The following is a 57,671-nucleotide window of genomic DNA, read 5'->3' on the forward strand; positions in this document are numbered from 1 at the left end:
GGCGATGCCGTCTCCGCCGACCGCCACGATCTTGCCATCGCGCACCGCGACCGCGCTGGCACTGGGGCGGTCCGGATCCATCGTCACCACTTGCCCGCCGTAGAGCACCATATCCGCCTTCGCCGCCGCATGGGCTGCGGGCGCGTGCGATAAGACCAGCAGGGCAGCCGCAATCATGGGCTTGCGAAACAACATAGCAGCCTCCCGTATCATTCCGCCGCCGCCAGCACTGCGCCCGGCTTACCCGGCCTGTAAAAGGACAGCGCGAACGTAACCGCCAGCAACACAAGGCTGCTCACCAGTTCCGCGCGCGAAGATGCCTTGAAACCCATCGCCACGAGCACGACTACAATGCCAAGGGCACTGGCGATGCTGCCGTAGGGGTGAAACCACATGCGGATCACGAGCTGGTCCGGATCGTCCCGCTCGGTCTGGGCCCGCATCCGAAGCTGGGCGAGACAGACGAGCAGATAGATGAACAGCATCAGCGCGCCCGAGGCATTGACCAGAAAGCTGAACACCACCTGCGGCGAAATCACCGATGCGGCCAGCGCCAGATAGGCGAACAGGCTGCCGGTCAGAGTGGCACGAACCGGCACATGCCTGTGGTTGAGCGTCACCAGCGCCTTGGGCGCATTGCCCTTTTCCGACAGGACGAACAGTACGCGCGAGGTCACATACATACCCGAATTGAGGCAGGACAGAACGGCGACCAGGATCACGGCGTTCATGATGTCGCCAGCGTGCGGAATATTCATCGAATCCAGCGCCGATGCGAAGGGCGAATGCCCCTCAACCACGCTGGTCCAGGGGATCACGGCAACGATCAGCGCGATCGAAAGCAGATAGAACAGCAGGATGCGCAAAGCCACGGAGCCAGTGATGCGCGCAATCGTGCGCGCGGGCTCATGCGATTCTGCGGCGGCGATCGTTGCGATTTCGGCGCCGGTCAGTGCGAAGATCACCGTTGTCACCCCGGCCAGCACCGCGCCCCAGCCATTGGGTGCGAAACCATCGTGCCCCGTCAGGTTCGCAAAGGCCGGACTGGCAGGCGACGTGACGCCGAAAGCCCACAATCCCGCGATCACGATGAAGCCGACAATAGCCACGACTTTGGCCAGCGAGAACCAGAACTCGAACTCGCCATAGGAGCGCGCAGAGAGCAGATTAACGCCTGTCATCAGCGCCAGAAGCACCATGCCGATCAGCCAGACCGGCGCGGCGATCCACGAGGCCAGAATGACCGCGCCCGCAATCGCCTCGATCGCCACGACAACGACCCAGAAATACCAGTAAAGCCACCCGCAGACGAACCCGGCGCGCTCCCCCAGCCCCTCGCGCACGAGTTCGGTGAACGACCCCGCTCCCGGATGCAGGCTGGCCATTTCGCTCAGCATGCGCATTACCATCAGGATCAACGCGCCTGCCAGGGCATAGCTGACGATGACGGCAGGCCCCACTTGCGCGATGGCCGTGCTGCTGCCCACGAACAGGCCCGCGCCGATGATGCCGCCGATGGCGATCATCGACACATGGCGCGATTCCAGTGAATGGCTGAGCCGATGCTCCTCCGGGTGCCCTGCTTCCAGTTCGACGATCTGCGTCACGCCCCAGCGACTCCTGTTTTCGGCTGCCCGTCTTGATTCAGGTCAAATGACTAAATCAGCACACCCATTCACAAAAGAGCCAAAGTCCCGTTCTGCCGGGTCAAATCCATCCTGCATGGTGTCCTATAGACACCGCGCTCTTATCTCTTTGCCGGAGTACCAACGAATTCCGCCTGCAGACGGGCTTTTCGAACACAGTTCCCGTGGCACTACAGCGCCCTCGGCAGGAGCTGCGCCAGACAGAAACACGAAGGGCGTTCTCGAAGCGATCCCACCAGATCAAGTCATTTGACCAGATATATGCCGTTTGATACCGGGAAGCGATGATCCCTGTCGATCGTTGTGGGAAAGCACGCCGGGACAACACGGCCGTGGCCACACCTTTCGCTTCCTGCCAGGCGGACCTATTCTTCAGCATGATCGAAACCGGCCCATGTCAGAAAGAACGCGATGCGCAGCGCCAACAGTGAGAACAAGCGCAGGACTATCATCGAAGCGGCCATTTCGGTTGTCGCGCGCGAAGGCGTCCATGGGACCACCACGCGCAAAATCGCAGCCGCCGCGCATATCAATCTGGCGACCTTGCACTATCACTTCAAAAACAAGGACGCGGTGCTGCTGAACATGCTCAGCCACATCGTCGAAACGGCACGCAACAGCCTGATGATCGCGCTGGATGCGCAAGAGACGCTGGAACAGCGCATCGCCAGCATGCTGAACATGATCTGGTCCGAAGTCCGCAGAAATCCGGACGAGCAGATCACGCTGTACAACCTGACGCTCTACGCCCTCTCCGCGAAAGGGCAGGACTGGCTCGCGAAGCGCAAGTACGAAAACTACCTGCAGCTCTATCGCGATGGCCTCGCCAATGCCGCCGATGTCGCGAACGGCTCCAACAAGGCCGATATCGACGCGCTGGCCAACTTCATGTTCACATCCAACGTCGGGATCATCCTGCAATGGCTGGCAACGCAGGACGCCGAACGTGCCGGTTCCCAGGTCGCAACGACGATTGCCCTGACACAGGCCATGGCCCGCCAGGCATCTGGCTAAGCGCGGCATATCGAACCGTGCACCGCAACGGCAGCGCACGGTTCGAACGGCAGCCGACTATTCTGCGGCGACCGCTTCGCGCGCTTCGGGCTCGGCGGCCTGCTCACGCTCGGCCAGACGCGCGAACAGGCGCAGAACGCGGATACCGCCCTCGTCGGTCTTGATGATCTTCTCCCGGAAACCGGGGCGGCGATCGCGGGCGACCAGCTCCTCGATATCTTCCAGCGCCACCTTATCCTCGGTAAAGGCGCCGTCGCCCACCACCTGAATCTGGGCGGACAGTTCCGCGTCATCGATCGCATTGTTGCGCGCCATCGCCCAGAGATAATGGGTCGATGTGCGCGTTTCGGGCGTCATGATGTGGATGATATGCTGAACGTCGCGCTTGGGCGGATCGGAGGAATCAACCGTCACCTGCATACCCTGATGCATGCCCGGCATCTGCACCAGATGATGCGCCTCGCGGTTGAACGGCCCCTTCATACCCGCGGCTTCGACGATGGCAGGCGGCATATCCACATCGTCATGGGTTTCGCTCTGGCGGATGACATCGCCCTCCTCCTCGATTTTCGCAGGGGCGGCGGCATGTTCGGGGCGGGCGATATTCCACTTGCCGTGCAGGAACGGAAAGTGGGTAAGGTCCATCAGGTTTTCGTGAAGTCCCAGATAGTTGGCCTTCATGTACATCTGGCCCTTTACATAAGCCCATTCGGGCGAGGTGCACCATTCCTGACGGACCAGCCGCGAATAATCGGGCTTGGCCGGATCGCCCATCCAGATCCACAGCAACGGACCGTCCTCTTCCAGCGGATAAGTATCGAGCCGGATCGCGCGCGGCGCCGCATTGAGTGCGGGCACATGCGCGCAGGAACCATCGGCGTTGAACTCCATACCGTGATAGCCGCACACCAGCCGGTCGCCCTTCACAGTGCCGGTATGGAGCGGAAACGAGCGGTGCGGGCAGCGGTTCTGCGCCGCCACCGGAGTGCCATCTTCCTTGCGGTAGAACACGATATCTTCCTCTAGGATCGTGCGCCTCATGGGCTCGCGCGTGATCTCGTCCGAGAACGCCGCGACATACCAGTAATTGCGCAGCAGCGGGGTATCGCGATCCGCCACTCCTATCGACTTGCTGCCTATCTTCGGCGCATTGGCTGTTTGCTGCATGATCCTTACTCCTCTCGACGCTGATTGGTTTTCTGCCGGTTTCGAGACGTTCAAAACTCCTGAGACAATGTGATTCCGTAGGTTCGCGGGGCGGCGAAAGCGGCGGCGTCCTTGAACTGGTCCGCCTGCAGGAAAGTGTAGTACCGCTCGTTGGTGAGGTTCTTCACCCAGAGGCGGGCGCCCAGCCCCGTGTCGAACTGGTAGCCGATCGACCCGTTGAAAAGGTCATAGCTGGGCTGCCGCAGGCGGTTCTCGGGATCGGCGAAATAGCCCGAGTTGTGATAGTAGTTGGCGGCCAGGGTCACATCACCCTCCCCCAGCCGGAACGTATAGCTGGGGGCTATACTAAATGTGAGCTTCGGGGACCGCTGCGTCCTGTTTCCTGCCAGATCGCCCGGCGCCACGCTGTTACCGAATGGAAAGACCGGGAGCGGGGTATAGACGGGGCCATCCGGGAATGTCTTGTACTTGGTATCCAGCACGCCCAGCCCGCCGGAAATCCGCAAGCCCCGGTAGGGTTTGGCCACGAAGTCGAGGTCTATGCCCTTGATCTCGGCCGCGGCGGCGTTGATCTGGATGATCGAAGTGGTACTGCTGACGCTGACCGCCAGATCCTTGTAGTCGTAATAGAAGGCGGCGATGTTGAACGTCAGGTCTCCGTTCAGCATCTGGGTCTTCAGGCCCGCCTCATAGGCATCGAGCACTTCCGGGCGGACGGCTGCCACGGTATCAATCGTGCCCGGTTCCGGCAGGTTGTAACCGCCGCTCTTGAAACCACGGCTGTAGGACACATAGCCCAGCACATCCGGCGTAAACTTGTGATCCAGGATCGCGCGGTAGGTCAGCTTGTCGAAGCTGTCCTTCACCTTGTACTGCGTGCCGGGGACAACGAAAGCGGGGATCAGGCTGTTGCCGACATATGTCCCCTCGTTCTTCATGTGGAAGTTGTCGCTCGTATAGCGGATGCCCAGCGTCAGGTTGGTTGCAGGAAGGATCTCATAGGTTCCTTCCGCAAAGCCCGAATAGGAATCGAGCTTTTGCGTATCGCGGAACGCAAGCCTGCTCGCGGGATCGGCCAGCGCGGGATCGAAAGTGGGATCGATCATCAGCCGAGGATCGACGATCGTGCCGATCAGGGCACCCGGCGCGTACTGGCTGTCGGAATGGAAGTAGAAGGCACCCACCACCCATTTGAAGGCACCGCCGGTATTCGAAACCAGCCGCAATTCCTGTGAAAACGTCTTGATCGGCGACGTCAGATCCAGAGTGAGCAGCGGCGCGGCACCGGCATCCTGATCGATGCGCGTCTTCATTTTGGAAAAACGGTAAGCACTGATGCTCACGATATCCGCGAAGGCGGTTTCGTGCTCGATCTTCAGGCTGACGCCGCCTTGCCGGATCTTCGTGAAATCCTGCCCGTCGATATAGGTGTTGAAGGCCCCGGCGAAGGGCGTGCCCCCGGCCCCAATGGAACCGGGCACGACCGTCACGTTTTCACCGATGTCCGAGCGCTGCTCCGAATAGTCGGCAGACAGCAGCGCCGTCGTGCGTTCGCCAAGGTTGAACAGCAGCTTGCCCCGGACATTCCAGTCCCAGCCCTTTTGCGTTTCCGCACCCGTTGTCAGCGAATGCCCGAAACCGTCGAACTGCTTGCGCCCGGATGCAGCCACGTTGAACGCCACATCTTCACCCAGCGCCGTGCTGAAATAGGCGCTGCCCTCAGCGCTGTCATAGTTCCCGTAACCGGCCGATATGTTTCCTTCGGTCTCAAAAGACGGTTTGCGGGTCTGGATCTGGATGACACCGCCGGTTGCATTCCGGCCGAACAGCGTGCCCTGCGGACCTTTGAGCACCTGCACGCTGTCGATGTTGTTCAGCGACAGCAGGTTCGCATTGGGAGAGGAAATATAGACATCATCGACATAGATCGCGACCGGGGATTCCACCCCGGCCCCGGCAAACGACGTGCCCACCCCGCGCAGGAACGGGATCGCCGCGAAGCCGCCCGAGCGGCTGAAATCCAGGCTGGGCGTGGCGGTGACAAGCGATTCCGAATTGTCGATGCCGATGGCCGCGGCCTGCTTTGCCGAAATGGCCGAAACCGCGATCGGGACATCCTGCAGCAACTCCGACCGGCGCCGCGCCGTAACCACAATCGCATCGCTATCGACGGTTGGATCCTCCGGTCCGCTGCTGTTTGCGGCGGGTGCCGGCAGGGCATCCGCAGCCTCATCATTTCGGGCAAGTGCCGGGCCCGAAAATGCCCCCAAGCCGAGCACAACTGTTGCCAGGGCGGTGCCGCCCCAAAAGCTCTTTTTCATACCTCTCCCTTTTCTTATTTTTCTGGCCGCTATTTTTTCGCGCGATGGCGCTGCAATTGCTTCTCAGCCAGCCTTGCGGATTGGGTTATGTCATGCTGATCCAGCCCTTCCTGTTTCAGGCGCGCCCGGTCCGGAAAATGGACAGCGCTGTGCGGCTTCAGCCGCTTTTCCTCTCACAGACCTTCCGTCTGCACTCCGCTTCGGAATCCGAAAGCCTTCTTGCCTGCCTTCAGAAAACACTGCGGTATAGAAGTATTGTTTACAGGAGAACGCGGCCGATTGTAATACAAAAATTATCCCGGAAACCGCAATTCAGTATCACTGAAACATGAAAGGGCAGCACATGCCGCGTGGCCTGAATGGACGCGCATTCCCGCCCACGCCACGCTGGCTGCGGCGTGCCAGCGGCGAACGAACGGCCCGCGTGTTCACTGCGGACTTACCGGGGAAGCGGGGGCTCCCGGCCAGTCAGACTTGATGGCTGCGCTGCATCCGGCCGCCACACACAACTTTGACGGCAGCAGGAAGCAGTAACAGCCTCCCGCACCTGCCCCTCTATCTGCGCGTCAGACGATGCCGGCGCCCAGCCCTACGGCCTTGCGCTCCTGCGCCTTGCGGTCGCGCCAGCGGCTTTCGCGGTAGACGCCCAGCGCATCGATCGCGCCGCCCGCTTCCAGCCGCGCCTTGGCGAGGATGGGAGAGACATCGACATTATAAGCCCTGCGCAGGGCCTGATAGGCCATCATCGTGTCGTTGGCTTCCTGCGCCAGATGCAGCGCCTCGCGGTCCACCAGCAGCGCCTTGGCGAAGCACTGGCCGATCGCTTCGGCCGAGGAGATCATTGATTCGATCGGATCGGTCACATTGTGCGACTGGTCGATCATGTAGCTGGGATTGAAGCCGTCTCGCGGGTTCAGCTCGGCCTCCACCAGTTCGTTGAACACCAGAAAAAGCTGGTGCGGGTTGATCGAGCCGGAATCGAGATCGTCGTCGCCGTACTTGCTGTCGTTGAAGTGGAACCCGCCCAGCTTGCCGAAGCGGTGCAGGCGCGCCACGATCTGTTCGATGTTCACGTTCGGCGCATGATGGCCGAGATCGACCAGGCACTTGGCCTTGGGGCCCAGCTCCTGCGCAGCGAGGATCGAGGAGCCCCAGTCGCTGATGACGGTGGAGTAGAACGCGGGCTCGAACATCTTGTGTTCCAGCAGCATGCGCCAGTCGCCCGGCAGCGCGGCATAGACCTGTGCAGCGGCCTCCAGATAGCGGTCGAGGCTGCGGGCAAGATCCTGCTGACCGGGGAAATTGGTGCCGTCCCCGACCCACACGGTGAGATCGGTGGAGCCGAGCTGGCGGCCGATCTCGATACATTCGATATTGTGTTCCACCGCCTGCTGGCGCGTCGCCGCCACGGTCGAGGAAAGCGAGCCGGTGGCATAGGTCTGCGCCTGCCCCGGCTGGTCCTGGAAGGTGTTGGAATTCACCGCATCGAAGCCGAGCCCAAGGCTGGCGGCCTCTTCACGCAGCGCCTTGTAATCGCTGACCTTGTCCCACGGGAAATGCGGGCTGACGCGCGGCGTCAGACACGAAAGCTGGTTGATGACGGCGCAGTCTTCCAGCTTTTCGTGGATGTTGGTCGGCTCCCCGGCGATGGGGAACTTGGCGAAACGCGTGCCGCCCCGGCCCGCCCCCCAGGTGGGGATGGCGACCGAGAAACCGGCCACGCGGTCCTTCACCGCATCGATACCGATACCCGCACGCTCCAGCTTGCGGCCCAGCGATGCGTAATCGTCTTCCAGTGCGTCGAGTTCGCGCGCGTTGGCTTCCGCGATCAGCTCGGCGGAAATGGGAAGATTGCTCATGATATTATCCTCTCCCTGAAACTCAGCGCGTGAAGGCCTGGGCATTGCCCGCATCGACATTGACCATGTTGCCGGTCGACTTGGCCGACATGTCGCTGGCGAGGAAGTACACCGCCTCGGCAATGTCGGACGGCAGCACGTCGCGCTTGAGCATCGAACGGTTGCGGTAGTGTTCTTCCAGCTCGGCGCCGGAATCGATCCCGTAGGCACCCGCGCGTTCCTTGCGCCAGTCGCCGTCCCAGATGCGGCTGCCCTTGATCACGGCGTCCGGGTTCACGGTGTTGACGCGGATGCCGTAGGGCGCGCCTTCCAGCGCGAGGCAGCGGGCGAGATGGTTCGCGGCGGCCTTGGCCGAAGCATAGGCGCTGGCATTGGTGGCCGCGGCCACGGCGTTCTTCGAACCGATGAAGACCACGCTGGAGCCGCCCTGTTCCTTCATCCGCTTCAGCAGCGGCCAGGCGGAGCGGCTGGTGAGGAAGTAGCCCTGCGCCAGCACATCATAGTTGCGGTCCCACAGTTCGACCGTGGTTTCCTCAATCGGGGCCGAAGAGGCGATACCGGCATTGGCGACGAGAATATCAAGACCGCCGAATTCGCGCGCGCAGGCGGCGAAGGCTTCGGCCACTTGCGCTTCATCGGTCACGTCACAGACGACCGAGCGCACCACGTCCTTGCCGAACTGTTTGGCGAACCCGTCCCGCACTTCATCAACCGCATCGGCAGCGCGGTCCGCCAGCATGACGCAGGCGCCGTCCGCCATCAGCCGCGCAGCCGTGGCCGCACCGATGCCGCCAGCGCCGCCGGTGACCAGCGCGATGCGGCCAGCGAGCGGCTTGGGCGCGGGCATCCGCTGCAGCTTGGCTTCCTCCAGCAGCCAGTATTCGATGTCGAAGGCTTCCTGCTCGTCAAGCGCGATGTAGTCGCCGATCGCCTCGGCGCCGCGCATCACATTGATGGCGTTGCCATAGAACTCGCCGGCAAGGCGCGCGGTGGTCTTGTCGGTCGCGAAAGTGATACGGCCGACGCCCGGCACCAGCACCACGACCGGGTTGGCATCGCGCATCGCGGGCGAGTTCGCCCGCTTGCAGCGTTCGTAGTACGCGGCATAGAGATCGCGGTAATCGGCGATCTTCTGCGCCAGATAGGCATCGTCTTCCAGCTTCGCGGGATCGAGCGTAAGCGGCGCGATCTTGGTGCGCAGGAAGTGATCGGGGCATGACGTGCCGAGCGCGGCAAGCCGTTCGAATTCCGCCGAATTGACGAATTCGAGCGCTTCGGCATCGTCCGAATAGTGGCCGACCTTACGCCGCGCGCCAGTCATAAGACCACGCAGACGCGGCATAAGGCCGGCAGCAATAGCGGCACGGTCGGAGGAGATGACAGTGACCGCACCGCCGAACGCCGGTTTCCCGGCGAGCTTAGAATTCAGGTAATTCGCGGCATCGGCGATCAGGCCGATGGTGTGTTCGTAGCAGGCCTTGGCGCTGTCCGCCCAGCAGATGATGCCATGCCCGGCCAGCATCACGCCTTCGACATGCGGATTGGCCTTCACATAATCACGAAGCTGCACGCCCAGCGTGTAGCCCGGGCGTTTCCACGGCAGCCAGCCGATCTTGCCGCCCCAGATTTCCTGCGTGGCCGCCTCGCCGCCCGAAGAGGCCGCCAGCGCAATGATCGCATCGGGATGGACGTGATCGACATGCGCGAAAGGCAGCAGCGAGTGCAGCGGCGTATCGATGGAGGCCGCACGCGCATTGAGGTTGAACGTGCAGTGCGGAAGATAGCCGACCATCTTATCGTCATCGTCCGGCCCGGCGTAGTGCTTTTCCAGCCCCAGCAGCTTGTCCTGATAGAGCGTGGCGAAACCGTCGAGCTTCATCGAGCCGATATCGCCGCCCGAGCCCTTGACCCACAGCACTTCGGTTTCCTCGCCCGTCAGCGGATCGGTTTCGCTCAGCTTGGCCGAGGTGTTGCCGCCGCCGAAATTGGTGACCGTCAGGTCCGATCCCAGCAGGTTGGAGCGGTACAGGAGCAGTTCGGCGGGCGAGAGCTTGGCCGCTACGGCTTCGTCCCAACGGCTTGCAGGCACGGCAAAAGGGATCGCGGCGGCGGAGATCTGGGCTTGGACGTTCATTGCATCCTCTGGTTACGAATCGTGCTGTCCGGCCTCGTTGCGCCGGGCTCGCGTTCATGCTTGGTTATTCTGATAACCTTTTTACTGGAAATGATCAATCGGGATTGATATTGATCGTTTCGATTACAGATTCATAACCGTGGAGGGGGCGCTTGCAACAAAGCGCATACGTGGTCGTCGATATCGGCAAGACCCTTAGCAAGGTCACGCTCTGGTCTGCCGGCGGGCATCTTCTCGACCGCCAGACCCGGGCCAATGAAGTGCATGTTGTCGATGGCGTCCAGCGGCTGGACGCCGAAGGCATTGGGCAATGGCTGCCCAAAGCGCTCAGCGCCTATCGCGAGTACCCGGTCGAAACGATCATTCCGGTGGCCCATGGCGCGGGTGTCGTCGCGTTGGGCGAAGACGGGATGCTCTTCGCCCCGTTCGACTACGAACAGGCGATCCCCGACGAGGTGATGAGTGCCTATCGCGCGGAACGCGATCCCTTTTCGCTCACCGGCTCCCCGGCGCTGCCGGACGGGCTCAACATGGGCAGCCAGGTCTACTGGATGGAGCATCTCTATCCTGAGGCCATGGCATCGGCCACTCTGGTGCCCTGGGCGCAATACTGGGCCTGGGTGCTGTGCGGGGCGGCCCGCAGCGAAGCCACCAGCCTGGGATGCCACACGGACTTGTGGATGCCGGAACTGGCGCAGTTCTCCCCCATGGCCAAGCGGCTGGGATGGGCGGAGCGCTTCGCCCCGCTGGCAAAAGCGAGCGATGCCATCGGCAAGCTGCGGCCCGAAATCGCGGCGGCAACGGGCCTTCCCGCCACCGCGCAGGTTCTGGCGGGCATTCACGATTCCAATGCCGCCCTGCTCGCCGCGCGCGGCTTTCCGGAGATCGCGCGGCGCGAAGCGACTATCCTATCGACCGGCACCTGGTTCATCGCCATGCGGCTGGCCAGCGAAGTCCTCTCGGTCTCCAAACTGCCCGAGGACCGCGACACGCTGGTCAATGTCGATGCCTATGGCTGGCCGGTGCCCTCCGCCCGGTTCATGGGCGGGCGCGAGATCGAGACGGTAATCCAGCTCGACACGCGCCGGGTGGACATCAAGCCCGATCAGCCCAAGCTGATGGAAGCCGTTCCTGCCCTGCTGGAGCGCGGGACAATGATGATGCCCACCCTTACCCCCGGCTTCGGCCCCTACCCCGATGGCAGGGCCTGCTGGCTCAACGCGCCGGTCGAATGGGCGGGCACCTGGTACGCCCGGCGTGCCGCGATCTGCCTCTATGCCGCACTCGTCGCCGACACCTCTCTGGACCTCATCGGTTCGAAGGAGCGGCTGCTGGTGGAAGGGCGCTTTGCCGAAGCCGAAGTCTTCGTGCGCGCATTGGCTGCGCTGCGGCCCGAAACCGAAGTCTATGTCGCCAATGCGCACAACGACGTGTCGTTCGGTGCGCTGCGCCTGCTCAACCCGCTGCTCAAGGCCAGCGGCGGGCTGAGGCTGGTTGAACCGCTCGAAGGCGATCTGCAAAGCTACCGCGCCAAATGGCGTGACGCCGTCTCGAAAGTCCCCGCATGATCGTTGCTTCCGTTCCCGATTTCCGCGAGGCCGCCCGCCGCCGCCTGCCGCGCTTCCTGTTCGAATATATCGACGGCGGCTCCTATGCCGAGGCGACGCTGCGCCGCAACGTGGACGATCTGTCTCGTCTTGCGCTGCGCCAGCGGGTACTGCGCGACGTTTCAAAGCTGGACCTTTCGACCGAACTCTTCGGCCAGAAACTGAGCCTGCCCGTCGCCCTCGCGCCCATCGGTCTGGCAGGGCTCAATGCACGGCGCGGTGAGTGTCAGGCGGTGCGCGCGGCAGAAAAAGCGGGCGTGCCTTTCACCCTTTCCACCGTGGGCGCCTGCCCAATCGGCGAAGTGGCAGGCGCTGCCAGCAAGCCGTTCTGGTTCCAGCTCTACATGATCCGCGACCGCGCCTTCATGCGGGACCTGCTGGCGCAGGCCATGGAAGCAAACTGTTCGGCGCTGGTCTTCACGGTGGACATGCCGGTGCCCGGCAGCCGCTATCGCGATTATCACACCGGGCTGGCCGGATCGGGCGGGCTCCAGGGCGCGCTGTGGCGGGTGGCGCAGGCCATGGTCCGCCCCGGCTGGGCCTGGGACGTGGGCCTGTGGGGCCGCCCGCACACGCTGGGCAATGTCGCCCCGGTGCTGAACGGCAATACCGGCATCGAGGATTTCTTCGCCTGGATGCGGAACAACTTCGATCCTTCCATCAACTGGCGCGATCTCGATTTCATCCGCGCCGAATGGAAAGGCCCGCTGATCATCAAGGGCATTCTCGATCCCGAGGATGCGAAGGAAGCCGCCGAGTTGGGCGCGGACGGCATTGTCGTTTCCAACCACGGCGGCCGCCAGCTCGACGGCGTGCTCTCCAGCACGCGCGCCCTGCCCCCGATCGCCGAAGCCGTGGGGGACCGGCTGACGGTTCTGGCCGATGGCGGCATTCGTTCGGGCCTCGATGTCGTGCGGATGCTGGCGCTGGGCGCCAAGGGCGTTCTGCTCGGCCGCGCCTGGGCCTGGGCGCTCGCGGCCGGGGGCGAGGCCGGAATCACCAAACTACTACAACTGATCGAAGCGGAAATGCGCGTGGCCATGGCCCTGACCGGCACCACGAAAATCGCCGAGATCGATAAGACAATACTTGCGGGAGACTGAAATGGCCACGGCTGCTGGCGAACATCTGGATTCTGGCGACAACTGGCGCAACACGATCCTCGCCGGGCTCGCTAATTATATCGATGCGGGCTCGATCGTTTCGGGCGCCGCCGCGCTGGCGCTATGGCAGGAAAGCTATCACCTTTCCAACGACACCATCGGCCTGATCGGCGCCTTCGGCCCCAACGCCATCGGCGCGGGCGTCGGTGCGCTGCTGGGCGGCTGGCTGTGCGACAAGCTGGGCCGCAAGAAGATCTATCAGTGGGATATGCTGATCTATGCGTTCGGCATGAGCATGCTGGTCTTCGCGGTGGCGCCGTGGATGATCGTTACCGGCTTCCTGATCGTCGGCCTTGCCGTCGGTGCGGACATTCCGGCAAGCTGGTCGCTCATTGCCGAGCAGGCGCCGGATAATCGCCGGGGCAAACACTCGGGTGTGGCGCAAGTGCTGTGGTATCTGGGCCCTGTGGTCGTGCTGCTGCTCAGCCTCGCGCTGACCTCGCTGGGCGAACTGGGCGCGCGGATCGTCTTCGCGCATCTCGTGGTGATTGCGCTGGGGCTGACCCTGCTGCGTTCGCGCATGGCGGAATCGAAGCGCTGGGTGGAATCGCAGAAGTCCGACGCGCCCACTCACGGCATTTCGACGCTGCTCAAACCCAAGTACCTGACCTCGATCCTCGGCCTTGTCGGCATGTACGGGTTCTGGAACCTGTGGGCAGGCACCAATGGGTTCTTCTTCCCCTACATCCTGCGCACGATGGGCGCGGCGAGCCAGGCGCAGAGCGTGGCCATTCAGGCATTTTCGTTCTTCATCGGGATGGTCTCGATCTACTTCGTGTTCATGAAGCTTTCGGACAAGGTAAACCAGCGCACGCTGTTCATCGTGTCCGCCATAATCCAGGTGATCGGCATGGCGCTGCTGGCAGTGTTCCCGCTGACCATTCCGATCGCCCTGCTCTACGTCTTCCTGCTGCAGTTCGGCGGCGGCTTCGGCGCGCAGAGTTTTTTCCAGCTCTGGAGTGCGGAACAGTTCCCGACGGCGGTGCGCGCAACCGCACAGGGCTTGTGCTTTGCCGTGGTGCGTATCACACTGGGCGTATTCAGCTTCTTTGTGCCGATGCTCACGGCAACAGGCTTTACGAACCTTGCCTGGATACTTACCGGCTTCCTCGTTGTCAGCGGCCTGATCGGTGCGATCTGGGCCCCGCGCAACGAAGGCAAGTCGCTTGAGCAACTGGAGGCTGAGCGGCACGCAAGCTGATACGGACGGACACAGGCCAATGCACGCGGAAGAACGGGAAAAACTGATCCTGGACGCCATGGTGGCCAGTGGCTTCATCACCTATCGCGATCTGGAGGCGAGGCTCGATGCCTCGCCCGCAACGATCCGTCGTGATCTGACCCGGCTCGAAGCGGCAGGACGCATTGTGCGCGTGCATGGCGGCGCCAAGCTGGTGCCGCAGGAGAGTCCCGAAACCGGTCCGCTGCATCTGGCCGGGACCCCGTTCGATCAGGCGATCACCCAGAACCTCGCCGCCAAGCAGGCCATCGGCCGGGTGGCCGCGACCCTTTGCGAGCCGGGCGAAGGCATCATGGTGGACGGCGGCTCCACCACGCTGCAGATGTGCCCGCATCTGGAAGGGATGGACCTTCAGGTCCTCACCAATTCACTGCACATCGTGAATGCCCTGCTGGCCCAGCCCGGTACGCGCGTGCTCGTCCCCTCGGGCAGCGTCTTTCGCGAACAGAACATCATCCTGGCTCCGGCGGGCGAGGATTCGATGCCCCGCTTCCATGCACCCAAGCTGTTCATGGGCGCCGCCGCCGTGGGGCCGCAGGGCGTCATGCAGGCCGATGTCGTGCTCGTTGCCGCGGAACGGCGGCTGATCGACCGCGCCGAGCAGGTAATCCTGATGGTCGACAGTTCGAAGTTCCATTCCTCGTCGGGCGCCATCGTCTGCGGCCTTGATGAAGTGGACATCGTCATCACCGACGAAGGCGTGGCCCCCGCCATGCGCGAAAATCTGGAAAAGGCCGGGGTCAAGGTGCTGATTGCCCGGTAAAGCGGCGAAGCTCCGCTTGACTTAATTATCAAGATAAGTATCTGTCGAAGCCAAGGTACCCGGGATTACCGGGCCGTCCACAGGGGAGGCTCTCGACATGAATGCGCGATATTTACTGGTTCTATTGGCAAGCACCGCACCGGTAGTCCCCGCCTGCGCCCAGACGGCTCCGCAAGCCGGAGACACCGCGACGGAAACCGCTTCGGCAGAAGACATCATCGTCACCGGCTCGCGCGTGGTCAAAAACGGCGATGATTCTCCCACGCCCGTCACTGTCATCAGCACGGAGCAGCTTGTCACCGCTTCGCCCGCGAACATTCCAGAGGCGCTGAACAAGCTGCCGATCTTCAGCGGCGTCAACGGCCAAAGCCTTGCTTTCGGCCCGGCCAACGGCAACATTTCGGGTAACTACCTCAACTTGCGCGAATTCGGCGCCGTGCGCACGCTGGTGCTCCTGAACGGCAAGCGCGTTCCGCCGACGACTTCCGACGGCCTCGCCGACACCAACCTGCTGCCGCAGATGCTGGTCAAGCGCGTCGATGTCGTCACCGGCGGAGCATCGGCCGTCTATGGATCCGATGCCATCACCGGCGTGGTGAACTTCGTGCTCGACAACACGTTCGAAGGCGTGAAGGTTCAGGCCTCCAACGGCATTTCCCAGCGCGGCGACTTCCGCCAGACCCGCCTTGGCGCGGCATTCGGCACCTCGCTGTTTTCGGACCGCGCCCACCTGATCGGCAGCTTCGAGTATTTCGATAATCCGGGCCTGCTCGACACCGATGCGCGCAAGAACACACGCGATGTCTATTTCTCCACGGGCACCGGCACGGCTGACAATCCCTATGTGATCAGCAAGAATGTGCGCTGGGCCGGTTTCACGTCCCCCAACGGCAACATTCTTGGCGTCGCGGGCCCCGATCCGGCGGGGCTGACCGGTCAGGTCTTTCAGCCCGGCGGCAGCGTGCGCCCGTTCAACCATGGAACGCCCACCGGCACGCCGGGGTATGAATCGGGCGGAGACGGCTTCTACTTCCGCAAGTCCTCGGTCGTGGCTTCGCTGCGCACGAAGCAGGGCTTCCTGAAGTTCGATTACGACGTGACGCCCGGTATCCAGTTCTACGCGCAGGGCACCTATTCCGAGGCGCGCAACCTGGGCACTTCGTTCCCGTTCACGATGTTCCCGACCTTCATCGCCGCCGACAACGCCTTTCTCGCTCCAGAGGTCAGCGGAACGCTGCAGAATTCAGGCGCCGCAGGCCTGATCTTCGCGAAATCCTCGGAAGACTTCACCGGCACGCAGACGCTGACCAAGGCCCGCAACTACTCCGCCATGGCCGGTTTGAAGGGTGATCTCGGCACCCGCTTCCAGTTCGACATCAGCTATACGCACGCCAATTCCCGGCAGGACGTGACCAACGTCAACAATATCAGCACCACGAAGCTCGCCGCCGCGCTCGACGCCGTGTCCAGCAACGGGCAGATCGTCTGCCGCGTCACCGTGACGAACCCCGGCCTCTATCCGGGCTGCGTGCCGCTCGATCCGTTCGGCCGCGGCTCGGAATCCGCCGCCGCGCACGACTATGTGACGGAAGACACAGCGTTCCGGCTGACCAACACGCTGGACGATATCACCGGCGCCATCACCGGCTCGCCCTTCGACACCTGGGCCGGTCCGGTCAATGTGGCGATCAGCGGAGAATACCGCCGCGCCACGCTGAAGAATGTCAGCACCAACCAGCCCTCTTCCGCGCCGGACTGCACCGGGCTCAACCCCATCGCCTGCGGCGCGGCGCCGTTCTTCGTGCAGAACTATATCTTCAGCACCGTCTCCGACGTGCCGAAGGTTTCGCAGACGGTCACGGAAGGCGCGATCGAGGTGGACATTCCGCTTCTCTCGGACACGGTTCTGGCCAAGTCGCTGAACTTCAACGGCGCCTATCGCTTTGCCCACTACGATACCGTCGGCAACGCCCGCACCTGGAAGCTGGGCTTCACCTGGCAGCCGGTCAACGACCTGACCATTCGCGCAACGCGCTCGCGTGACTTCCGCGCGCCGACGCTGATTGACCTGTTCTCGCCAAGCAACACCTCGATTTCGGGCTTCGCGGATCTTCTGACCAATACCAATCCGACCATCCCCGCCACGACCACATCGAACCCGGATCTCAAACCGGAAGTCTCCAACGCCCTGACCATCGGTGCGGTATACAAGCCGTCGTTCATTCCCGGCTTCTCGCTGGCCATCGACTACTACTCGTTCAAACTGAAGAACGTGATCACCTCGGTCACACCGGTCGATGCCACCGTTCAGCGGGAATGCATCGCCAGCGGCGGCTCCTCGCCGCTGTGCGACCTGATCGTTCGCCCGGGCCCGATCACCGACACATCGGCAGCCAACACGCCCACGGCCTACTTCGTGCGTCCGATGAACCGCGGCACGCGTGAGACCGAAGGCGTCGATTTTGAAGCGAACTACCGGACCCAGCTCGGCGCGGGCTCTCTCTCGCTTCGCGGCCTGCTGTCCTACCAGCCCAAGTTCAAGAACAACGGGGTGGAAGTCGCAGGCGCGATCGATGGCCTGTTCCAGGGCGCGATCCAACTGCCGAAGTATCGCTTCACTGGCTTCATCAACTATACGATTGACGATTTCTCGATCGACATCGTGCAGCGCTGGCGTTCCTCGGTGCGGCGCTCGGCCGACCGTAGCCTGGTCTATGCCGACGGCAAGGTGGCGTCGGTTGCCTACACCGACCTTACGCTGACCTTCCGTCCGGAATTCGCCCGGAAGTCGGAGCTGTTCCTGTCGGTCCAGAACCTGTTCGACAAGCAGGCTCCGCTCTACAGGCCGGACAACCAGTCGCTGCCCGGCTGGGGCGGCGCGCCGATCCTGTACCGCGACGACGAGATCGGGCGGTACTTCACCTTCGGCGTCAGAACCCAGTTCTGATGCCCATTCCGGCGGCGCCTCGATTGAAAGGCCCGCCGGTTCCCATTCGGGTGTGCGGCAAGAAAACAGATGGGACAGGACCATGGCAACCGATCCACGCTTGATTGAAGCCTCCCGCCGCGCGGGGGCGAGAATGGCAGACCGCAACACCCCGTTCGTGTTCGACTGCTGGTACGCCGCCGGTTTCTCGCACGAATTCGGGCGCGATCTGTTTGCCCGCACGATCCTGGGCAAGCCACTGGTATTCTACCGGACACAGGACGGCGCGCCGGTGGCGCTTTCGGACCGCTGCGTACACCGCTCGTTCCCGCTCAGCCACAGCACGCTGGACGGCGACACTATCGTCTGCGGATACCATGGCCTGCGCTTCGATCCCGAAGGCGCCTGCATCGAAGTGCCCGCACAGCAGGGGCCCTGCCCCGCCGGTATCGGCGTGCGGTCCTATGCGCTGCGCGAACAGGGGCCGCTGGTCTGGATCTGGATGGGCGATGGGGAACCGGATGCGGACCTGCCCGCAGGCGAGTGGATCGGCGATCCGCAATGGCCCGCCAGCCAGCAGTACTATCATCTGCCCGCGAGCTACGTTGCCCTGCACGAAAACCTGCTGGACCTGACGCACCTCTCGTTCCTTCATGCCGGAACCTTCGGCACGCCCGATTTTGCCTGCGCGCCTTACGATCTGGAGCTGGACGAGGAGCGTGGCAACTTCAAGCTCATCCGAACCGTTAAGCCAACCCGGCTGCCCCCGGTCTGGGCCGAACCGCTGAAGCTGACGGGTGTCGACGCCGTGCGGCAGACGACATCGGAATTCGCCGCCCCCTCTGCCCATCTCGTACATGGACACTTCTACGCCTTGTCGGATGAAGCCTTTCCGCCCGATACGCGGATCATCACCGCCCATCTGCCAACTCCCGAAACGGCTACGACAACGCACTACTTCATTCATCACGGGCGCAATTTCGCGGTCGAGGACGATACCGTCACGGATTTCATGCAACAGCAGCTCGCTGCCGCCTTTGTGGAAGACATCGAGGGTCTGACGGCACTCGAAAAGCTGGCCAGTGCGATACCGCAGGACGATCAGTTCGAAATTTCCCTGGCCTCGGACCGGGCAGGCGTTGCCATGCGCCGATGGCTGCTCAAGGCAGCAACCGCCTGACAATGCGCGATTTGAAAGGAAACGCCATGCCCATGCAGACTACCCGCCGCGAGATCATTCGGGCAGGGTGCACCCTGGGCGCGGCGCTTCCGTTTCTGCAGGCCGATGCCGTTCTGGCGGACAGCGTGAGCGACGCCTACATACTCGGCAGCGTGAATCCGGAGCTTCGCCCGGCCGCGGCCAAGCTGCTGGCGGACAACGCCTATCCGCCTTTGACCGCCGATAATCTGGCCTATGCCCGCAGCCTGCCCCCGCCGCCGCTCGACGGCCTGAAAGTACCCGTTCAAAAGCGTGTCATTGCAGGCGCGAAGGGGCAGCCCGAGGTTATCATCTACGTGGTCAATCCGCGGCCCGCCGGCAGCAAGCGCCCGGCCCTGCTCCACACCCACGGCGGCGGATATATCCTGGGTACCGCCAGCGGCGCGATCCGGGATCTGCAGGATATCTGTCTGGCGCTGGACTGCCCTGCCGTCACCGTCGAGTACCGGCTGGCGCCCGAGACGACTTATGCCGGATCCATCGAAGACAATTACGCCGGTCTCAAATGGCTGCACGATCACGCAGAGGAACTTGGCGCCGATCCCGCGCGGATCGCCGTGATCGGCGAAAGCGCGGGCGGCGGCCATGCAGCGCTGCTGGCGATCACCGCGCGCGACCGGGGCGAAGTGCCGCTTGCCTTCCAGTGCCTGATCTACCCGATGCTGGATGACCGCACCGGCACGAGCCGCAAGCTGCCCCACGAAATGGACCGGCTGATCTGGACCGCGAAGAGCAATCACTTCGGCTGGAAATCATTCCTCGGCATGGAACCGGGCGGCCCCGATGTTCCCGCCGCCGGTGTGCCCGCCCGGGTCAGCGATCTTCAAGGCCTGCCCCCCGCCTTCATCGGGGTGGGCTCCATCGATCTGTTCATGAATGAAGACGTGGATTACGCCCGGCGCCTGATCGCGGCTGGTGTGCCCACAGAGCTGCTGGTCGTGCCCGGCGCATTCCATGGGTTCGATACGCTGGCTCCGCAAACGCATCTATCCCGCCAGTTCCGCGCCGCCGAAATCGATGCGCTGCGGACAGGCCTCGGCCTGGGCGCCCCGAGCTCTCCACGGGAGTGAAGAGGGTCCGGGGGGCGCGGGCGTAAACCTGCGCCCCCCGGATTTCCTGACCTCCGAATAGGCGCTTCCTCAGTCCTTCCAGGTCCGCGCTGGAATGCGCACCGTCACGGTCTTGCCGAGATCCTCGGCATTCTGGCCCAGAGCAAAACCATAAGTTCCCCCGGCCACGGTCCAGCCACTGCCATTCCAGTCGGCCAGGATGCGCGGATCGATGGTTACGGAAACGGTCTTGCTCTCGCCCGGCGCCAGTTCGACGCGCTCGAAGCCCGCAAGGCGCTGCTTCGCCTCGCCGTTGCGGCTGACCAGATAGAGCTGGCCGACCGTCGCGCCCTTGCGCTGGCCCTCGTTCTTCACGGTGAAGCTGGCGCTGTAGCCCCTCATCTTCAGCCCGGACGAGGAGAAGCTGGTGTAGGACAGGCCATAGCCGAACGGGAACAGCGGCTTTTCGCCCTTGCGGGCGAACCAGCGATAGCCGACGTCCGATCCCTCGATGTTGTAGTCGGTGGTGATCGGCGGCGCATCGCCGATCGGCTTGCCGACAAAGCCGGGCTCCACCGTATCGAAACCGTCGATCTTCGGACGCGGTAGCTGCTCCACGCTCTTGGGGAAGGTGACAGGCAGGCGGCCCGAAGGATTGGTGTCCCCAAACAGCACCGACGCAATCGCCTCGGCCCCGCGCACGCCTGGATACCAGGCTTCCAGCACGGCGGCCGTCTGGTCAAGCCAGGGCATGTCCACGGGATTGCCGGTTTCCAGCACGACCACGGTTTTCGGATTGGCCTTGGCCACGGCAGCAATCAGGGCGTCCTGCCCGTTCGGCAGCGACAAGCCGGGCCGGTCGAACCCTTCGGTGGACCAGCTCGTGGCGAATACGATCACCATGTCGGCCCGCTTGGCCTGCGCCACCGCCTCACTGATGTAGGCGCCGTTGCGATAGGTCACGCTGGCCTGCGGCGCGGCCTTGCGGATCGCATCGAGCGGCGGGTTGCCCTGATACTGCTGCATCAGGAAATTGGCGAAAGGATCGTCGTTGCGCACCATCGGCACTTCCGCGACCGGGCCGCCCTGGGCATGGACCTGGCTCGATCCGCCGCCCGAAAGCACGCCAATATTGGCGTTACCGCCCACCACGAGAATGCGCTGGGCCGTGCGTGCCAGCGGCAGCACATTGCCTTCGTTGCGCAACAGCACGATGCCCTGCTTCGCCACGTCCTCCGCCACACCGGCATGGGCGGAAAAGTCGATCTTGCCGCCGGGCTCCGCCGGATGGGTATCGACACCGTTCGCGAACATCGCCGTGAGCACACGCTTGTTGATGTCGTCCACACGCGCGGCATAGGCCGGGTCCTTTGCGGCGGCTTCCGCCAGCGGCTTGCCGAAGAACTGCGCGGGATCGAGCTGCGAGCCGGACTGCTGGTCCAGCCCGTTGAGCGCCGCATCGAGCGCGGGCACCGCGCCCCAGTCCGACATCACGAAGCCCTTGTAACCCCAATCGTGCTTGAGCACCTTGTTGAGCAGATAATCGCTCGAACAGGCATGGTGGCCCAGCACCTTGTTGTAAGCGCACATGACCGATCCGGGCTGGCCGATCTCTATGCCGATCTGGAACGCCAGCAGGTCGCTCTCCCGCGCCGCCGCATCAGAAATCTGCACATCGACATACTGGCGCGCGGTTTCCTGCCCGTTGAGCGCGAGATGCTTGATGGTCGAGATGATGTGGTTCGACTGGATACCCCGGATCGCATTGCCCACCAGCACGCCGGTCAGCAGCGGATCTTCGGAGAGGTATTCGAACGTGCGCCCGTTGCGCGGATCGCGCGTCAGGTTGGCACCGCCTGCCAACAGGACGTTGAATCCCTTCGCCCGCGCTTCGGAACCGATCATCGCCCCGCCCTCGCGCAGCAGTTCGGGGTTCCAGCTCGCGGCCATGGCCAACCCCGAAGGCAGAGCCGTGGCGCCATCCTTGCGCTTGCCGTCGACCCAGGCCACGCCGAGGCTGGCATCGGTTTCCCGCAAGGCCGGGATGTTCAGACGGGGAATGCCGCTGACATAACCCGCAGCGGGGATGGCATCATCCGGAACCGGGATCGGATCGGCACCGAACGGCGTGGGCATGATGCCAATGGTCAGCGTCGTCTTCTCATCAGGCTGCATCTGCTTCACGACGGCTTCGGCACGCTTTTCCGCAGCATCCAGATTCTTTTCCAGCGCCGGATCAGCCTTGGCCCAAACCGGCGAGGCAACCAGCGCGGTCAGAGCCGTGGCCGCCCACAGTGCGCCGTTCTTGCGAATGTGCATGATACTTCCCCTTCACAGCGCCTTGTGCGCCAATACAGCTTAATCTCTCTGCCCGGACTTCCAGTCCTGATTGGCCCGGAAGAGCACATAGGCCCGGATAGCCTCTGCATCCTCCGGCGTCATGTCCCTGGCGAAGCTGGCCATGCCGTTATCCTCCAGCAAGCCGCCGATCACCACATCGCGCCAGGTCTTGGCATCCCCCGCCACCTTGCTCCGGCGCAGTTCCGGCAGGACCCCGCCCGAACGAACGCCATCGCCGTGGCAGCCGCCGCAAGTGCGCGAATAGAGATTCATGCCAAGCTCGGCCTGCGCGGGCGTGCCGAAAGCGGGCGGCGGCGGCGTGGTCCACTTCGCCAGCGCCTTCTGTTCGGGCAGCGTGGCCGTGCCGTCGAGCGAGAACGTCAGCACACGGCTGCGGTTGGGCCGGTCATTGCTCTTCTTCGCCAGTTCGCCCAGCAGCAGCGGATAGACCCCGCCCCAGCCCGCCACGACCGAGACATACTGCTTGCCGCCGGTGGCATAGGTGATCGGTGGGGCGACGATGCCGCTCTGCGCCGGATAGGACCACAGCATCTTGCCGGTGCGCGCGTCATAGGCCTTGAGGTCGCCCGCGGCCGTGCCCTGAAACAGCAGGCCGCCCGCCGTCGTCAGGATGCCGCCGTTCCACGGCGCGCCGAGATCGATGGTCCAGGCCGCCTTGCGCTTCACCGGGTCCCACGCGACGATGCGCCCCTGCAACTGCGCCTTGACGGCCTTCACGATCTGCTTGTCCGCCGGCATCGAGGCCTTGGCGAGGTCCAGCCCGAGATTGTTCGCCTCGCGCTTCCACTTGAAGTTCTCGTCGCGGATATAGGGCGTCGGGATCTCGTGAACCGGGATATAGACCAGCCCGGTCTGCGGATTGTAGGCCATCGGCTGCCAGTTATGCGCCCCCAGGAAGCCGGGCAGCGACACCCACGGCTTGCCCGTCTTGTTGTAATAGGCATCGGGGTTCATCTTCGGGCGGCCGGTCTTCATGTCGACGCCCGTGGTCCACGTCTGCTGCGTATAGGGCGTGGCGGAGATCAGCTTTCCGTTGGTGCGGTCCAGCACGTAGAAAAAGCCGTTCTTGGGCGCCTGCATCAGCACCTTGCGCTTTTTCCCGTCAATCGTGAGGTCGGTAAGGATCATCTGCTGGGTGGCGGTGTAGTCCCACTCATCCCCCGGCGTTTCCTGATAGTGCCACACGTATTCACCGGTTTCCGGCCGCACCGCCACGATCGAAGCCAGGAACAGGTTGTCCCCGCCGCCCGGAGAACGGATCGACTGGTTCCACGGCGAGCCATTGCCGACACCGATATAGAGCAAGTCCAGATCCGGATCGTAGGCCATCGAATCCCACACCGTGCCGCCGCCGCCGACATTGTCGGGCTTGCCCTTCCAGGTGGGCCCGGCCAGCTTTTCGAGGATATCGTCGGACGCGGCGCCGTCCTTCTGCCCCTGCTTGCCGGGCACCGTGTAGAAGCGCCAGGCCTGTTGGCCGGTCTTCATGTCGTAAGCCGTGACATAGCCGCGCACGCCATATTCGGCGCCGCCGTTGCCGATGAGCACTTTGCCTTTCACCAGACGCGGAGCACCGGTGATCGTGTAGGGCTGGCTCTGATCGACCGTCACGACGGACCACAGCACTTTGCCGGTATTCTCATCCAGCGCGATCAGTCGGCCATCAAACGTGCCGAGGAAAACCCGCCCGTCCTCCACCGCGACGCCGCGATTCACCACGTCGCAGCAGCCCTTTACCCCGGCCTTGCCGGGGACTTCGGGATCATAGCTCCACAGCAGCTTGCCCGTGGCGGCATCGAAAGCCTGCACTTTCGACCAGGCGGACGTGGTGAAGAGCTTCCCGTCCTTCATGATCGGGGTCGATTCCTGCCCCCGGTTGGTATCGAGGTCATGGAACCAGGCGAGCTTGAGACCGGCGACGGTATCCGCGTTGATCTGCGTAAGCGGGCTGAACCGGGTTTCCGAGAGGTTATAGCCGTGACGCGCCCACTCTCCGTCCTTGGCAGCGGCAAGCGGCTTATCCTCGGGCGCTTTCTGGCAACCGGCCAGCGGAACCAGCAAGGCTGCCGCCAGCGTCAGCTTCGTCCAGCCGTGAATCGACCTGGATACCTTCACCATCACTCCACTCCCTCGCCCCGGTCTGCGCCGGACGGACTTATTCAAAAATCAGCGGCAGAACGCGCTTGATATGCTTATCATGATAAATTATCACTGCAACAGCAACTTTATGACAGGGATGAGGAAAATGCAGCTTTCAGGCGCCGTCATCGACGGTGCGCCGCAAAGTGGCGGCGACCTGCTCGAAATCGTAAATCCCGCAGGCGGCGATGCCGCCGGTACGCTCTCAGCCGCCGGGGAAGCCGACGCACTGGCCGCCGTCGCCGCCGCCAGGGCCGCTTTCCCGGCCTGGGCCGCACGCAGCCCGGAAGAGCGCGCCGTCCTTGTGAACCGCTGCGCCGACATTATCGAGGCCAATGCGGAAGAACTGGCCCGGCTGCTCACGCTGGAACAGGGCAAGCCGCTGAACGGCATGGGATCGCGCTTCGAACTGGGCGGCGCTGCCGCCTGGACGCGCTACACTGCCTCGCTCAAGCTGCCGGTCGATACCATTCAGGACGATGCGCAGGCGCACATCACTGTCCACCGCAAGCCGCTGGGCGTGGTGCTCTCCATCACCCCGTGGAACTGGCCGGTCATGATCGGCATCTGGCACATCATGCCCGCGCTGCTGGCGGGCAATACGGTCGTCACCAAGCCCTCCCCTTACACGCCGCTTTCCACCATGCGGCTTGTGCAGCTTCTGCAGGACGTGCTGCCGCCGGGCGTGCTCAATGCGGTAGCGGGCCACGACGCCATCGGCCCGGTGCTGACCGCCCATCCGGACGTCGCCAAGATCTGCTTCACCGGCTCCACCCGCACCGGCAGCGCGGTGATGGCCAGCGCCGCCCCCACGCTCAAGCGGCTGACGCTGGAACTGGGCGGCAACGATGCGGGCATCGTCCTGCCCGATTGCGATCCTGCCGCGATCGCCGAAGGGCTGTTCTGGGGCGCGCTGATCAACAACGGCCAGACCTGCGCCGCGCTCAAGCGGCTCTATGTCCACGATTCGATCTATGACGGCGTCTGCAATGCACTCGTCGACTTCGCGGCGGGTGTAAAAGTCGGCAACGGACTGGAAGAGGACAGCATTCTCGGCCCGATCCAGAACCGAATGCAGTTCGAAAAGGTATCGCGTCTCGTGGAAGAGGCGAAAGGCTCGGGCGCACGTCTGCTCTGCGGCGGAGAGGCAATCAGCAACAGCGGGTACTTCTACCCCGTCACCTTCATGGCCAATTGCGAAAAGGGCATGGCGCTGGTGGACGAGGAACAGTTCGGCCCTGCGCTGCCGATCATCCGCTACACCGATCTCGACGACGCGCTGGAACAGGCCAATGCGCTGGACGTGGGCCTGGGCGGGTCGATCTGGTCCGCCGACACGGCCCGCGCGCGCGATCTCGCCATGCAGCTCGAATGCGGCAGCGCCTGGGTCAACAAGCACGGCGCGATCCGGCCGGACGTTCCGTTCGGCGGGGTCAAGGCTTCGGGCTTCGGCGTCGAATTCGGACACTACGGGCTGGAAGAGTTTTCCTCCCTCCACGTCATTCACGACTGAACACGGATCAACACTTGCAACCGGCCGCAACGGCTGAGGAGAAAACCATGTCTGACAAGCGCGACCTCGCCCTTGCCGCAATCGCACCCTACAAGGACGCGCCGCTGGGCCACTTCATCGGCGCCCAGTCCGCAGCCGCGCAAGGCACGCCATTCGATGTGCTCGAACCGGGCACCGGGCAGGTTCTGGGCCAGTGCAGCGATGCCAGCGAGGAGCAGCTCAACGCAGCCGTGGCCGCCGCCAAGGAGGCTTTTCCGGGCTGGGTGTCCACCGCCCCGGAACAGCGCCGCAAGATCCTCAACCGCGTGGCCGATCTGATCGTCGAGAATGCGGACAGGATCGCGGCGGTCGAATGCCTCGATGCCGGCCAGTGCTGGCGCTTCATGTCGAAAGCCGCCATTCGCGGCGCGGAAAACTTCCGCTTCTTCGCGGACCGCGCCCCCGGCGCAGCGGATGGTCAGTCTCTGCCCGCCAAGGATCACGTGAACTACACCACCCGCCGCGCGATCGGCCCGGTGGGCGTGATCACGCCGTGGAACACGCCGTTCATGCTTTCGACGTGGAAGATCGCCCCCGCCCTCGCGGCGGGCTGTACCGTGGTGCACAAACCCGCCGAATGGTCCCCCTATTCGGCGCGCCTGCTGGTCGAGATCGCGCATGAAGCGGGCCTTCCCGCAGGGGTGTTCAACTCGGTCAACGGCCTTGGCGAAACCACCGGCAAGCGCCTGACCGAACATCCGGACATCAAGGCCGTGGCCTTTGTCGGCGAAAGCTCCACCGGCTCGGCCATCATGCGTCAGGGCGCGGCGACGCTGAAGCGCGTGCACTTCGAACTGGGCGGCAAGAACCCGGTGGTGGTGTTCGATGATGCCGATATCGAATCCGCCATCGATGCCGCCGTCTTCATGATCTATTCGCTAAACGGCCAGCGCTGCACTTCGTCCTCGCGCCTGCTGGTGCAGAGCACGATCTACGACCAGTTCGTCGCCCGCGTGGCAGAGCGTGTGAACAACCTCAAAGTAGGCGATCCCTTCGATCCGGCCAGCGAAGTCGGCCCGCTGATCCATCCGCGCCACTTCGCCAAAGTCTCCAGCTATATGGACATCGCCCGCGAAGACGGCGCGCGCATCGCTGCTGGCGGCGCGCCGGTGGAGGGCACCGAAGGCTTCTTCTTCAAGCCCACGCTGTTCGCCGATGCCAGCCAGTCCATGCGGATCGCGCAGGAGGAAATCTTCGGCCCGGTCCTCACCGCCATCCCCTTCGACGATGAAGCCGATGCCATCGCCAAGGCCAATGACGTGGAATACGGCCTTGCCGGTTATCTCTGGACCAGCGATCTCGGCCGCGCCCTGCGCGTCTCCGAAGCGATGGAAGCGGGCATGGTCTGGGTCAACAGCGAGAATGTGCGCCACCTGCCCACGCCGTTTGGCGGCGTGAAGGCCAGCGGCATCGGCCGCGACGGCGGCGACTGGAGCTTTGATTTCTACATGGAAACGAAGAACATCGCGCTGGCCCGCGGCACGCACAAGGTCCAGCGGCTGGGCGTCTGAGCCGGGCCTGTGGCCATAGCCCCCCGCCTCGCCCCTGTCATGACACGCGGTCTGGGCCGCCTCCTTGGAGAGCGCGGCGCGGGCGGCCCTGGCTCATTCCTCCAGCCCCAGGCTTTCCAGCGCCTCCGCCAGCGCCAGCGCCTCAGCCTTGAACGCTTCCAGCCGTTCCGGCCCGAAAGCCTTCGCGTAAGCATCCAGCAGGACTTTGGTATGGCTGGCCGTGCCGACCACCAGATCGCGCCCTTCATCCGTGATCGAAATGATCGACCTGCGCCCGTCTTCCGGGTCGGACTTCCGCTCGATCAGCTTGCGGTCGCCCAGTTCCTTGAGAATGCGGGTGACAGTTGGGGCGTAAAGCAGGGCCTGATCGGCGATGCCCTTGGCATCCATGGTTTCCGCGTCCGCCAGCACGCGCAGGACGCGCCATTGCTGTTCGGTAACGTTCGATTCCCGCAGAAACGGGCGTATCGGGGCCATGACCGCTTCGCGAGCGGCCAGCAGGCTTCCGGCAAGGGATTGGGGATAGGGCTGAAGTCCGGACGAGGGCTTGCGCGACATTTCTCTCTCAATTTTACGAATACACATCCTGATACTTCATCTGATAAGAATTCCAAGCAAGCGAGCTGTTGAATGACGATATCCGGTCACATCTATGGCGTCGTGCTCAACGATAGCGTCGAGCTGAACGAACTGGCGCCGCAATTCGGTGAAAAGCCCTACGCCGCGCCGCCCGTCGCGCCGGTGGTGTACATGAAGCCGCGCACGGCCATCGCGCGCGGACCGGTGCGCGTGGCAAAGGACGAGGAACTGGTCGCCTCCCCCACGCTGGCGCTGCTCTTCGCGCGCGATGCCAGCCGGTGCAGCGCGGCCGAAGCGCTCGATTGCGTGGGCGGCATGGCGCTGGCCATCGACTTTGCGCTGCCGCAGCCCGACTATTACCGCCCCGCCGTGAGCCGCAAGAACCGCGACGGTTTTCTGGCTCTGGGGGACTGGGCTGCCCCTGCCCCCGTCGAAAACCTGTCCACGCTGATCGACGGCAAGGCCGCGCACAGCTGGGGCATGGATCGGCTGAAGCGCGATCCGGCCACGCTGATCGCCGATCTGTCCGTCTTCATGACCCTGCGCGCGGGCGACGTGCTGCTGATCGGCCTGCCCGGCGATGCGCCGCATGTGCACGCGGGCCAGTCGCTGCGGGTGGAGAGCGCGGCCCTGCCCGCCGTCGAAGCCAGGCTTGAGGAGGTGCAATCGTGAAGCGCGCACGGATCTATTATCGCGGCCGGGACGTGTGGGCCGTACTCGCCGAGAACGACACTGTTCTGGTTCTGCCGGACGGCACGAAGATCGCGGCGGAAGACGCGCAGTGGCTGCCGCCCGTGGTACCCGGCGCCGCGACCTATGCGCTGGGCCTGAACTATGCCGATCACAACAAGGAGCTGGGCTTCGCGCCCATGCTGGCGACGCCGCTGATCTTCATGAAGGGCGGCAACTGCTTCGTCGGGCACGATGGCGACACGCCGCGCCCGGCGGACGGCAACCAGATGCACCCGGAGTGCGAACTCGTTGCCGTGATAGGCAAACCCGCGCGCGATGTGCCCGCCGACAAGGCGCTCGATTACCTGTCCGGCTATACCGTCGCCAACGACTATGCGATCCGCGAATATCTGGAGAACTTCTACCGCCCCAACGCGCGGGTGAAGAACCGCGATGCCACGACGCCGATCGGCCCGTGGATCGTCGATGCCGCCGACGTGCCGGACCCGCAGGCGCTTTCGCTGAAGACCACGGTCAACGGTGAAGTGGTGCAGGACGGATCGACCGGCGACATGATCATATCCGTCGCCGATCTGGTTTCCTACCTTTCCGGCGTCACCACGCTGATGCCCGGAGACATGATCCTGACCGGCACCCCGCAGGGCGTGCATTTCTGCAACCCCGGCGACACCGTGGTGTCCGAGATCGAAAACGTCGGGCGGCTGGTCAACCATCTGGTGCCGGCATGAGCCTCTATCAGCTCTCCAAACTGCTCTATGTTCTGAACCGCGACGATGCGGCGAAGGCGCTGTTCAAGAGCGAACCCGAAAAGCTGACCGAAGGCTTCCAGCTCACCGATGAAGAGCGCAAGGCCGTGCTCGATCACGATGTCGGGCTGCTCTACGTGCTGGGCGTGAACGGGCAGATCCTGATGCACTTCGCGGCGCTATGCGGCATTGCCTGGCCCGACTACCTGCAGGCCATGCGTGACGGGGTGACGAAATACGGCCCGGTGCGCGCCGGGCTCTATGCCATGACAACGGGCGCGGATGAAAAGGTGGCGGGCGTATGAGTCTTGTCTTCACAGCCGTATGCAGTCACGCGCCGGGGATCACCGCGCGGGCCGACATGGCAGAGCCTGCGGATCGCGACGCGCTCTACGCCGCGATGGACGACCTGCGCGAGCAGCTTGAGGCGGCAAAGCCCGATGCGGTAATCATTCTGGCTGCCGAGCACTTCGCCAATTTTTTCATGAACAACATGCCCGCCTTCGCGATGGGCATGGGCGAGACTTATTCGGGGCCCATCGAGGACCCGGACTGGCTGAAAATCCCCAGGCGCGAAGTGCGCGGCGCGCCTGATCTGGGCAAGCGGCTGATCGCCGAAATGCTGCAGACCGTGGATGTCGCCTATGCCGAGGAATGGCAGTTCGACCACGGCATCATCGTGCCGCTGCACCTGCTCGATCCTGAAAACACAATGACGGTGATCCCCGCCAACATCAATTGCCAGGGCCCGCCGCTTACCCCGCTGCACCGCGCCTGGGCCTTTGGCGAGGCGATCCGCCGCGCGGCGGACGCCGTGCCCGAGCGCATCGCGCTCATCGCCACGGGCGGCATCTCGCACTGGCCCGCCACGCCCGACAGCGGCAAGATCAACGAGGCATGGGACCGCGATTTCCTCGATCGCTGGCTGGCGAACGACAAGGACCGTATGCTCGCCTATACCGATGAGGAAACCTACCGCGACGCCGGACAAGGCGGCTTTGAAATCCGCACTTTCATCACCGCCGCCGCCGCCGCGCGCGGCAAGGGCACGCTGCAGTTCTTCCGCCCGATCCCGATCTTCGCGGTAAGCTGCACGGTCGCCACGATGGAAGTCGTATAATGGGGGAGATCCTGTAATGGCCCACGTCACCATCGAATGGACCGCTAATCTGGAGGGTGAGTTCGATCTTCGCGCCCTGATGGAACTGGTGGCCGAAGACATGCGCGAACGGGCGGACGGCGTGTTCCCCGTGGGCGGCATCCGCGTGCGTGCCTACCGCGCGGACGAATATGTGATCGCCGACAATGCCGGGCCGGATGACGCTTTCGTCAATCTGGACGTGAAGATGGGCGCCGGGCGCAGCGCCGAATTCCGCCAGCGCTATTTCGATGCCCTGTTCGAACGCGTTTCCGCCTTTTTCGGAGACCTGTTCGAACGCCGCCCCCTGGCGCTTTCGATGTATGTCGAGGAAGCCTCGGGCTGGAAGAAGAACTCCATCCACCAACGCTTGAAGAAAGCCCTGTAATGCCCCTGGATCAGGCCACTATCGAAGAGCTTGCCGCCCGTCTGGAGCAGGCCGAGCAGAACCGTACGCAGATCGGGCAATTCTCGCTCGAACATCCGCAGATGACGCTGGAAGACGGCTATGCCGTCAGCCGCGCCTGGGTAAACCAGAAGATCGCCGCCGGGCGCAAGGTGATCGGCCACAAGATCGGCCTGACCAGCCGCGCCATGCAGCGCTCTTCCAACGTCAACGAGCCCGATTTCGGCACGCTGCTGGACGATATGCTGTTCATGGACGGCACCGACATTCCCATTGCCCGCTTCATCGAGCCGCGCGTGGAAGTGGAACTGGCCTTCATCCTGAAGCACCCGCTCAAGGGCCCGAACTGCACGCTCTACGATGTGCTGAACGCCACCGATTACGTGACCCCCGCGATCGAGATCATCGATGCCCGCATCGAACGGATCGACAAGGCCAGCGGCGTGACCCGCAAGGTCTACGACACGATTTCGGACAATGCCGCCAATGCCGGCATCGTGCTGGGCGGCCGCCCGGTAAAGCCCGATGCGGTGGACCTGCGCTGGGTATCCGCCCTGCTCTATCGCAATGGCGTGATCGAGGAATCGGGCGTCGCGGCGGCCGTGCTCAACCACCCGGCCAATGGCCCGGCCTGGCTGGCGAACAAGCTGGCCCCGCACGGCGAACATCTGGAGCCGGGGCAGATCGTGCTGGGCGGCAGCTTCACCGCGCCGGTCTTTGCCCGCCCCGGTGACAGCTTCCACGTCGACTACGGCCCGATGGGCTCGATCTCGGTGCGCTTCGCATGACGAGCTTCAAGGACAGGCTGGCCGCGGACGGCCCCGCCCTGCTCGGCCTGTGGCAGGCGCTGGCGAACAACTACACCGCCGACATCTGCGCGCGCGCGGGATATGACTGGCTGCTGTTCGACGGCGAACATTCGCCCAACACCGCGCAGACCCTGCTGGGCCAGCTGCAGGCGGTGGCGCCCTTCGATGCCGAGCCCATCGCCCGCGTGCCTTCGGGCGATCCGGTACTGATCAAGCAGTATCTCGACATCGGCTTCACCACATTGCTGGTACCCATGGTGGATACGGCGGAGCAGGCCGCCGCGATCGTTTCGGCCAGCCGCTATCCCCCGCACGGCATTCGCGGCGTGGCCAGCGCCACCGCGCGCGCCACCGGCTTCGGCACGGACGGCGCCTATCTTAAAGAGGCGGCGGAGCGGATCACCCTGATCGTGCAGATCGAAAGCCGCGCCGCGCTGGAAAACATCGATGCGATTGCCGCCACACCCGGCGTCGATGCCCTGTTTATCGGCCCGGCGGACCTTTCCGCCTCGCTCGGCCACCTGGGCAATCCCACCCATCCCGAAGTGCAGCAGGCGATTTCCCACGCCAAGGCACGCATCGATGCCGCCGGCAAGCCCGCAGGCATATTTGCCCTCTCGCCAGATGACGCGAAGCACCGTATGGTTGATCAATTCCGATTTATTTCGATTGGAACTGACATCGGTCTCTTGCTGAAAGGCGCACAGGGGCTGATCGCGTCGGTAAAGAATTAAAGGGAGAGAGATTGATGATCAGCCGCCGCCAGCTCATCGGCACTGCGGGCGTTGCCGCGCCTGCCCTCGCTTTCCCGGCCGTTCTGAAAGGCGCCGCTCCCGATGCCCCGCTCGCCACCTGCGCGCAGGGCAAGCTGAAGGGGACTGTCGAAAACGGCGTTCTGGTCTTCAAGGGCGTGCCTTATGGCGGCCCGGTCTCTGGCCCGGAGCACCGCTTCCGCGCGCCGCCGCCGCCCGAAAGCTGGACCGGCGTGCGCGATGCCACAAAGCTTGGCCCGGTAGCACCGCAACCACCGGGCGGCTTCTTCGGCCCCGGCGCAAAGATCGGCGAGGATTGCCTCGTCCTCAATGTCTGGACCCCGGCGCTGGATGGCAGGAAGCGCCCGGTCATGGTCTATCAGCATGGCGGCGGCTTTCTGGTCGGATCGGGCGGCGCCCCCTGGCAGGACGGCGGCGCGCTGGCCCGCCAGTATGACGTGGTGGTGGTGCAATCCAACCACCGGCTGGGCCTGATGGGCTACCTCTATCTCGGCGAGCTGCTTGGCCCGGAATATCAGGGCAATCAGGGGCTGCTCGATCTCGTCGCCGCCTTGAGGTGGGTGAACATCAACATCTCCCAGTTCGGCGGCGATCCCGACAATGTGATGATCTTCGGCGAGAGCGGCGGCGGCGGCAAGACCGCCAGCCTCTATGCCATGCCCGCCGCCGAGCCCTATTTCCACAAGGCCTCCATCGAAAGCCCCATCGGCCCCGGCCGCCAGACGGTGGAAGGTGCCGCCGCGACCGCGCGCAAAGTGGTGGAACGTCTGGGGCTGAGCGACCCGAAGGACATCCTGACCCTGCCGCTGGACGCACTGATCAAGGCGCAGATGGGCAATGGCCCCAACCTGCCGCCGGGCGCGGTCATGAAAGACCCGCCGAAGGACTATCAGCCCGGCATCGACTTCTGGCCATTCATCGACGGCGCCATCCTGCCGATGGAACCTTTCCTGTGCAGCGCCCCGGCCATCTCCGCCAAAAAGCCGCTGATCGTGGGCGGTTGCAAGGATGAGAGCGTCTTCTTCTATCAGGGCGACGCAAGCGTCTTTTCGCTGGACATAGCAGGCCTGAAGAGCCGCCTCACCCCGATATTCGGCGACAGCACCCAAGCGTGGATCGACACGTTCCGCAAATCGCGGCCCGAAGCCACGCCCTCGCAACTGTTCATCGCCATCACCACGGCCAGGCCCTGGCGCGCCTATGCGACCGAGATCGCGGAGGCCAAGGCAAAGGAAGGCATTGCGCCGGTCTATAGCTACATCCTCGATTACCCCTCGCCCCAGAAGGTGCGCGGCACGGATTTCGCGGAAGGCTCTCCGCACGCCTCCGACATTTCCATGAAGTTCGACACCGCGCCGATGTTCGGCCCCAAGGACCCGCGCCGCCTCGCCACCGCGCACAACATGAGCGAGATGTGGGCGACCTTCGCCCGCACCGGCGTGCCTGCGGCCAAGGGCCAGCCGGAATGGAAACCCTATACGCTCGACAAGCGCGAGGTGATGATCCTGGACGGCGAGTGCAGCCTTGAAAGCGATCCGGAATCCCTGGAACGCCAGTTCTTCGAAACCCAGCCGGACGCCATTCGCGAAAAAGGCCTTTGAGGAGTGACCGCCATGACCCGCAAGTTCATCGCCGCCCTGCCGCTCGCGTTTTCGCTCGCGGCCTGTTCCACGCTCGCCGGTCCGCCCGCTGTGGCGCAGGATGCGGTGACGCCCGCTGCCGATGTGGATGCACTGTTCACCGATCCGGACCCGAAGCTCAACGCCAACAAGCAGGCCGCCTGGCACATCATGAAGGATCTGCTGGAAGCCGGGCACTGGGAGCTGGCGGACAAGTGGATGACCGAACGCTACATCCAGCATAACCCCAATGTGGCAAGCGGGCGGCAGACCGTGGTCGATTTCTTCAACGGCCTTGGCATCGAGCCCAAGCCGATACCGGAACACCTCTCCACCCCGGTGGTGCAGGTCGTCGCCGAGGGGGACTATGTTGTCGTGGTTTCGGCATCGCAGCAGCCCGTGCCTGGCGATCCTGACAAGACTTATACCACGAGCTGGTTCGACATGTGGCGTTTTGTCGACGGCAAGGCCGACGAGCACTGGGACAACGCGACGATGACGCCCAAGCCGGAATAACCGGCTGGCAAGACAGGAAGAGGACGAGAGGATGCCCGCAAGGCTTGCCCGGCGCAGCATGATGGCCGCCCTACTGGCCACCAGCGCCGCCGCCCCCGCCATGGCCGATGCCGAGTGGATATCGCATCCCGCGATCACCGGGCCGGAGCAGCGGAGCGAGGCGGTATCGCTGCAGTTCCGGCGGGAGATAGACCTTGCCGAAGTGCCCGCCAGCCTGACCATCGATGTCAGCGCGGACAACCGCTATGTGCTCTATGTCAATGGCGAGCGGGTGGATGCGGGCCCTTCGCGCGGGGATCTGGCGCACTGGCGCTTTCGCCGGATGGACATTGCCCGGTTCCTGAAGCCGGGCCGCAACGTGATCGCAGCACAGGTCTGGAACGACGGCAAGGCCGCAGGCGTCGCGCAGATTTCCGCGCGCACCGGCTTTCGGCTGGATGTGCCGGAGGGCGGAAAGCTGGCCGATGAACTGGACAGCGGCCCTTCGTGGCAAGTGCGCATCGATGGCTCGCGCACCGTCACCCCGGCCCAGCCCGGCCTGATGAAAGTGGTGGGGTGGGACAAGTATTACGCCGCCCCGCCGCCCGAAACGCGCGATGCCGCGCTGATGGCGCCCGGCTGGAACACCGCCAGCGAACAGCTTGCCGACTGGAAGAGCGCCGCCCCCGCACTGGCTCCGGGCGAAACCGCGCCCTGGCACCTTGTGCAGGACCGTCTGCCGCAGGCCCGGCTGACGCCGCTGGACGGCGGCAAGCTGGTGCGGGCCACGGGCGTTTTCGGGCGCCACTTTCCCGACAAGCCGCTGACCATCCCAGCCCACACCGATGCCACGCTGCGGCTGGACATGGGGGCCATGCGCGCCGCCTATCCCCGCCTTGTCACCAGCGGCGGTAAGGGCGCGACGATCGATGTAACCTATGGCGAAGCGCCCTATGGCAAAGATCTGCACTATCTGCCCGATCGCGGCGATGCGCAGGATGGCTGGATTCTGGGCCTGACCGATCACTTCCGGCCCGGCGGCGGGCAGAAGGAGGCGTTCTCTCCGTTCTGGTGGCGCGCCTGGCGCTATGCCGAACTGACGATCCACACCGAAGACCAGCCGCTCAAGCTGGAATCCTTCACCCGCACCGGCACCGGCTATCCCTTCGACACCCGTGCCGCGTTCAAAAGCGACGATCCCGATCTCAACCGCATCTGGCAGATCGGCTGGAACACGGTGCAGCTCGATGCCCATGAAACCTACATGGACACCGCCTATTGGGAGCAACTGCAATACGTGGGCGACACGCGCATTCAGGCGCTGGTCTCCTATGCCGTATCGGGCGACGCGCGGCTGGCGGAGCAAGCGGTGGAAGCCTTTGCCGCGTCCGAAAAGGACGGGCTGATCCAGTCCCGCTGGCCTGCCAATGTCTATCAGTCGATCCCGCCTTTCGCATTGTTGTGGGTGGGGATGCTGCACGATTACTGGATGTACCGGCCCGATCCCGCCCCGGTGCGCGGGGTGCTGCCGGTGATGCGCTCCTCGCTCGACTGGTATCAGCGCTATGTTCAGCCGGACGGGCTTGTCGGCACCACATCGGGCTGGGAATTCATCGACTGGCGCGACGGCATCAGCAATTATCCCGAGACCAAAGACCCGCGCGACACCGAACGGTGCATCATCTCGATGATGTATCTGGGCGCACTGCGGCAGGCGGGCGATCTGGAAAGCGCTCTGGGCGATCCCGCGCGCGCGCAGGATGACCGTACTCGCGCCGCCCATATGACTCAGGCGGTGCGCAGCCAGTGCTGGTCTTCCGAAAAAGGCCTGTTCGCTGACCAGCCCGCGAAAACATCGTTCAGCCAGCACGCCAATATTCTGGCGGTGCTCTATGACGTCGCGCCGCCGGAAAGCCGCAAGGCCTTGCTGGAAAAGGTTCTGCTGCCCGGCCAATGGCCGCAGGCGCCCGAAGGCATCACGCCCGCCACCTTCTATTTCGATTTCTACCTTGCCCGCGCGCTGAACCATGCCGGGATGGGAGACGATTACCTGCATATCCTCGCCCCGTGGCGCCAGATGCTGCAGCAGCATTTCACCACATGGCCGGAACAGCCCGATCCCACCCGTTCCGACAGCCACGGCTGGTCCGCGCATCCCACGTTCGATCTGCTGACCATTGTCGCCGGGATCGAACCGGCCGCGCCCGGCTTTGCGAAAGTGCGCATCGCGCCGCATCTGGGCCCGCTCAGGACGCTCGATGCGACATATGCGCATCCCAGAGGGCCGATCCATGTGCGCTATGGCAAGGACGCCGGCGGCAGCTTGTCCGCCGACATCGCCATGCCCGCAGGACTGAGCGGCGATTTCGAATGGCACGGCAACACCCGCCCGCTTTCTCCCGGCGAGAACCATCTGCAAATTCCGGCATCCGGCGGCTGAGCCCGGGCGTGGACGGCCGTTCCGGCGCAGCCTAACCAGTCAACACCGGCCTTGCGGAGCCCCCCGGGCGAGCGCAAGGATGCGGCTTACCCCACAATCCAAGACGAACACGCGTCATGACCACCACGCATCTTACCTATATCTTCGATCCGCTGTGCGGCTGGTGCTATGGCGCCGGGCCCGCGCTGGAAACGCTGCGCGCGCTGGAAGGCGTCTCGATAAGCCTTGCGCCCTCCGGCCTTTTCGCAGGCGCTGGAGCCCGCCCGATGGACCGGGAATTCGCGGCCTTCGCATGGCAGAACGATCAGCGCATCGCGCAGATGACCGGCCAGACCTTTTCGCAGGCCTATCGCGACAACGTGCTGGCCGCTCCCGCCGGATCGCTCGATTCCGGCACCGCGACACTCGGCATTGTCGCCACCGGCCTTACCGCGGGGCCGGAGCACGAGCTCCCTGCCCTGAAAGCGCTGCAGCAGGCCCGCTATGCCGATGGGCGTGACAATACCCGGCTGGAAAGCGTGGCCGCCATCCTCACAGACGCGGGCTTTGGCGACGCTGCCGCGCGGCTGGCCGATGCCGATGCGGATCTGCTGGCAGCCTGCTCCGAACGCATCGAAGCGGCCCGTGCGGACATGGCCCGCTTCGGGCTACAGGGCGTCCCCGCGCTGATCGCCGAGCGCGACGGGCAGCGCGGGCTCGTACCTCCGGGCGCCCTGTTCGGCGATCTGGACGCGCTGGTCCGGCATCTAACCGCAGCCTGACACGCCCCCATCGCCTCCCGTTACGGCGCCTTGCGGGCGCTGAACTGGAAGGTCACATCGACGTTGGCGGCGATCTGATCGGTCGAAGCCCACTGCCCCTGGCCGATACCGAAAGCGGTGCGGTCCAGCTTCGTCGATCCGGTCACATCCGCACGGGCGCCTTCGATATGAAGCGTGAAGGCCAGCGTCACCGGGCGCGAGACGCCGTTCATGCTGAGCGTGCCCGAAGCGGTATAGCGCTCGCCGCCCAGGTGCCTGATGCGGGAAGAGCGAAACACGGCGGTGCCCGCGCTGCCGAAGAAATCGGCTCCCTTGAGCATGCTGTCACGGCTGCCGTCAGCGGTGTTCACCGAAAGCAGCGGCACGCGAACCGTGATCTTGCTCTGCGCCAAGGCATCAGGATCGAACAGGATATCCGCGCTCCACTGATCGAAACGCCCCTCGATCGCCGTGCCGCTCATGCTGGCGGTGAAGCCCAGACGGCCGCCGTCCATCACCTTCCAGCTGACCGGCTTGGCCGCTTCGGTTGCGGATGCCTCAGGCGCCGGGGTGGAAGTTGGGGCCACAGGCACCGCCACCTCTGAAGACGCCGGCGCATCCGTCTGTGCTTCGCCAGGCTCGCTGGTTTCCGCCTGCACCGGGCCCTCCACCGCCTCTGACGATGCGGCGGCGGGATCGCTTCCACCGGCAACCGGAGTGTCACTTGCCGGAGCTTCCGGTGCGGCGGGAGCCGCCCGGTAGAGCAGCCAGGGGGACAAAAACGCCGCACCCAGAAGTCCAGCCGCACCCAGTGCCGCCGGGATCGCACGCCGTGCTGCCTCCGGCGCCGATACTGCTGGAATCATGCGGCCGATAACATTCTCATGCCCGCCGCCCAGATGGTGCCGGACAGCCCCGGCCAGATGGAGTGCAACAAGCCCGAGCCCCATCCATGCCAGCACTTCGTGGCTTTCCATCGCAATGCCGTTCAAGGCATGGCTGACCGGCAGATGCGGCCAGGGGATCACACCGAACAGCCGCGTAGGGATCGCCACTTTCGCCGTCGACACCACGATCCAGCCCGTCAGGGGCCCGCCGATCATGAAGGCGTAGAGCCCCAGATGAACCAGCTTCATCAGCAGCCCCGTCAGCACACCGCTTTCCACCGGCGCAGGGCGCGGTTTCACAAAGCGGATGGCCACGCGCAGCACGCTGAGCGCCAGCACCGTGATGCCGATGCTCTTGTGGAACTGGAAAGCGGCATACATCGCCGCCCCCTTGCCCATGCTGGTCATGTGCCATCCCAGCCCGAGTTGGAACAGCAGAAGGAACGCGATGGCCCAGTGCAGGGCAATCGCGCTGCGTGCATAGCGCGTAGACGTCATAATCTCAGTTCTTCTTCACGAATTCCGCATCAATCGAGAGGCCGACCTTGTCGCCGACGGCGGGGACATAGGCCTTCATGCCGAAATCGGAACGCTGAATCGTCATATGCGCTTCGAAGCCGGCGCGCGTATCGCCCATCATGCCCTTGCCGGTGCCGCGCAAGGTCACGTCCATTTCCACCGGCCTGGTCACGCCCAGCAGGGTGAGCTCGCCATCCACTCTGGCGTGATTGTCATCGAGCTTGGTCAGCGAATCCGCCGTAAACGTGGCTGTGGGGAACTTGTCCGTGTTGAAGAACATCGGCCCCTTGAGTTCATTGTCGCGCGCTTCCCAATCGGTCGAGAGCGACTTGGTATCCACCGTAACGCTCAGCGTTGCATCCTCCGGGTGCGCCGGATCATAAGTGAATTCGCCCGCGCTCTTGGCGAAACGGATGGTCGTGGTCGAAAAGCCCAGGTGATCGATCCGTCCAGCGACCGAAGTGTGGCTGGGATCGATCTGATAAGTTCCTGCCGCGACATCAGCCGCCTTGGTCGATTCCACACCGGCAGTGGCCGCGCCTGCACCGAGCGCGGCAAGGCCGGCCGCCAGAGGCAGGGCAATGCGCTTGAGATTGAGAGACGATTTCATCATTGGGGGCTCCAACAAGGATTGATATTTATCATAACAATTAAATCGCCGGCCAACTGAACGCCAGATGAATCTTCGATGCCCGGGCCCGGCCGGGCCTGCGCCGCTTCAATCCTGTCTTTCCGTTTCCAGCGTAACCGGTCCGATCAGACCGGAGGGGCGCAGCGGCGCATCGGGCCGGTAGGCCGGCAACGCCGTCCAGGTGATCGGATGCGCACCGGGCTGCTGATCGCCGATCAGGCGGTTGACCCACAAGTCTGCTACCTTGATGTCCAGCCGGTTCGATCCGCGCTTCAACAGCGATCCCACCTCGACGCGATAGGGCGCGAACCAGGCAATTCCGGCAGGCTGGCCGTTGACCAGCACCTGCGCGACATCGCCCACCTTGCCCAGATCGAGCCAGAGCTTTTCCCCTTTGGCGATGCCTTTGGGCTGCTCGATCGTGGCTGTGTAGGTGGCCGTGCCCGAGAAATAGCGGACACCCGGATCGGCATTCGTATTGAGCGGCGCCAGCTTCGCCATGGAGATCGTGGCCGGCGCACCGCGATCCTTCTGGAAAGTCACGGTCCAGGGGCCGGAGACGGCCGCCACGGTTCGCGTAACCGCTGGAGCGACCGTGGCCGAGGCTGCGGCGGTATCCTTGCGGAAAACCACGAAAACCGCGCTCTCCGGCCCCAGGTCCAGCGGAACGGTGGTCGCCTTGCCATCGCTGCTGTAGCTTAACGGCCGCATGGTCCCGCCGATGGCTTCCCACAGTTCGGGCACCTTTCCGGCTACGCGGAAACGGATATCCGCCTTGACCGCATGCTCCTCGCGGTTGTTGACGAAATAGACGTCGCCATCCGCGAGCTTGCGATGGACGAAGCGCAGGTCCGCCCCGGTGTCGCCGCCCACGGCCTTGAAATCGTCCGCAATGCCGAAGTGCGTCATGCCCTTGCCCGCATCGCTTTCGGCAACGACATTGGGCATGGACCAGATCTCATCCACAAGCGCGGCGAAACGGCCTTCCGGATCGTCCATGCTTGGGTCGGCGACAGGCCGCTGGCCGATCACCCGCACGCCTGCATCGGCCAAACGCTTGATCTGGCGCAGCGCGGACATTGTCATGTGATCGCTGGTTCCGGCGAGGAACAGCGCCTTGTAATGCGCGCCGCCTGGGCTCAGCATCTCCCCATCGCCACCGGCGGTAAGCGAGGCCAGCATCTTTGCATTGACCAGATCGAAAGCATGGCCCTGCGGCTGCCATTTGGGCGCCCCCTGCCCATAGAGCACGGTCACCGGCGATTCCTCGCCATAGAACACCGCGATATCTGCCGCGTCACGCCCCTGCTGCAGCATGTAGCCGCTGCGCGCGATATAATCGATCCATGGGCGGGCCATGTCCGCCCAGGTCTCGTGCCGGTTGAAATACTGCCCGAAGGGCCCCAGCGAGAGGCCGGGCAACTTGGTGTCGGAGGGCGAGTGCGGCGAAGTATGGATCACCGGCCGGTTGACACCCTGCAGGAATTCCAGATCGATCACATGCTTCAGATCGTGCGGTGCGAAAGCCCAGGGCGAAAACGCCGCGGTCATCGATTCCGCCGCCACAAGGTTCTGCCCATAGAAGTGGGCCACCGAAGACGCGCCCTTCATGTCGCCCATCAGGCCGGGACGCGGCTTGCCGCCCTTGGGGAAAGTCCAGAGCGCAGACATCGGCACATCGGCGTAGTGGCGCATGTCGAGATCGTCCCCCAGCACCGGGCGCCCATCCTCCAGCGCCTCGCCATAGACTTTCAGGCCATGGGCATGGGCGACTTTCGCAATCGTGCCGTAGTGGGCATCGGCGATCAGGTCCGCCAGCGTGCGGCGGTAGTCATAGAGGAACTTGTCGGACTGCGCGGCCGATCCGATGATCGTGCCCGCCAGCGCGGGCATCCACGGCAGCGGATCGTATCCGCGCCGCGCCTTGAATTCCGCGATCATGCGCGGCGTCCAGTTGGACGCGCCCACTTCGATGCTGTCGGTCAGCAGCGCTCGGATGCCCTTGGTGCCGATATTGTCCGCGCCCACCGTGTCGCGGTACATCGCCAGATAGCCGTTGATATACCGTTCGACCGCAGCGGCATCGTACTTGTCGACTTCCAGCCCGGTCGCTTCCGCTGTTGCAGGGTGATTGGTCTTGCCGGTCAGGGACCAGCCGAAACGCAGAACGCGCCAGCTGCTCCCCTTCGGTGGTGTCCAGTCGAGCGTGCCATCGGGCTTCAGCTTGCCGGTCAGGTCGATCACCTGCGCGGGCGCCGGGCCTTTCACCACCTGCTTTGTGGCGATGGCGTAGTAATTGGGCACGGTGCCGAAACCGGCCTTGGCCTCGGCCTGATTGACCCGCTCCTGCGCGAAGAGCTCGAACTGCCCGATCGCGATATGGGTCGTCGATTTGGGCGGGAACAGGTTCATGACGACCGCGCCCGGCACACTGCCCAGCCCACCCGCTGGGCGGCCCGGCCCGGGGGTTACCGCGATACGGAAGCGGGCGGCAGTGACGGGCTTGAAGCTGACGGTAGCCGCCGCAGCGCCCAACGGGATATCGGACACATCGCGCCATGTATCGCCCTCCAGCGCCTGCAATCTGACGCGATAACGCGGCGGCGCGAAGGGTGGCTGCGCATCCTGGATGAACAGACGCGCCGAGCCCACCGTGACCGGCCGGACATAGCCAATCGTCAGAGTGGCCGGATTCTCCGCCGTACCGGCAGGAATCTCAACGGCGGATTCCAGGTCCGCACCGGTCAAAGCTGCCAGATCCGCGCTGGAACCGTCCGCCCGCTTCGCAAAGGTTGCGGCAGGGAGCGGCGCCTGGGCCATCGGCACGGCCAGAACCGCGATGTCACCACTCGCCTGCGGCGCGGCGGCTTTCTTCGCCCCGGGATCGCCGAACACTTCCTCCACCGAGACCGTCTGATAGGGCCCCGTCTTGGAGGGCGGCGGGGCGAGCTTGCCCTTGAACGGCTGGCCGCCGGGCAGGACCGTCTCACTCCACGTCAGTTTCTTCATACCATCTTCAGGCCGGACCCACGGCCCTCCGGTCTCGCTCCACCCCGGCGAGGAAGCGATAGCGAATTCCAGCCCGTGCGCATCGGCCCGTTCCACCGCATGGCGGAACGCGGCCTTCCAGTCCGGGTCCATATAGACCAGCCGCTTGTCGACGATCTGCGGCGTCGTCAGACTGGCATCGAAATTCTGGACGCCGCCAATGCCCACGCTGGCCAGCCAGACGAGATCCTTGTCGATCCCATCGATCGTGATGTTGCCGTTCAGCCAGTGCCACCACGTGCGCGGCCGGGCCGACATCGGCGGGGAGCGGAAACCGTCTTCAAGGCCGGACGCCTGCCCGGTAGCAGGGGAAGCCGCTTCCCCTGCGGCACTCCCGGCAAAAACGGTTTGTCCAGAGAATAACAGCGTCCCGGCGGCCGTGCATTTCAACACGGCGATCAGTTTTGTGCGCATGATATTCCCTTCAAATCAAATAAAACCCTCCCCCGCATGTGCGGGAGAGGGTTTCCGGATTTATGCGTCAACCAGCGTCATGATTTGCCAGTGATCGTTCCTGGGTTCCGTTCACCTCAGAAGGTGGCACGAAGCGTCACACCCAGTTCACGGTCATTCGTGACGGTGCCAATGCGCATGCCGGTGTCAACGCCGCCGACAGTCCACGGACCGCCATCGGTGTCCTGACGCACCACATTGAACAGGTTCTTGCCCCACAGGCTCAGTTCGAGATTCTTGCTTGGGGTGAACACGCCAATCGATCCGTCAACCGTTGTATACCCCGAGAAGGTCGTGCCGGTCTGCGGGAAGTACGAACTGCTCCGCGTGAACGTGTTGAAGCGGATATAGGCCGGGTAATTGCTGACATTGAAGTCATAGCTCACGCGGTTCGTGAAGCTGACCTTCGGCAGCGACCCCAGCGATGCGCTAGTGCGGCAAGTGCTGACATATTGTCCCGGCTGCACGAACGGCGTGCCAATCGCATCGATCACGCCATCGTTATTATAGTCGTTACATGGCACCAGGGCATTGTCGTAGTGAGCATCGGTGTAGGTGAAGATGCTGTTGAGATTCAGCCCGCGAAGCGGATTGAGGCCCACTTCAACTTCGACACCGCGGCTGATGGCATCGCCATTGCTCAGCATCGTGCCGAAACAACCGGTACCGGTCTGTGTGCCATCGACCGTAGCGAAGGCCGGTCCGTTCGGGTTCGGCACGCCAGTGCAGGCCACGTTGAACTGCGAGCCGATGTAACCGTTATATTTCTGGTCAAACAGCGCGAGATTCAGCGTCAACATACGATCGAACCACTGCGATTTCAGACCAATTTCGAGCGACCGCGACTTTTCCGAATTGAAATTGGCGAAGCTGAGCGGAATGCCGGCCTGCTGGGCAGCTCCGTTGAACGTCCCGGCGCCGCCCGAACCTGGACGGAACGACTTGCCATAGGTCACATAGGTCATCACATCGCGCGAGAATTCGTGCTGATAGCTCACATCCCATGTAATCGCGTCATAACTTCTGGAGACATTGGTGAGATCATTGGTGATCTTCGTGCTGCTGAAACGCAGACCGGCGCGAACCTTGTCATGATCGGTAATCGCCAGGTTCTGGGAGGTGAAGAGACCATATTCGTTCGTCGAGCTTGCATTCGGAACGCCAGCCGGAGGCGTAAACGGAACGAAGTTCAAAACCCCGTCCAGCTTCGTGTTTCCATAAAAACCGCCGAAGATGAAGTCATATGGACCGCCTCCGGTCGACTGCAAGCGCAGTTCGTTGGTGATGGTCCGGCGATTGGTCAGCGTATCGATGCTGATCGGCACCTGCGCAGCACCGATGCCGGTGAAGTCAAAGCTCAGATCGGTGAAATATTTGGTGTCGTTATATCCACCGACATAGACCAGCGCGACATCGTCCGAGATTTGATATTTGGCGTTGGCCGTAATCAGCGTCCCGCGATAGCGATTGGGGTTGGTGCCGCTATTAAGCGCAATCTTGTCTTTCAGCGTGAAGGTCTGGCCGCAAGCCACCGAGCTCCAGGGCATGGTACCGCCATCTGCAACACTGCACGGTGCAGGGCCTGAGACCTGACGATAGAAATCGCCATTCTCGTGGGTGTACTGCGCCATGATGTCAGCGGTGAAGCGGCCGCCCAGATCGAAGCTCAACGTACCGCGAAGAGCGTAGGTTTCACGATAGTTGCTTTTGCCGTTGTTGATGTCCTTCACTTCGGTCAGGCCATTGTGGTCGTAGAGACCAGCAACGCGGAACGCGACGCCCTCGGTGATCGGACCGCCAAAAGCACCTTCCAAGCGCTGACCGTCATGGTTGCTCAGCGTGCCCGCGGCATAACCGTCAAATGTGTCGAAGCTGCCCTTTTTCGTCGTGTAGGTAATCGCGCCGGAGGGAGCGGGGCGGCCGCGGGTCGAACCCTGGGGGCCCTTCAGAACTTCAATCTGTCCGAGGTCAAGCGTAGACGCAAAGGCATCGATCACGTTGATCGGCACGTCATTAAGATAGGTTTCAACCGTCGCAGTGGACAGGAAGCCGCCGCTTGCCGGCATCTTGATGCCGCGCAGCGAAATCGACTGCTCGCCAGGGCTGGTCTGCGTCAACGAAAGACCGCCGACGACGCGCGTCAGTTCGATCGTGTTCTGCACGTTCAGATCGGACAGCGCCTTGCTGGTCACGACGTTCACCGTCAGCGGAACATCCTGAATCGATTCCGCCCGCTTTGTCGCGGTAACGATGATCTCATTGATCTCGTTGTCCGAACTAGCTTTGTCACTGGCTTCCTGCGCAAATGCAGGCGCCGCAGCGAACAGCCCTGCCGACAGCAGCGTGCTTGCAAGATAAAGTGATTTCCTCATGTTTTCCGCCCTCCTCTTAGTGAGGATCAGACGCATTGAGGGACATCCCGTTGGCCCGGCAAGGCCGCCACAGCCAAACGGCCGCAGCCCTGTTTCCCAGGTATCCCGATCCTCTCCGCAATCCGATCTTTTATTCTGATCAAAACATTTCGTTTTCAATCACCGTCAATCGTTATCGTGATTACAAATACCTGTCAAGCACCATGGAAACATACAATTAGCATGGGTTCACGGGGCTCTTGAGCATCCCCTTCCTGCCGTGAGAGAACACAATCAGATCTGCTCACGACTCCCGGCCGCTGGCTCGCCAAAAGCCTGCGCTGACTGCGGCAACGAGAGCATCAAACCGGCAGCCCGACGTAATTTTCCGCTATGCTGCGCTGCGCCGCTTCGCTGGATGCGATGTAATCGAGTTCGGCGATTTGCATTCGCCGCTCGAAAGAACCGTCACCCGGGAACCGGTGCATCAGCTTGGTCAGCGCCCAGCTGAACCGTTCGGACTTCCAGACCCGCGCCAGCGCCCTGGCGGAATAGGCCGCGATGGCATCGTTATCGTTCGCCTTGAAGAAGCCAGTGAGAGCCTCGGCGGCATAGTACACGTCGCTGGCGGCCAGGTTCAGCCCCTTGGCACCAGTCGGCGGGACAATGTGGGCAGCATCGCCGCACAGCATCAAACTGCCGTGACGCATCGGTTCGAACACGAACGAGCGCAGCGGCGCGATCGACTTTTCGATGGAAGGGCCGCGCGTCATGGCTGCTGCCGCATCAGGACCGAGGCGCACCGCCAGTTCGTCCCAGATGCGATCGTCGGGCCAGTCCTCGATCTGTTCCGTCAACGGCACATCGATGTAGTAACGGCTGCGCGTTTCGCTGCGCATGGAGGCCAGCGCAAAGCCGCGTTCGTGATTGGCGTAAATCAGTTCGTGATTGCAGGGCGGCACATCGGCAAGGATGCCCAGCCAGCCGAAAGGATAGACCTGTTCGAAAGTGCGGCCCGCCGAGGCCGGAACCGCCTGGCGCGAGGGTCCGTGAAACCCGTCGCAGCCCACGATGAACCGGGCATCGATGCGCTGCCCGCCCCCGTCCCGGGAATAGGTAACGTAAGGCGCGTCACTCTCGATATCGCGAAGGGCAACATCCGCCGCCTCGTAGATCACGTCCAGCCCCCGGTTCGCGGCGGCATCCATCAGGTCCCGGGTCAGTTCGGTCTGGCCATAGACCACCACCTCCTTGCCGGTCAGCGCCTTGACATCGATGCGGATCAGCCGCTCGCCATCGGCCAAGTTGAAACCTTCGTGCGGAAGCCCTTCCGCCTTCATCCGCGCATCGAGCCCCAGCCGCTCCATCAGCCCGGCCGTCACTTGCTCCAGCACGCCTGCCCGGATGCGGGAGAGCACATGGGCGCCCGTCCGGCGCTCCAGAACGGCACAATCGATGCCTTCGGCGCGCAGCAGGTGCCCGAGCAGAAGACCGGCGGGGCCAGCTCCAATGATGGCGACGTCTACCTTCATGTGCACCTCTCACCGCATTTTCGCTCTGCGGAAATGCAGCCCTCTCCCAAATATCAACGCGCCTCTCTTTATGCTATTAAAAATAGCAATATGCAATCCATGCCGTGGTCCGGGCAGATATGATCTGCAACGCCCTTTAATGTTATTGTTTATAGCATTATTCACTGCTATCGAATGCAAAAACAGGCCCAGGAGAGAGACATGCCGGCATCCCTTGTTCCGCTTATCATCGGCGGCGTCTCGCGCGACGCTGCAAGCACGTTCGAACGCCTCAACCCCTTGACCGGGGAAGCCGCGACCCGCGCCGCCGCAGCCAGCGTCAGCGACGCGAACGCGGCCGCCGATGCCGCACAGGCGGCCTTTCCGGCATGGTCCTCGCTCGGCCCCAACGCCCGGCGCGCGGCGCTGATGAAAGCAGCGGACGCCCTCGATGCGCGGGCTGCCGATTTCGTGGAGGCCATGGCCACCGAAATCGGCGCGACCGAAGGCTGGGCGCGTTTCAACCTGGGGCTTTCCAGCTCCATGGTACGCGAGGCCGCCAGCCTGACCACCCAGATCGGCGGCGAGGTCATTCCGTCCGACAAGCCCGGCTGCCTGGCCATGGCGGTGCGCGAGCCTGCGGGTGTGGTACTCTCCATCGCGCCGTGGAACGCGCCTATCATCCTTGCCACCCGCGCCATCGCGGTGCCACTGGCCTGTGGCAATACCGTCGTGCTCAAGGCATCCGAGCAGTGCCCGCGGACCCATAGCCTGATCATCGAGGCTTTCGTGGAGGCTGGTCTCGGCGGCGGCATCGTCAACCTCATCACCAACGCGCCGCAGGACGCGGGCGATGTAGTCGGCGCCATGATCGATCATCCCGCCGTGCGCCGCGTGAACTTCACCGGATCGACCGCCGTCGGAAAGATCGTGGCCATGCGCTGCGCCGCGAACCTGAAGCCCGCCCTGCTCGAACTGGGCGGCAAGGCGCCGATGATCGTGCTCGAAGACGCCGATCTCGACGAGGCCGTGAAAGCGGCGGCGTTCGGCGCCTTCATGAACCAGGGGCAGATCTGCATGTCGACCGAGCGGATCATTGTCGTCGAAGCCGTGGCCGATGAATTCGCGCAGAAGTTCCAGGCGAAAGCCGCCACCATGACCGTAGGCGATCCGCGAGAAGGCAAGGCCCCGCTGGGCGCGGTCGTCGATGCGAAGACCGTCAGCCATGTGCAATCGCTGATCGGCGATGCCCTGGCCGCCGGAGCCCGCCTGCTCAACGGCGGCGAGGCCAAGGGCGTGCTCATGCCGGCCCATGTCGTCGATGGCGTCACCCCGGACATGAAACTGTTCCGCGACGAGAGCTTCGGCCCGGTCGTCGGCATCATCCGGGCACGCGACGAAGCCCATGCGATCGAACTCGCCAACGACACCGAATACGGCCTCTCCGCCTCGGTGTTCACGCGTGACACCGCGCGCGGCCTGGGTGTCGCGCGCCAGATCCAGTCGGGCATCTGCCACATCAACGGGCCAACCGTCCACGACGAGGCTCAGATGCCGTTCGGCGGGGTCAAGGCATCGGGCTATGGGCGCTTTGGCGGCAAGGCCGGTATCGATGCTTTCACCGAACTGCGCTGGATCACGATGGAAACCCAGCCCGGCCATTATCCGATCTGAGATTCAGTTTCGAACCTATCGCCGGGCACGCGCCCGGCGATAGCTGGCATCATGCTTCGGCGTTTGCCTTGATAGCCCGGGCGATCAGTTGCCGCGCCCGCGTGCCCCCCTCGTCGATACGATAGGCGTTCAGCTTCAGATCGGGGTTAGCCTCTATCGCGCGCTGCTGCGCTTCGAGGATCTCCACATCCTGCGCGAAGACGCCGCTTTGCTGCTGGCGGAACCGCGCCGTGAACCCGGCATCGCCGGTATCGAAATTGCGCGCCATGCCCCAGAAATAGTGATGCGTGCTTTCGGTCTCCGGCGTCATGAAATCCACGACCATGCCGCGCACGCCCTGATCGTGCTTTTCAATCGTCGCGCCTGCGCCCAGCGGGGCCACGCCGACATCGATCATCACGGCGGACGGCAGCACGAATTCGCAGATCTGCCAGCGGTCCACTTTGCCTTCCTGCCTCAGCGCACCGCTCCAGAATGGCGGCGCATCGACGCCCGGCATCCAGCGCGAAAGATAGACCCGCTCTCCCTTCACTTCGCATTCCAGCGGGGCTTCCAGAATCTCCTGCTGGCCGATCGATCCGGCATGAACATAGGTTTCGTGCGTCAGATCCATCAGGTTATCGATCATCAACCGGTAGTCGCAGGCGACGGCGTAGTGCCCGCCATCGAAGACCCAGCCCTGCGCGCTGCACGGCCAGAGATCGGGCACCAACGCCGGATCGGCCTTTTCCCGTTCGCCGATCCAGACCCAGATGAAACGGTGCCTTTCCACCACCGGATAAGTCTGCACGCAGACCCGCCGGTTCACCGCTTCGGACTTGAGCGGCATTTCCTCCGCCACGCCGTCCGCACCCAGCTTCAGCCCGTGATAGCGGCAACGGATCGAATCGCCTTCGCGCAGGCCGAGCGACAAAGGCAGAAGACGATGCGGGCAGGCATCACGCATGGCGGCCACGCTGCGATCCAGCTTGCGGTACAGCATCAGCGGCACCCCGCAGATCGTCCGCGCGAGAGGCTCACTGTCTACCTCATAGTCCCATGCCGCGACATACCATGCGTTTTCCAGCCAGGTTGCCATACCATCTCTCCCATCTGCCCCGGCGTCCTGCGCCCGGAGACTGAATCAATTTCCAGCAGTCCGCAGCGGCCGAAAGCCCGGCATCGCGATGATCGCGCAGGCTGCCACGGCAGACCCCAGCGCCATGACCACAGCCACTCCCTGCAAGCCCAGACCAGCATCGAACAGCATTCCCGCGATCACCGGCCCCAACGCAGCGCCTCCCCGTCCGAGACCGATCACGAACCCGGTCCCACCGGCCCGCGCCTCGGTGGGGAACGAAGAGGCCGCCAGCGCATAGAACCCCACCATCCCCGCGTTGGTGAAGAACCCTGCCGAAGCCGCCGCGGCGGAGAGTTCCGTCAACCCGTGATGGGTCCGCCCGAACACCGTCACCATGATGGCCGAGAACGCCAGAATAACGGGCATGAGATGGTGCAGGCGAAGGCGCAGCGTCAGCACGCTCAGAACCAGCGATCCCAACAGGCCGCCAACATTGGCAAAGACCAGCACACCGCCTGCCGATGACGGCTCGAAACCCATGTCCACCACGATCTTGGGCACCCATTTCAGGATGAAGTAGAACGTCATGACATGCGCGAAATAGGCCAGCGTCAGCAGCAACGTGGTGCGGCGCAGGTCCGGCTCGAACAAGCGATGCAATGCGGCCTTGCCAGGCACCGCCTCTACAGGCGGTGCAAACGCCTCCACCGGCGGATGCCCGAGCCCCGCCAGCGCGCGGTTGATACGAACCGCCCTGTCGGGCCGGTCACGCTGGGCAAGGAAGCCTACGCTTTCGGGCACAAGGAAATAGAGCAGCGGGAGCATCAGGGCGCTGGCTGCGGCGCCGAACACGAACACATCGCGCCATGAACCATCGACCAGCAGGACACTGGCAAAGGCGCCACCGGCAATCGCGCCTGCCGGATAGCCCGCCGCCATGATCGCCACGGCCGCGCCCCGCCACTTGTCATTGGCATATTCGGCCACCATCGCGTTGGTGCAGGCCAGCATCCCGCCAATGCCGATACCCGTGGCAAAACGCAGCGCCGCCAGTTCCTCAACCGAACCGGCATGCGCCGCACCGAACATACCCAGCGCCATGACCAGAAGACACAGCATCGCCGTGGGCTTGCGGCCCGCCCGGTCGGCCAGCGGGCCGAGAATGATGGAGCCCCCGCCCATGCCGATAAGCTCCATCGACAGGACCAGCCCCAGGGCCGAGCGGCTGATGCCCCAGTCCGCCGCGATCCCGGGAGACGCAAAGCTGATCGAAAGAACGTCGAACCCGTCGAGCCCGTTGAGCAGAACACAGATTGCAATGGCCAGTATCTGCCGCAGCCGCATCGGCTTGCGGGCGATGATCTCGCGCGGATCGACCGCTGCCGGTTGCCTCGGCTCCATATCCTTCTCCCGTATTCGCACCCGGCGGCGTCATGCGCGTTTCCGCGTTCTGGCGCACCGCCCGGCCAACCCATTTCACATTCAATCGGCCCGCTGAACCAGCATCAGCGCATCCAAAGCAACCGCCCCTTCTCCCGCGGGATGCAGGATGACGGGATTAAGATCGATCTCGGCGATACCCGGCTCGGCGGACAGAAGCGCGCCCACCTTGGCGACAAGCGCAGCAAGCGCCGGCACATCGAGCGCTGGCGCCCCCCGGTAGCCCGCCAGAAGCGCCCCGCTCTTGAGGCTCATAAGGCCCTGCGCGATCTGTGCCTCGGTCATGTCCGGCGTGAACAGGCACACGTCCTGCAGAATCTCAGCCGTGACGCCGCCGAAACCGGCCAGGACCACTGGCCCCCAATCGGGATCGTTGCGCCCGCCTACGATCATTTCCGTGCCCCGAGCGCCCATCTTTTCGATCAGCACACCATCAAGCACGATCGCGGCGCTGTAGGCCGAAACATTGACGTGGATCGCCTCCCACGCGGCCCGGACGGCAGCGGCATCGGCAAGATTGAGCAGAACCCCGCCCGCATCGCTCTTGTGCCCAAGCGCCGCCGCTTGCGCCTTCATCACCACGGGATAACCCACAGCGTCCGCCGCCGCGACGGCAGCCTCCGCGCTATCGGCAAAGCGCCCCTCAGGAAAAACAAAACCCAGCGGCCCCAGCAGTGCCTTGGCCTGATATTCGGCAACCACACCATCAAACGCATCAAGCCCCGGCACCGGAAGCGGCGGGCGCTGTGCCTTTTCCAGATCGGCCCGGGCAAGCGCCCCCAGACGCGCCAGCGCGCGGAACGCCCGCTCCGTGCTGGGGAACCAGACGATGCCGCGCTGGCGCATGTCTTCAACATATTCGGCGGGTATCGGCGCGCCTTCGTCCAGTCCCGCGAACACCAGAGGCTTTGCCGCCCCGCGTCCATCCAGAGAGGCCAGAATGGCGGGAATCTTGATCCGGCAAGTCACCGGATCGGTCTGGATCACGCCCGCGACGACAGCGCCCACGCGCGGATCGTCAAGCAGGGAGCCCAGCGTATTGGTGTAGATCTCCGGCTGGCTGAGCCCCTGCGCCGTGATGTCCAGCGGATTGCTGACGGGCACGAACGGCGGCAGGGCGGCGCGCAGCTCCGGAGCGTTGCTGTCGTCCAGAGCCGCCAGCGGAACGCCCAGTTCCTCGGCCAGATCGAGCGTCAGCGCCTTGAACGCACCCGATTCCCCAAGAACCGCCAGTTCGGGCCGGGTCATGGACGGGCTGCGCAGCAGGATTTCGGTAATGTCACCGAGTTCCTCCAGCGTCTCTGCGAAGATCACGCCCTCGCGCTCCACCTTGCGGCGCATCAGCTTGTAATCGCCTGCCATCGCGCCGGTATGGGTCGCGGCGGATTCGCGCGCGGCGCTGGACTTGCCGGGATGCAGCAGCACGATCTGCTTGCCTGCCGCCCGGGCTCGCCGCGCGGCATCGAGGAACCGCGCCGGACGCCGGAACTGTTCGACGATCATCGCGATGACATGGGTGGCCCCATCCTCGATCATCCAGTCGACATAGTCCTCGACACCGCTGGCCGCCTCATTCCCGGTCGAAACCGAATAGCTGATCGCCAGTTCGCGCGACTGGAACGTCGTGCACAGAACCGCCGCCATGGCGCCGGACTGCGAGACGACGCCCACGGCCCGGCGCCCGTTGGGAGCGCTTGTCTGCGTTTCGACAAATGTCAGCGGAATGCCGTCGATATGATTGACGAGGCCAAGGCAATTGGGCCCTTCGATGACCATGCCGTGCTCGGCGGCAATCCGGCCGATCTCCGCCTGCTGGGCCTTGCCTTCCTCGCCGCCTTCGGCGAACCCGGCGGAAAAGATGATCGCGCCCCCCGCCTTGCGGGCGGCCAGGCCGCGCACGGCATCGAGCACGCCCGCCTGCGGGATCGCCAGAACCGCCACGTCCACCCCTTCGGGCAGATCATCGACGGAGGCAAGACAGGCCCGCCCGCCGATCGCATCGCGCTTGGGATTGATCGGATAGATCTCCCCCGCAAAGCCATTGCGATCGAGATTGCCCAGAACCGACGCGCCAAGTGCGCCCGGCTTGTCACTTGCGCCGACAACCGCGACCGAACGCGGGCACAGCAGGCGGGATACCGCCTGCCTCGAAAGGTTTCGTTCTGCCATGTCCCTGCCTCTCCCAGTGGCCTCTCCCAATACCGGGGATCAACGCGTCTTGCTGCGGTCGTATGCCCCAAGGCCGGGTTTGAAAGTCTTGTCGTCGATGAACTGGCGCGTGGCTTCCTTGCGCCCTTCCGCATCGAAGAAGTTGGCCGCTTCCTGCGTGCGGACCAGATAGTCCATCGAGTTGTCGAAAGTCATCTCACGCACGCGGCGGATCGCCCACTTGGTCGCCCGCAGCGCCGTCGGGTTCTTGCCGAGCAGGACTTCAGCAATCTCGGTCACGCGCGCCTTCAGCTTGTCCGCCGGCACTGCTTCGTTGACGAGCCCCCATTCGGCGGCCTTCTTGCCGTCCACGTTCTCGCCCATCATCGCGTGGTACATCGCATTGCGGAAACCGGTCAGCTCGACGATGATCTTGCTGGCCCCGCCGCCCGGGAGGATGCCCCAGTTGATTTCGGAAAGGCCAAACTGCGCATCCTCCGCCGTAACCGCAAGATCGCAGCCGAACAGCGGCCCGTATGCGCCGCCGAAGCACCAGCCATTGACCATGGCGATCGTCGGCTTCTCATACCAGCGCAGGCGCTCCCACCAGCCATAGGCCTCACGCTGGGCCTTGCGGGTGGCCCCCAGGCCCTTTTCCTCGTTCTCGCGGAAGTACTCCTTGAGATCCATGCCCGCCGACCAGGCCGTGCCCTCACCGGTGAGCACCAGAACACCCACGTCCTCGCGGAATTCCAGTTCGTTGAGCACTTCCATCATGCGCCGGTTGAGCCGGGGGCTCATGCAGTTGCGCTTGTCCGGGCGGTTGAAGGACACCCAGGCAATGCGGTTTTCGACGGTATAGGAAACGGTATCGCGTTCAGCGTTGTCTTGCATGGCACACCTCTCTGCGTATTTGTCATTCTGCATAACAAACACATTGCTATTGTAAATAGCATTTTTGACGTCAAACCAGATGCGATACGACGAAAGACAAGGAGACACCGTGACAGACCTGCTGGCGCAACTCCCCGGCTATGCCTTGCGGCGTGCGGCGAACGCCGTGATGGGCGAACTGGCACCGATACTGGCCGGGCACGATCTCAAGATAGCGGAAGCGGCCGTCCTGCTGCTGGTGCGCGAACAGGCGAACCTGACGTCCAGCCAGATCGGCAAGACGCTGGATATTCAGCGGGCCAACATGGTGCCATTGCTGAACCGCCTGGAAAGCGCGGGCCTGATCCATCGCGAACCGATCGACAAGAAGTCCCTCGCGATCAACCTCACCAAGGATGGCGAAGCCAAGATATGCGAGGCGGGCGCCGCCATCGACACGTTCGAAAAGAACCTGCTGGCCCGCGTCCCCGCCGAACACCGCGATCACCTGCTGCCTGCCCTCAACGCGATCTGGCGCTGACCGGCCCGCGATTCATGGATGAACTCGCAGAGTGGGAGGACGGTAATTCACCTGCAGTTTCAGGGTCTTTTACACATTTTCCAAAGCCAGGGCGGCAGCGCTCAGGCCGTCCCAATTGTCAGGCCGCGGCGCGAAGCGCACTTGCGTCATTTTCCGTAACGCAGGCATCGTATTGCGCTCTAGAGCTTCGTTGAACGTGCCCGAGACTAGTTCGGTGTACCTGGCATCCGGAACCATGATGAGCACAAACCCGGGATCGGCGGCATTGATGTGATCGGCCACCAGATATCCCAGGTGGGTGCCCGCACATTGGAACAGGGCAACGCCATTCGGATCTCCCTCACTGGCCTGCCGTGTCAACGCCGCGAAGTTGTCCCGGTAAGCCCTGATCTCGCGGTCGCGGTAGGCATAGCCTGCGTACAGCCCGGCACGCCTGATGATCCCGGCAATGGAGGCATAGGCAGTGGCGCAGCCGTGTGCGCCGCAATAGCAGGCTTCTCCGCCAAGCCCATGATCCGTCTTCACGTGCCCCAGTTCCGGAGCGAGACCATGCGCCCCCACCCTGGGCTTCCCGTTGAAATACATGGCTGAATCGAGCGACAGGTCCACATTGATCAGAGTGAACGTCTCATGCCCCTGCGCTTCGCCGAACCAGTGCTCCGCCCGCGCCAGAGAGGCCGTTCCCTTTTCAATCGTAACGGGCGCCTGAAGCTGCTTCGCGACCTCGGCGGCGAACGCAAAAGGCCTCTGGTCATAAGTCGCCATGAAATGGATCATGCCGCCTTCGCTGTCGACCAGAGCCGGCATCGCGATACCGAATCGCTCGATCCGTTCCTTTCTGAAGCCGCTTTCCTCCACCGCACGGGACAAGGCTTCCGCCACGCCCTGCGCAGTCTCTTCCAGCGTGTCATGCAACGCCAGGTCCGGCTCGGCGGAAAACCGGATCTGCCCGGACAGATCAGCGAAGGTTACCGCCAGCGTGCGGCGTATCGTCATCCGGGCTCCGACGACGATCGGCCCTTCGCCCTTCACTTCCAGGTAGACCCGGGGCCGCCCCGAAAGGCCGGACTTGTCCTTCCGTTCGACGAGGAACCCCCGGCGGACGAATTCGGCGGTAATCTGGGAGATCGTGCCCGCTGCCAGCCCGGTCAATTCCGGCAGATCGCTGCGCGTGACAGGCCCGTTGCCGCCGATCGCCTTGAGTACAGCAAGACGGTTCTCGCTGGGATTATTCCGCTTCATGCACTCGCCCCTATCACGCTGCAGCGTAAATCATGTAGTTTTTTCACTGCATGAAATAAGTTGACTGTTGCCGCCGCATCGCTCAAGTTCTCCCCATTGGCCGGTCATCCACAAAACCGGAGGCTGTGCCAAAGCGCATTCGCGCAACCAAAACAAGGGGAGGATAATGATGCGACCTGCAAGGGCATCGCGCGCCTGCAATGCGCGCCGTTTTACTATGAATGTCTGTACTTGGGCCATGGCGGCCGCCGGGCTTGCGGTGGCAGGAACACTGCCTGGCAAAGCTCTGGCTCAGTCGGCCGGGAATGCCGCCGGACCGGGACCGGAAGAGCAAGCGACAGTCTCTGACGAAATCATCGTCACCGGCACCTTGCTGCGCGGCGAACCCCTGATCGGATCCAGCTCGATCTCGCTGGACAGCACCAAGCTGCAGGAAACGGCAGCGCTTTCGTCCAACGAATTGCTGGCCACGATCCCGCAAGTCACCAACTACTTCAACAACGTCCCGCTCGCCGACCTGGCCATCGCGGTCAATCAGATCCAGATCTCCCGGCCCAACCTGCGCGAGATCTCGCCAGAAACCGCAGCCAGTTCGGCCACGCTGATCCTGGTTGACGGGCACCGCATCGCGTCGGCAGGCGTCAATCAGGCCTCGATCGATCCCGACCTGATCCCGATCGGCGCGATCGAACGCGTGGAAGTGGTCACCGAAGGCGGATCGGCCACCTATGGCGCCGATGCGGTCGCCGGTACGATCAACTTCATCACCCGCAAGCGGTTCGATGGCGTGAAAGTGGATGGCCACTACGGCTTCGCCGACAATTACTGGCAGTGGGACGCCAATGCGACAGCAGGCAAGGACTGGGGCAGCGGTTCGGCCTATGTCGCTTACAGCTACTCGAAGAGCGATGCGCTCTACGGACGCGAACGCAGCTTCATCAAGGACGTGAACTACGGCGCCGAACCGCCTTATGTCCCGCGCGATCTGACCTGCGCCAACCCGAACCTCTCGGTCAACACCGTGATCCCGATATTCGGCGCTACGGTCAATTCGGTGAACTACGCTGCGCCCGATTTCCAGCCGGGCACTCAAAACCTGTGCGACAACAGCCAGGATGAAACCTATATTCCGCGCGCGGAACGCCATGGCGTGCTGGCAGGCCTGACGCAGGAACTCGACAGCA

At 63.7% G+C, this 57,671-nt stretch carries 43 protein-coding genes (2 of these 43 running past the window's edge); 24 read left to right on the forward strand and 19 right to left on the reverse strand.

Annotated features, from left to right (window positions below):
- Both MTR66_RS03275 and MTR66_RS03280 read right to left on the reverse strand, forming a co-directional pair.
- On the reverse strand, positions 1-177 hold the 5' end (the start) of the coding sequence (locus MTR66_RS03275) for an amidohydrolase (protein WP_243917866.1). It extends 1,542 nt beyond the left edge of the window; only the first 177 of its 1,719 coding nucleotides appear in the window; the start codon lies at positions 175-177; its stop codon lies off the left edge, out of view.
- Positions 178-209: 32 nt separating this feature from the next.
- On the reverse strand, positions 210-1,607 hold the full coding sequence (locus tag MTR66_RS03280) for an amino acid permease (protein ID WP_243917868.1): 1,398 nt from the start codon (positions 1,605-1,607) through the stop codon (positions 210-212).
- Between the two features lie 450 nt (positions 1,608-2,057).
- On the opposite strand from MTR66_RS03280, the gene MTR66_RS03285 reads away from it, so the two are divergent.
- On the forward strand, positions 2,058-2,660 hold the full coding sequence (locus tag MTR66_RS03285; protein WP_243917870.1) for a TetR/AcrR family transcriptional regulator: 603 nt from the start codon (positions 2,058-2,060) through the stop codon (positions 2,658-2,660).
- Between the two features lie 57 nt (positions 2,661-2,717).
- On the opposite strand, the gene MTR66_RS03290 is transcribed toward MTR66_RS03285, so the two are convergent.
- The 4 genes from MTR66_RS03290 to MTR66_RS03305 form a co-directional block, all read right to left on the reverse strand.
- Positions 2,718-3,827, reverse strand: coding sequence for an aromatic ring-hydroxylating dioxygenase subunit alpha (locus MTR66_RS03290; protein WP_243917872.1), 1,110 nt, complete (start codon positions 3,825-3,827; stop codon positions 2,718-2,720).
- Positions 3,828-3,877: 50 nt separating this feature from the next.
- The gene (locus MTR66_RS03295) at positions 3,878-5,953 is read right to left on the reverse strand and encodes a TonB-dependent receptor (RefSeq protein WP_243917874.1); all 2,076 of its coding nucleotides are present in this window, start codon (positions 5,951-5,953) and stop codon (positions 3,878-3,880) included.
- 761 nt (positions 5,954-6,714) lie between these two features.
- Positions 6,715-8,007 (reverse strand): TIM barrel protein, encoded by a 1,293-nt coding sequence (locus MTR66_RS03300; protein ID WP_243917876.1) that lies wholly within the window; start codon positions 8,005-8,007, stop codon positions 6,715-6,717.
- A 22-nt stretch (positions 8,008-8,029) separates the two neighbouring features.
- A complete protein-coding gene (locus MTR66_RS03305) occupies positions 8,030-10,141 on the reverse strand; it encodes a bifunctional rhamnulose-1-phosphate aldolase/short-chain dehydrogenase (RefSeq protein WP_243917878.1) in 2,112 nt (703 codons plus the stop codon).
- A gap of 152 nt (positions 10,142-10,293) precedes the next feature.
- Between MTR66_RS03305 and MTR66_RS03310 the strand changes: the two genes are divergently transcribed.
- From MTR66_RS03310 to MTR66_RS03340, 7 genes are all read left to right on the forward strand, one after another.
- Positions 10,294-11,709 carry an FGGY-family carbohydrate kinase gene (locus MTR66_RS03310; protein ID WP_243917880.1) on the forward strand — a complete coding sequence of 472 codons (1,416 nt, stop codon included), beginning with the start codon at positions 10,294-10,296 and terminating at the stop codon, positions 11,707-11,709.
- Entirely contained in the window at positions 11,706-12,851 is a 1,146-nt protein-coding gene (gene lldD / locus MTR66_RS03315) for an FMN-dependent L-lactate dehydrogenase LldD (protein ID WP_243917882.1), read from the forward strand. The genes MTR66_RS03310 and lldD overlap by 4 nt, the downstream gene beginning before the upstream one ends.
- Before the next feature lies 1 nt (position 12,852).
- Complete coding sequence (locus MTR66_RS03320) at positions 12,853-14,112, forward strand: MFS transporter (RefSeq protein ID WP_243917884.1); 1,260 nt, start codon at positions 12,853-12,855, stop codon at positions 14,110-14,112.
- A gap of 19 nt (positions 14,113-14,131) precedes the next feature.
- Entirely contained in the window at positions 14,132-14,914 is a 783-nt protein-coding gene (locus MTR66_RS03325; protein WP_243917887.1) for a DeoR/GlpR family DNA-binding transcription regulator, read from the forward strand.
- A 97-nt stretch (positions 14,915-15,011) separates the two neighbouring features.
- Positions 15,012-17,861, forward strand: coding sequence for a TonB-dependent receptor plug domain-containing protein (locus MTR66_RS03330; protein ID WP_243917888.1), 2,850 nt, complete (start codon positions 15,012-15,014; stop codon positions 17,859-17,861).
- 133 nt (positions 17,862-17,994) lie between these two features.
- On the forward strand, positions 17,995-19,020 hold the full coding sequence (locus MTR66_RS03335; protein WP_243917890.1) for an aromatic ring-hydroxylating dioxygenase subunit alpha: 1,026 nt from the start codon (positions 17,995-17,997) through the stop codon (positions 19,018-19,020).
- A 26-nt stretch (positions 19,021-19,046) separates the two neighbouring features.
- Positions 19,047-20,129, forward strand: a complete 1,083-nt coding sequence (locus tag MTR66_RS03340) for an alpha/beta hydrolase (RefSeq protein ID WP_243917892.1) — start codon at positions 19,047-19,049, stop codon at positions 20,127-20,129.
- 69 nt (positions 20,130-20,198) lie between these two features.
- Here the strand turns inward: MTR66_RS03340 and MTR66_RS03345 are convergent, their stop codons facing one another.
- A complete protein-coding gene (locus tag MTR66_RS03345) occupies positions 20,199-22,427 on the reverse strand; it encodes a glycoside hydrolase family 3 C-terminal domain-containing protein (protein ID WP_243917894.1) in 2,229 nt (742 codons plus the stop codon).
- A gap of 39 nt (positions 22,428-22,466) precedes the next feature.
- Complete coding sequence (locus MTR66_RS03350) at positions 22,467-24,587, reverse strand: PQQ-dependent dehydrogenase, methanol/ethanol family (RefSeq protein WP_243917896.1); 2,121 nt, start codon at positions 24,585-24,587, stop codon at positions 22,467-22,469.
- 127 nt (positions 24,588-24,714) lie between these two features.
- On the opposite strand from MTR66_RS03350, the gene MTR66_RS03355 reads away from it, so the two are divergent.
- Positions 24,715-26,121, forward strand: coding sequence for an aldehyde dehydrogenase family protein (locus MTR66_RS03355; protein WP_243917898.1), 1,407 nt, complete (start codon positions 24,715-24,717; stop codon positions 26,119-26,121).
- A 47-nt stretch (positions 26,122-26,168) separates the two neighbouring features.
- Positions 26,169-27,671: a 5-carboxymethyl-2-hydroxymuconate semialdehyde dehydrogenase gene (gene hpaE, locus MTR66_RS03360; protein ID WP_243917900.1), complete on the forward strand. Its 1,503-nt coding sequence runs from the start codon at positions 26,169-26,171 to the stop codon at positions 27,669-27,671.
- Between the two features lie 93 nt (positions 27,672-27,764).
- Here hpaE and MTR66_RS03365 read toward each other — a convergent pair whose 3' ends face one another.
- Positions 27,765-28,229, reverse strand: coding sequence for a MarR family transcriptional regulator (locus MTR66_RS03365; protein WP_243917901.1), 465 nt, complete (start codon positions 28,227-28,229; stop codon positions 27,765-27,767).
- A gap of 72 nt (positions 28,230-28,301) precedes the next feature.
- On the opposite strand from MTR66_RS03365, the gene MTR66_RS03370 reads away from it, so the two are divergent.
- From MTR66_RS03370 to MTR66_RS03420, 11 genes are all read left to right on the forward strand, one after another.
- Positions 28,302-28,922 carry a fumarylacetoacetate hydrolase family protein gene (locus tag MTR66_RS03370; RefSeq protein ID WP_243917902.1) on the forward strand — a complete coding sequence of 207 codons (621 nt, stop codon included), beginning with the start codon at positions 28,302-28,304 and terminating at the stop codon, positions 28,920-28,922.
- Positions 28,919-29,671, forward strand: coding sequence for a fumarylacetoacetate hydrolase family protein (locus MTR66_RS03375; protein WP_243917903.1), 753 nt, complete (start codon positions 28,919-28,921; stop codon positions 29,669-29,671). The genes MTR66_RS03370 and MTR66_RS03375 overlap by 4 nt, the downstream gene beginning before the upstream one ends.
- Positions 29,668-29,994, forward strand: coding sequence for an aromatic ring-opening dioxygenase subunit LigA (locus tag MTR66_RS03380; RefSeq protein ID WP_243917904.1), 327 nt, complete (start codon positions 29,668-29,670; stop codon positions 29,992-29,994). Before MTR66_RS03375 ends, MTR66_RS03380 begins: the two co-directional genes overlap by 4 nt.
- Entirely contained in the window at positions 29,991-30,809 is an 819-nt protein-coding gene (locus MTR66_RS03385) for a DODA-type extradiol aromatic ring-opening family dioxygenase (protein WP_268740169.1), read from the forward strand. Before MTR66_RS03380 ends, MTR66_RS03385 begins: the two co-directional genes overlap by 4 nt.
- Before the next feature lie 16 nt (positions 30,810-30,825).
- The gene (locus MTR66_RS03390) at positions 30,826-31,215 is read left to right on the forward strand and encodes a 5-carboxymethyl-2-hydroxymuconate Delta-isomerase (RefSeq protein WP_243917906.1); all 390 of its coding nucleotides are present in this window, start codon (positions 30,826-30,828) and stop codon (positions 31,213-31,215) included.
- Complete coding sequence (gene hpaH / locus MTR66_RS03395) at positions 31,215-32,021, forward strand: 2-oxo-hept-4-ene-1,7-dioate hydratase (RefSeq protein ID WP_243917908.1); 807 nt, start codon at positions 31,215-31,217, stop codon at positions 32,019-32,021. The genes MTR66_RS03390 and hpaH overlap by 1 nt, the downstream gene beginning before the upstream one ends.
- Positions 32,018-32,776, forward strand: coding sequence for an HpcH/HpaI aldolase family protein (locus tag MTR66_RS03400; protein ID WP_243917910.1), 759 nt, complete (start codon positions 32,018-32,020; stop codon positions 32,774-32,776). The genes hpaH and MTR66_RS03400 overlap by 4 nt, the downstream gene beginning before the upstream one ends.
- A 14-nt stretch (positions 32,777-32,790) precedes the next feature.
- Entirely contained in the window at positions 32,791-34,416 is a 1,626-nt protein-coding gene (locus tag MTR66_RS03405; protein ID WP_243917912.1) for a carboxylesterase/lipase family protein, read from the forward strand.
- Positions 34,417-34,428: 12 nt separating this feature from the next.
- The gene (locus MTR66_RS03410) at positions 34,429-34,950 is read left to right on the forward strand and encodes a nuclear transport factor 2 family protein (protein WP_243917914.1); all 522 of its coding nucleotides are present in this window, start codon (positions 34,429-34,431) and stop codon (positions 34,948-34,950) included.
- 31 nt (positions 34,951-34,981) lie between these two features.
- Positions 34,982-37,369 carry an alpha-L-rhamnosidase-related protein gene (locus tag MTR66_RS03415; RefSeq protein WP_243917916.1) on the forward strand — a complete coding sequence of 796 codons (2,388 nt, stop codon included), beginning with the start codon at positions 34,982-34,984 and terminating at the stop codon, positions 37,367-37,369.
- A 116-nt stretch (positions 37,370-37,485) separates the two neighbouring features.
- Positions 37,486-38,130, forward strand: coding sequence for a DsbA family protein (locus MTR66_RS03420; RefSeq protein ID WP_243917918.1), 645 nt, complete (start codon positions 37,486-37,488; stop codon positions 38,128-38,130).
- A 20-nt stretch (positions 38,131-38,150) separates the two neighbouring features.
- Here the strand turns inward: MTR66_RS03420 and MTR66_RS03425 are convergent, their stop codons facing one another.
- The 5 genes from MTR66_RS03425 to pobA all read right to left on the reverse strand — a co-directional run bounded on the left by MTR66_RS03425 (position 38,151) and on the right by pobA (position 47,530).
- On the reverse strand, positions 38,151-39,494 hold the full coding sequence (locus MTR66_RS03425) for a YceI family protein (protein WP_243917920.1): 1,344 nt from the start codon (positions 39,492-39,494) through the stop codon (positions 38,151-38,153).
- A gap of 4 nt (positions 39,495-39,498) precedes the next feature.
- Entirely contained in the window at positions 39,499-40,128 is a 630-nt protein-coding gene (locus MTR66_RS03430; protein WP_243917922.1) for a YceI family protein, read from the reverse strand.
- A 105-nt stretch (positions 40,129-40,233) separates the two neighbouring features.
- Entirely contained in the window at positions 40,234-43,452 is a 3,219-nt protein-coding gene (locus tag MTR66_RS03435) for a glycosyl hydrolase (protein WP_243917924.1), read from the reverse strand.
- Between the two features lie 272 nt (positions 43,453-43,724).
- Positions 43,725-46,019, reverse strand: a complete 2,295-nt coding sequence (locus tag MTR66_RS03440) for a TonB-dependent receptor (RefSeq protein ID WP_243917926.1) — start codon at positions 46,017-46,019, stop codon at positions 43,725-43,727.
- 341 nt (positions 46,020-46,360) lie between these two features.
- Entirely contained in the window at positions 46,361-47,530 is a 1,170-nt protein-coding gene (pobA, locus tag MTR66_RS03445) for a 4-hydroxybenzoate 3-monooxygenase (protein WP_243917928.1), read from the reverse strand.
- Positions 47,531-47,731: 201 nt separating this feature from the next.
- On the opposite strand from pobA, the gene MTR66_RS03450 reads away from it, so the two are divergent.
- The gene (locus MTR66_RS03450; protein WP_243917930.1) at positions 47,732-49,183 is read left to right on the forward strand and encodes an aldehyde dehydrogenase; all 1,452 of its coding nucleotides are present in this window, start codon (positions 47,732-47,734) and stop codon (positions 49,181-49,183) included.
- A gap of 49 nt (positions 49,184-49,232) precedes the next feature.
- Here MTR66_RS03450 and MTR66_RS03455 read toward each other — a convergent pair whose 3' ends face one another.
- The 4 genes from MTR66_RS03455 to MTR66_RS03470 form a co-directional block, all read right to left on the reverse strand.
- Positions 49,233-50,261 carry an aromatic ring-hydroxylating dioxygenase subunit alpha gene (locus MTR66_RS03455; protein ID WP_243917932.1) on the reverse strand — a complete coding sequence of 343 codons (1,029 nt, stop codon included), beginning with the start codon at positions 50,259-50,261 and terminating at the stop codon, positions 49,233-49,235.
- Between the two features lie 45 nt (positions 50,262-50,306).
- Positions 50,307-51,644 (reverse strand): MFS transporter, encoded by a 1,338-nt coding sequence (locus MTR66_RS03460; RefSeq protein ID WP_243917934.1) that lies wholly within the window; start codon positions 51,642-51,644, stop codon positions 50,307-50,309.
- 81 nt (positions 51,645-51,725) lie between these two features.
- Positions 51,726-53,852, reverse strand: a complete 2,127-nt coding sequence (locus MTR66_RS03465; protein ID WP_243917936.1) for an acetate--CoA ligase family protein — start codon at positions 53,850-53,852, stop codon at positions 51,726-51,728.
- A 39-nt stretch (positions 53,853-53,891) separates the two neighbouring features.
- Entirely contained in the window at positions 53,892-54,725 is an 834-nt protein-coding gene (locus tag MTR66_RS03470) for a p-hydroxycinnamoyl CoA hydratase/lyase (protein ID WP_243917938.1), read from the reverse strand.
- 109 nt (positions 54,726-54,834) lie between these two features.
- Between MTR66_RS03470 and MTR66_RS03475 the strand changes: the two genes are divergently transcribed.
- A complete protein-coding gene (locus MTR66_RS03475; protein WP_243917941.1) occupies positions 54,835-55,245 on the forward strand; it encodes a MarR family winged helix-turn-helix transcriptional regulator in 411 nt (136 codons plus the stop codon).
- A gap of 69 nt (positions 55,246-55,314) precedes the next feature.
- Here MTR66_RS03475 and MTR66_RS03480 read toward each other — a convergent pair whose 3' ends face one another.
- Positions 55,315-56,487, reverse strand: coding sequence for an ROK family transcriptional regulator (locus MTR66_RS03480; protein WP_243917942.1), 1,173 nt, complete (start codon positions 56,485-56,487; stop codon positions 55,315-55,317).
- Between the two features lie 217 nt (positions 56,488-56,704).
- On the opposite strand from MTR66_RS03480, the gene MTR66_RS03485 reads away from it, so the two are divergent.
- Positions 56,705-57,671, forward strand: partial view of a TonB-dependent receptor domain-containing protein gene (locus MTR66_RS03485; RefSeq protein ID WP_243917944.1) — the start only. The gene runs 1,778 nt beyond the window's last position; only the first 967 of its 2,745 coding nucleotides appear in the window; it begins with the start codon at positions 56,705-56,707; the stop codon falls past the right edge of the window.

Source organism: Novosphingobium beihaiense (genome assembly GCF_022832375.1).
Taxonomy (GTDB): domain Bacteria; phylum Pseudomonadota; class Alphaproteobacteria; order Sphingomonadales; family Sphingomonadaceae; genus Novosphingobium; species Novosphingobium beihaiensis.

Bases quoted from the DNA above. Each gene is read 5' to 3' on its own strand.
- MTR66_RS03440 (WP_243917926.1), bottom strand. From the start codon at position 46,019: ATGAGGAAATCACTTTATCTTGCAAGCACGCTGCTGTCGGCAGGGCTG.
- MTR66_RS03305 (WP_243917878.1), bottom strand. From the start codon at position 10,141: ATGAACGTCCAAGCCCAGATCTCCGCCGCCGCGATCCCTTTTGCCGTG.
- MTR66_RS03340 (WP_243917892.1), top strand. From the start codon at position 19,047: ATGCCCATGCAGACTACCCGCCGCGAGATCATTCGGGCAGGGTGCACC.
- MTR66_RS03365 (WP_243917901.1), bottom strand. From the start codon at position 28,229: ATGTCGCGCAAGCCCTCGTCCGGACTTCAGCCCTATCCCCAATCCCTT.
- hpaE (WP_243917900.1), top strand. From the start codon at position 26,169: ATGTCTGACAAGCGCGACCTCGCCCTTGCCGCAATCGCACCCTACAAG.
- MTR66_RS03355 (WP_243917898.1), top strand. From the start codon at position 24,715: ATGCAGCTTTCAGGCGCCGTCATCGACGGTGCGCCGCAAAGTGGCGGC.
- MTR66_RS03385 (WP_268740169.1), top strand. From the start codon at position 29,991: ATGAGTCTTGTCTTCACAGCCGTATGCAGTCACGCGCCGGGGATCACC.
- MTR66_RS03430 (WP_243917922.1), bottom strand. From the start codon at position 40,128: ATGATGAAATCGTCTCTCAATCTCAAGCGCATTGCCCTGCCTCTGGCG.
- MTR66_RS03320 (WP_243917884.1), top strand. From the start codon at position 12,853: ATGGCCACGGCTGCTGGCGAACATCTGGATTCTGGCGACAACTGGCGC.
- MTR66_RS03380 (WP_243917904.1), top strand. From the start codon at position 29,668: ATGAGCCTCTATCAGCTCTCCAAACTGCTCTATGTTCTGAACCGCGAC.
- MTR66_RS03350 (WP_243917896.1), bottom strand. From the start codon at position 24,587: ATGGTGAAGGTATCCAGGTCGATTCACGGCTGGACGAAGCTGACGCTG.
- MTR66_RS03405 (WP_243917912.1), top strand. From the start codon at position 32,791: ATGATCAGCCGCCGCCAGCTCATCGGCACTGCGGGCGTTGCCGCGCCT.
- MTR66_RS03390 (WP_243917906.1), top strand. From the start codon at position 30,826: ATGGCCCACGTCACCATCGAATGGACCGCTAATCTGGAGGGTGAGTTC.
- MTR66_RS03450 (WP_243917930.1), top strand. From the start codon at position 47,732: ATGCCGGCATCCCTTGTTCCGCTTATCATCGGCGGCGTCTCGCGCGAC.
- MTR66_RS03345 (WP_243917894.1), bottom strand. From the start codon at position 22,427: ATGCACATTCGCAAGAACGGCGCACTGTGGGCGGCCACGGCTCTGACC.
- MTR66_RS03420 (WP_243917918.1), top strand. From the start codon at position 37,486: ATGACCACCACGCATCTTACCTATATCTTCGATCCGCTGTGCGGCTGG.
- MTR66_RS03335 (WP_243917890.1), top strand. From the start codon at position 17,995: ATGGCAGACCGCAACACCCCGTTCGTGTTCGACTGCTGGTACGCCGCC.
- MTR66_RS03435 (WP_243917924.1), bottom strand. From the start codon at position 43,452: ATGTCGGCCCGGCCGCGCACGTGGTGGCACTGGCTGAACGGCAACATC.
- MTR66_RS03410 (WP_243917914.1), top strand. From the start codon at position 34,429: ATGACCCGCAAGTTCATCGCCGCCCTGCCGCTCGCGTTTTCGCTCGCG.
- MTR66_RS03300 (WP_243917876.1), bottom strand. From the start codon at position 8,007: ATGAGCAATCTTCCCATTTCCGCCGAGCTGATCGCGGAAGCCAACGCG.
- pobA (WP_243917928.1), bottom strand. From the start codon at position 47,530: ATGAAGGTAGACGTCGCCATCATTGGAGCTGGCCCCGCCGGTCTTCTG.
- MTR66_RS03480 (WP_243917942.1), bottom strand. From the start codon at position 56,487: ATGAAGCGGAATAATCCCAGCGAGAACCGTCTTGCTGTACTCAAGGCG.
- MTR66_RS03455 (WP_243917932.1), bottom strand. From the start codon at position 50,261: ATGGCAACCTGGCTGGAAAACGCATGGTATGTCGCGGCATGGGACTAT.
- MTR66_RS03415 (WP_243917916.1), top strand. From the start codon at position 34,982: ATGCCCGCAAGGCTTGCCCGGCGCAGCATGATGGCCGCCCTACTGGCC.
- lldD (WP_243917882.1), top strand. From the start codon at position 11,706: ATGATCGTTGCTTCCGTTCCCGATTTCCGCGAGGCCGCCCGCCGCCGC.
- MTR66_RS03470 (WP_243917938.1), bottom strand. From the start codon at position 54,725: ATGCAAGACAACGCTGAACGCGATACCGTTTCCTATACCGTCGAAAAC.
- MTR66_RS03285 (WP_243917870.1), top strand. From the start codon at position 2,058: ATGCGCAGCGCCAACAGTGAGAACAAGCGCAGGACTATCATCGAAGCG.
- MTR66_RS03425 (WP_243917920.1), bottom strand. From the start codon at position 39,494: ATGACGTCTACGCGCTATGCACGCAGCGCGATTGCCCTGCACTGGGCC.
- MTR66_RS03460 (WP_243917934.1), bottom strand. From the start codon at position 51,644: ATGGAGCCGAGGCAACCGGCAGCGGTCGATCCGCGCGAGATCATCGCC.
- MTR66_RS03465 (WP_243917936.1), bottom strand. From the start codon at position 53,852: ATGGCAGAACGAAACCTTTCGAGGCAGGCGGTATCCCGCCTGCTGTGC.
- MTR66_RS03290 (WP_243917872.1), bottom strand. From the start codon at position 3,827: ATGCAGCAAACAGCCAATGCGCCGAAGATAGGCAGCAAGTCGATAGGA.
- MTR66_RS03400 (WP_243917910.1), top strand. From the start codon at position 32,018: ATGACGAGCTTCAAGGACAGGCTGGCCGCGGACGGCCCCGCCCTGCTC.
- hpaH (WP_243917908.1), top strand. From the start codon at position 31,215: ATGCCCCTGGATCAGGCCACTATCGAAGAGCTTGCCGCCCGTCTGGAG.
- MTR66_RS03325 (WP_243917887.1), top strand. From the start codon at position 14,132: ATGCACGCGGAAGAACGGGAAAAACTGATCCTGGACGCCATGGTGGCC.
- MTR66_RS03330 (WP_243917888.1), top strand. From the start codon at position 15,012: ATGAATGCGCGATATTTACTGGTTCTATTGGCAAGCACCGCACCGGTA.
- MTR66_RS03370 (WP_243917902.1), top strand. From the start codon at position 28,302: ATGACGATATCCGGTCACATCTATGGCGTCGTGCTCAACGATAGCGTC.